Below are 54,416 nucleotides of genomic sequence, written 5' to 3'. Positions count from 1 at the left end.
ACAATCGTGGTTTCGACGTCGGAGGAGATACCGGTGCCGCGGGTGCGGAAGAGCGAATCCATCTCGTCGAAGAAGACCACCACCGGGCTGCCGTCCGAGGCCTTTTCGCGGGCCCGGGAAAAGATCAGCCGGATGTGGCGTTCGGTTTCGCCGACGTACTTGTCCAGCAGCTCGGGGCCCTTGATGTTGAGGAAGTAGCTCTTCAGGTCGATGTTGCCTGAGCGTTCCGCTGCCCGCGCGGCAAGGGAGTTTGCCACAGCCTTGGCGATGAGGGTCTTGCCGCAGCCCGGAGGGCCGTAGAGCAGGATGCCCTTGGGCGCCTTGAGCCCGTGTTCGCGGTACAGGTCCGGATGCAGGAACGGCAGTTCGATGGCGTCCCGGATCTGTTCGATCTGCGGGCCGAGGCCGCCGATGTCCTCGTAGGTGATGTCCGGGACTTCCTCCAGGACGAGGTTCTCGACTTCGGACCGCGGGACCTTTTCGAGGGCGTACCCGGTGCGGGAATCGATGGACAGGGCATCGCCCACGCGCAGCTTCTCGCTCAGGAGCGGGCCGGCGAGCCGGATGACGCGCTCCTCGTCGGCACGGCCCAGCACCAGGGCGCGGTCCGGGCCGAGCAGCTCCTTGAGCGTGACGAGCTCGCCCGCGCGTTCGTAGCCGAGGCCGGCCACCACCAGAAGAGCCTCGTTGAGGAGGACTTCCTGGCCGACCGCCAGCTGGTTGATGTTGACCAGGGGGCTGATGCCAACCCGCATTTTGCGTCCGGCATTGAAGATGTCCACCGATTCCTCGGTGGCCGCCTGGCCGCCGCCGGACGCCTGGCGCCGCGGGTTCAGCTGGAGGATGGTGCCGAAGCTGTACGGCGGCTGCCCCTCCTGGTCCAGGGCGTTCTTCAGCCGGAGTATTTCGGCCTTGGCAGTTTCCAGCATCGCCACGAGCTTGGTGTTGTTTTGCGTGGCAGCTGCCAGCTGGCGGTCGATATGCCTCAGTTTGTCCCTGAGGATATTGACCTGCCGGTCCGCGACAGACAGTTCGTTGGCGCCAGCCTGTTCAGCCGGCGTTGGCACGGAGTCGTTGTTTGGAGTCTCCATGATCATCAGCCCCTTCCTGCGCTCTTCTTAAGACGATAGCCCCAAGTTGGCTGGTAGAGCCGACGACATCCGAAATACGGACTAGTTTGTGATCTCCGGGTCGTCCTTCACGTTGGTGCCGGCGATCGCGTCCCGGGCGGCCCGGCGGAGCTTCTTGTCGGAGACGAGACGCTCCCCCACGGCGCCCGGCGTCCAGGCGTTGACGTCCTCTTCGTTGAACTCGGTCTTGGACGGGCGCCTCTTGACGGAGATGCCGGTGACGCCGTCGGCGAGCCGCCGGGTGACCAGCAGGAAGCCGGTGTGGGCCACCATGCGGTGGTCGGGGCGGACGGCCAGCCCTTCGAGGTGCCAGCCGCGGACGAGGGACTCCCAGGCGTCAGGCTCGGTGAAGCGGCCGTCGGCGCGGATGGCTTCTGCCGTGCGGGAAAGCTGGGTGACGGTGGCGACGTAGTTGATCCACACGCCGCCGGGGGCCAGGACGGTGGCCACCGCATCGAGGCATTCCCAGGGCGCCAGCATGTCCAGGACCACGCGGTCGACGGACCCGGGCTCTTCGGCGCGGACCACTTCCTCCTGGAAGTCCCCGATGGAGATCTGCCAGGCCGGGTGCGGGCCGCCGAAGATGGTCTCCACGTTGCCGCGGGCGATCGCGGCGAATTCCTCGCGGCGTTCGAAGGAATGCAGGTAGCCCTGGTCCCCAACCGCACGCAGCAGCGAGATGGAGAGCGCACCTGAGCCCACGCCTGCCTCCACCACGCGGGCTCCCGGGAAGATGTCAGCCATGGTGACGATCTGGCCGGCGTCCTTGGGGTAGACCACCGCAGCGCCACGGGGCATGGACAGGACGAAGTCGGACAGCAGCGGGCGGAGCGTCTGGTACTGCTGGCCGACGTTGTTGACCACCACCGAGCCGTCCACCTTGCCGATGATGTCATCGTGGTTGAGGAAGCCGCGGTGGGTGTGGAAGGCTCCGCCGGCCTCGAGGCTGATGGTGTTCATGCGCCCGCGCTCGTCCGTCAGCTGGACCCGTTCGCCTTCGCGGAAGGGGCCGCGCCGCCGCGCAGCGCCGACCGGCTGGTCCGCCGTCCCGGCTGCAGTGCCGGAGGTAAGGCCCGTGCTGGTTCCGTTGGCGGCAGATTCGCTGCTCATGACTGTGTCCTCGCTCCTGTGAAAGCTGTCTTGGCGTGCACCGTGGCGGTCCGGCCGGGCGCCGTGCACCCGCTGCCGATTTCACGACCGGCACGTAACTCTACCGGTTCTGGCCCTGCCGGCGCGTGTTTTAGCGGGGGGCCTTGCCTGTTATGGCCGTCACCACCGTGGACTGCCGCAGCAGGCCGGTGACCCGGCCGTTGTGGTCAACCACCGCGTAGTCATGCCCTTCGAGCTGCGCCAGGTACTGGAGCAGCTCCTGGCCCTTGGACCATTCCGGCACGTAGGCCCCTGCGCCGAGCGGGTAGGCCACCGCTCCGGCGGGGGTGGTGCCGGCCACGGCGGCCGGCACCGCGGCCAGGGCCGCGGGGTCCACCACGCTGTTGGGCCTGCCGTCCGGAGCGCAGAGCACGACGGCGGTCGGCCCGCCTGCCGATGCCCGCAGGATGTCGCTGACGCTGCCCGCCTCGGGAAGGCCGACGGCGGGTTCGGCCAGCGCGGCCGCGCTCACCAGATGGAGCCGGCTGCGCAGGCGGCCCTGCTGGATTGATGCTGACGCGCCCATCCAGAGGAACCCGCCGACCAGGACGGTGATGAGCAGCATGCTGGTGTCCGGAACGTCTCCGCTGAGCAGCGGCCGGACTATGAACCACAGGCCCAGGGCGATGACGATGATGCGTCCGCCCCAGCCCGCGGCCACGGTGCCCTTGGCGTGGCTGCCGGTGGCCTTCCAGACCGCGGATTCCACCAGGCGTCCGCCGTCCAGCGGCAGCCCCGGCAGTACGTTGAAGATGCCGATCACCAGGTTGGCCCAGAAGAAGATGTTCAGGAGGGTGTCCGCCACGCCGGACAGTCCGCCCGAGGAGATCACCAGCCAGGCGCCGCCGGCGAGCACGAAGTTCGCGGCGGGCCCGGCCATGGCCACCAGCACGGAACGGCCGGGGGTGGCGGTGAAACTTTCAAACTGGGTGTGGCCGCCCCAGAGGTTGAGCACGATTTTCTCGCTGGGCCAGCCATAGATCTTGGCCGTCAGAGCGTGCGCCAGCTCATGGACGAGCACCGACAGCAGGAGCAGGACCGCGTAGGCGAAGGCGACGTAGTATGCCCCGATGCCCAGCGACGGGGTGCCGTGCTGCAGCACCGGCCCGTACACAATCACCGTGAAGGCGGCGATGATGAACCAGGAGTACGCCAGAATGATGGGAATGCCGGCGATCCTGCCGAGCGGGATACCCTCGCGCCGGCTGTTCCTGGTCTGGACGTTCGGGGGCTGCTGACCGGATCCCGCGGGATCAGACACGTTCCAGGCTCCTTAGTTGACGTTTTCGAAGGTTGCCGCCGGTTCGCGTGAGCCGAGGCGGAGCCTCACCAGCTCCTCGAGTTCGACCACACTGCGGTCCGCGAGGGAATCCCACGTGGTCCTGCGGGCATCATCCGGCAGCGCCACGATGTGCGGAATGGCCACGGTTACGGCACCCGACGCCACGGCGGCGGCAACGCCCGGTTCCGAATCCTCCAGCGCCACGCAGTGGTCGACGGTGAGCTCAGGATCCTCCTGCTTGAGCAGCTCCACAGCCTTCAGATATGCCTCCGGGTGCGGCTTGCCCTTGATTACGGTGTCGCCGGTGACGAGGAACTCGAAGTAGGGCCGGGGAAGGCTCGCCACAATCTCGCGCGCCAGCGGTGCCTCTGACATGGTCACAAGGGCACAACGCACGCCGGCGCTGAAAAGTTCATCCAGCAGCTCGCGTGCCCCCGGACGCCACGGCACGTTCTCCCGGATGCGGCTGATCACCTGGGCCGTGAGGGTGTCGATGATCTCGCGGATCTCCAGCCGCACGCCGGCGCGCTGGAGGATACCGGCCGAGTGGACGAGGGATTGCCCCACAAGCTGCATGGCCTGTTCGTGCGACCACGTCCCCCCGTAGGCCTCGACAAGGTTGTGTTCGGCTTCGATCCAGTACGGTTCGGTGTCAACGATGGTGCCGTCCATGTCCCACAAAACGGCTTTGAGCAAGGGCGAAGTGGCGGCAGATTCCATGCTTTCCACTGTACCGGGCCGCCCGGCGGCGCCTTGCCGCCGGCCCCAGGCGTACGCCGTCGGCGAATATCCGAGCCCCGCAAGGCGCGGATGAGGGGTTTTGTCCCGATCTGCGGCGGTTCGTTCTATGCAACAGCAACGCTTGTGGACGTAGGGTGAAGGGATGAATAGCTTCGACGGAGACACCAACGAACCGGGCACCGCGCCTGAGACGGAGCAGCTGCTGCAGCCTGTTCCCGAGGGCCAGCGTATTACTGTGATGCTGGCCGCGTTCGAGGGCTGGAATGACGCGGGGGAAGCCGCCAGTGATGCACTCCGTTACCTGAACAAGCTGTGGGGCGGGAAGAAGGTCGCGTCCATAGACGCCGACGAGTATTACGACTTCCAGTTCACCCGGCCGACGGTCCGCCGAACAGCCTCCGGCGAACGCAAGATCAAGTGGCCGTCCACGCGGATCTACAAGGCCAGCGCTCCCGGCACCAACGTGGATGTGATTTTCATCCAGGGGACCGAACCGTCCTATAAGTGGCGCGCGTATACAGCGGAACTGCTGGTTCATGCCGAGGCGCTTCATGTGGACTACGTGGTCCTGGTGGGTGCGCTGCTGGCGGATGTGCCGCACAGCCGCCCCATCCCGGTCAGCACGTCCACCGACGACGGTGCGCTGCGGGAACGGCTCAACCTCGAGGCCTCGCAGTATGAAGGGCCCGTGGGTATCGTCGGTGTGCTGTCCGAGGTCTCGCTGCTCGCCGGCATCCCCACCGTCTCACTCTGGGCAGCCGTGCCGCACTACGTTGCGCAGGCCCCGTCACCCAAGGCGCAGCTGGCGCTCCTGCACCGCATCGAGGAACTGCTCCAGGTCCCGCTGGACACGCACGAGTTGGCCGAGGAGGCCGAGGCGTGGGAGCGCGGCGTCAACGAACTGGCCACCGAGGATCCCGAAATCGCCGCCTACGTGCGGCAGCTGGAAGAAGCGAAGGACACCGCAGACCTTCCAGAGGCCAGCGGTGAGTCCATTGCTCGCGAGTTTGAGCGCTACCTGAAGCGGCGGGGCAAGGACAAGCCCTAGGCTTCCGCCGTTTAGACGGTTCCCTGCCCATCAGACGTTGCGGAGCGTCGAGTGGGCAGGGAACCGTCGAAGAGGGGCGCTAAAGTTCGACGGCGCTAGAGTTCGACGCCGAGAAGTGCGTTGACGGCGTCGCGCACCAGCGCCTGGTCTGCTTCCGACACGCTGTCCGTGCTGTTGGGGGCAGTGTTGGAAAGGGCAGTGTCTGCCCACTTGTCAACGGCGGCCAGGGCTGCGGGGGCGTCCAGGTCGTCGGCCAGGGCCTCGCGCATCTGCCCGATCAGTTCCTCTCCCGACGCGGCGGGCGCCGCCGCCAGCGCAGAACGCCACCGTTCAAGTCGGGCCTTGGCCTGCTCGAAACCTTCCGCCGTCCAGGACCAGTCGGACCGGTAGTGGTGCGCCAGGATGGCCAGGCGGATGGCTGCGGGTTCTTCGCCCGCCTCGCGCAGCTTGGAGACGAGGACCAGGTTGCCCTTGGACTTGGACATCTTCTCGCCCTCGAGTCCCACCATTCCGGCGTGGGCGAAGTGCTCCGCAAGCGGAACGCCGGACAGTGAGTAGGCATGCCCCGCGCCCATCTCGTGGTGCGGGAAAATGAGGTCCGAGCCGCCGCCCTGCACCGTGAAGGGTGCCGGCAGGTATTTCTGGGCGATGACGGTGCACTCGATGTGCCAGCCGGGCCGGCCCTCCCCCAGTTCACCGCCGGGCCAGCTGGGCTCGCCGTCGCGGGCGACGCGCCACAGCAGCGGATCGAGGGCCTGGCGTTTGCCTGCCCGGCCGGGGTCGCCGCCCCGTTCGGCGAACAGTTCCAGCATCTCGGCTTCCGGGAGCCCGGAGACTGCTCCGAGGCTCCAGGCGTCCACGCCAACGGCGTGCTTGCTGGCAGCTTCGACGTCGTAGTAGACGTCGCCGTCGGGCTCGCCGGGGGTGCCGTTCACGCGGTAGGCCAGTCCCTGGTGCAGGAGACGTTCAATCGCGGGGACGATCAGCGGCATGGCTTCGACGGCGCCCACGTAATGGTCGGGGGCGATGACGTTGAGGGCTTCCATGTCAGTGCGGAAAAGCTCGATCTGGCTGGCCGCGAGCTCGCGCCAGTCGACGCCGGTAGCTTCGGCGCGCTCCAGCAGGGGGTCATCGATGTCGGTGACGTTCTGGACGTAGGAAACCTGCTGGCCGCCGTCGCGCCAGGCGCGGTTCAGCAAGTCGAATGCCACGTAGCTGGCGGCGTGCCCCATGTGGGTCGCGTCATACGGGGTGATCCCGCAGACATACATCGACTTCTCGCCGTCGGCGTTAAGGGTGACGGCGCGGTCCGCGGTTGTGTCAAACAAGCGGAGCGCGGGCATTTCCCCCGGCAGGACAGGCACGGGGCGGGAGATCCAGGACTTCACAGACCAAGCCTAGTGCTAGGCGCTGATGACATTGAAACCGAGCAGCAGGTACAGGGCGAGGCCCAGGAAGATGCGGTACCAGACAAACAGCCGGTAGCTGCGCGTAGAGATGAACTTCAGGAACCAGCCGATAATGACGTAGCCAATGACGAACGCAATGACCGTTGCCAGGGCCGTCTCTCCCAGTCCGTAGGGGCCGCTCACGCCGTCCTTGGACACCACCTTGTAGAGCTGGTACAGGCCGCTGCCGAACACCGCGGGGATGGCAAGCAGAAAGGAGTACCGGGCGGCGGCTTCACGGGTGTACCCCATGAGGAGCCCGGCCGTGATGGTGCCGCCGGAGCGTGAAACGCCGGGGATCAGGGCCATCGCCTGGGCGAATCCGTAGAGAATGCCGTGCTTGTAGGTGAGCCGGGAGAGGTCACGGTCCTGCCTGCCGACGGCGTCGGCCACGGCGAGGAACAGGCCGAAGACGATGAGCATGGTGGCTACGAGCCACAGGCTCCGGAGCACGGATTCGATCTGGTCCTGGAACAGCAGGCCGAGGATGATGATGGGCAGGCTGCCCAGGATCACCAGCCAGCCCATCCGGGCGTCCGGGTCCTGGCGCGGGACCCGCCGGGTGAGCGAACCGAACCAGGCCTTCACGATCCGGACGATGTCGCGCCAGAAGTAGACGATGACGGCGGTCTCCGTGCCGAGCTGCGTGATGGCGGTGAAGGCCGCGCCGGGGTCCGCCGCGTTCGGCAGGAAGGAGCCCACAATCCGGAGGTGGGCGCTCGATGAAATCGGTAGGAATTCGGTCAGTCCCTGCACAAGACCCAGCAGGGCCGCTTCAATCCAGTTCACGCTAAGACCCTACGTCATGATGCGGGTGGTTTCCCCGTAAGCTAGCTGCTATGCAGCAGCGTTACATCGGCAACAGTGGGCTCCGCGCGTCCTCCCTCTCTTTGGGCACCATGTCCTGGTCCCGTGAAACGGACGAGCAGGACGCCTCGGAGCTGCTGCGCACCTTCGTGGACGCTGGCGGCACCCTGGTGGACACCGCGGCCTCCTACGCTGATGGCCAGGCCGAGGCCATGCTCGGCTCGATGCTGGGCGACGTCGTCTCCCGCACGGAAGTGGTCATCTCCACCAAAGCGGGGGTGTCGCCGTCGGACGGACGGCAGCGGGTGGACGCGTCGCGGAACGCCATGCTGTCCGGCCTTGACGCCAGTCTGGCGCGGCTGGGCACCGACTATGTGGACCTCTGGCTGGCCCAGGCGTGGGACCCCAACGTCCCGCTTGAGGAGACGTTGTCTGCCCTTGACTTTGCCGTCCGCAGCGGACGGGCCCGCTATGCGGGAATCGCCAATTACAACGGCTGGCAGACCGCCAAGGCTGCCGCTGTGGCCGGGATACCCCTCGTGGCCAACCAGTCCGAGTATTCCCTGCTGCGCCGCAGGCCCGAGGCGGAGCTGGTGCCGGCCATCGAGGATGCCGGCCTGGGGCTGATGGCGTGGGCGCCGCTGGGCCGCGGCGTCCTCACCGGCAAGTACCGCGGTCACGTGCCCTCCGATTCCAGAGCGGCCGGCACGCGGCTGGCCAACTACGTGGAGCCTTACCTTGAGCAGCCGTCATCGCAGGTGGTCGAGGCTGTTGCCATGGCGGCCCGAGGCCTGGGGCGGTCGTCCCTGGATGTTGCGCTGAGCTGGCTGCTGTCCCGGCCCGCAGTGGCAACCGCAATCGTTGGCGCGCGCACGCCTGTCCAGCTCAAGGAGATCTTGGACGCCCAGCTCACACCGCTGCCGGCGGAAATTGCGCGTGCCCTCGAAGACGTCTCCAGCAGCCTGTCCTAGCGTCTTCAACAGGGCGTCCTGGCCAGGGCCTGGCCTGAACGGGCCGGGTTACTCCTCGACGATTTCCAGATCCTCGTCGTCGACTTCGCCGTCTTCCTCTTCGTCTTCCTCGTCATCGAAAACCTGGAGCGGCGTCACTTCGTTGTAGGCCTCATAGAGGGCGTCCTCATAGACTTCGAAGGCATCGGCAACCGCAAAGAAGGCCGCCTCCACTGAGGGGTCACCATCCCCGCGGCGGGCCGAGGCGGCTGCAAGGTGTTCTTCCAAAGCGCCAGTCAAGGACTGAAGCGCGACACGCGGATCGATGCTCATGCCTTCACGTTAGCGGGAAAAGGACGAAAATGGAGAGCAATGAAGGAACATTTTCTGACCAGCTCGGTCCTGCGGGAACGGGACTACGCACGGCAATACGAGTATCTCGTATTGACCGTCGGTCCTGACGATTCCCTGCCCGAAGCCCGCCGCCGGCTCGTGGAACACTCCGAGTACGGCAAGTGGGAACTCGAGCGCAGCAGGCTGTACGTGGGCGGTGGCAGGCGCTTCTGGCTCCGCCGCCGGGTCACGCAGGTGCAGCGCACCGTCTAGGCCGTTACGGCCCACCCGGGCGCGCACCTCGATGGTGCGCGCCACGTTCTGTTGCCTGTTCCTGTTGGTGCCTTGGGTCCGGTCGCCACGAAGCGGGCGTTGCCCGGTTATTCCAGCGGGCCCAGCCAGGCGTTGGCCACGGTGTTGTGCGCCGACTCGTCGTCCGAGGGGTGGAACATACCGGCCAGGACGTCACGGTACAGGCGCTCCAGTTCCGAACCCCTGAAATAGCTGGAGCCGCCGGAGACCCGGATGGCAAGATCCACCACCGTCCGCGCCGTCTCGGTGGCCCGGAGCTTGACGCCCACGAGCTTGGGGAACCACTGGCTGCCGTGGTCCGCCAGGCGGTCCACGTCTCCGGCCACCACCGAAAGCTGCGGATACAGGGCATCCATGGCCAGGGCAGCCTCCGCCACCTTCCAGCGGATGTCAGGGTCCTGGGCGAGGCTCCGGCCGCCATTCTTGAATGATGTCCTGCGCCTGGCGGCTTCCACCGCCAGCACCAGCGCCCGCTCCCCGATACCGGAGTAGACACCCGCAAGCAGGGTCTCGAAGCAGGCGAAGATCGCGAAGATCAGCGGATCGGCGTTGGGGCCCACCGGCAGTTTGCGGAAGATTCGGCCGGGCGGGACGACTGCGGCCTCGAGGACGGTGGTGTTGGACTGGCTGGCGCGCATGCCCAGCGTGTTCCAGTCCTCCAGGATCCGGTAGCCGGCGGTGTCCCGGCCGATGAATCCGTGCACCAGTTCACCTTCGCCGTTCCGTGCGGCCGGGTCCTTGCCGAAAATGCCCAGCCGCGTCCAGGCCGGCGAGAGGCTCGTGAAGATCTTGGTGCCCGTGAACGAGTAGCCGCCGTCCGGCAGGGGCGTGGCCGCCGTCAGCGAATCGAACAGAACGGAATCGTTGCCGGCCTCTGAATTGCCGAAGGCGAATATCTCCCCCGCCGCTGCCTCGCGCAGCACGAAGTCCAGCGAGGAGTCGCCGCGTTCGGCCAGGACGCGGGCCACCCCCGTCCAGACCAGGTGCATGTTGACGGCCAGCGCGGTGGCCGGGGCCGCCGTCGCCAGCCGCCGCTGGCAGCGGACCGCGGCTTCCAGGCTAAGGCCCGCCCCGCCGTCGGACTCCGGCACGAAAAGCTTAAGGTACCCGGCGGCGGCGAGTTCCTCGAGATCCTCGGCGAAGAAGCGGTTCTGCTCGTCGTACTCCGCAGCCCTCCCGCGGATCCGCTCAAGAAGGCTGTCAGGAAGCAGCTGTTCCGGTTCCACCGCCAGCCTCAGTAGTTAGTGAGCAGCGTGTCCAGGACGCGGGCGCCGAACTTCAGGGATTCCGCCGGAACCCGTTCATCAACACCGTGGAACATGCCGGTGAAGTCGAGGTCGTCAGGCAGCTGCAGGGGCGCAAAGCCGTAGCCGGTAATGCCGAGCTTGGAGAGCGACTTGTTGTCGGTGCCTCCGGACAGGGTGTAGGGGAGGACTTTCGCGCCCGGGTCTTCGGAGTGCAGGGCGTCGATCATCGAGTCGACCAGGTTGCCGGCGAACGGCACTTCCAGGGAGACGTCGCTGTGCACATAGCTGACGTCAACGCCGCTGCCAGCCAGCTCCCGGACGATCTCGAGCACCTGGTCCTGCTGACCCGGGAGGGTCCGGCAGTCCACCAGTGCTTCGGCGGACTCGGGGATGACGTTGTGCTTGTAGCCGCCGCCCAGGAGCGTCGGGTTGGACGTGTTCTGCAGCGTGGCCCCCACGAAGCGGGCCACCGTGCCCAGTTCCTTCAGCAGTAGTTCCGGGTTGTCGGGATCGAATTCGACGCCGGTCAGTTCCGTAACGCCGTCCAGGAACTGGCGCGTGGTGGCGGTCAGTTCGATGGGCCACTGGTACTCACCGATGCGGGTCACCGCGCCGGCGAGCCGGGTGATGGCGTTGTCAGTGTTGATCTGAGAGCCGTGGCCGGCACGGCCGTGTGCCACGAGCCGGAGCCAGGAGATACCCTTTTCCGCCGTCTGCAGGAGGTAGGCCCGTTGGCCGCCGATGGTGGTCGAAAAACCGCCGACTTCCGAGATGGCCTCTGTCGCACCCTCGAAGAGCTCGGGCCGATGCTTCACCGCGTACTGGGCGCCGTGCACGCCTCCGGCCTCCTCGTCCGCAAAGAACGCAAAGACGATGTCCCGCTTGGGCTTGCGCCCGGTTCGGGCGAAGTTGCGCAGCACGGAAAGGATCATTGCATCCATGTCCTTCATGTCCACTGCGCCGCGGCCCCAGATCAGTCCGTCTTTGAGGTCGCCGCTGAACGGGTCCACGGACCATTGCTCGCGGAGGGCAGGCACCACGTCCAGGTGGCCGTGCACCACGAGGGCGCTGGCGGACGGGTCCTCGCCGGCCATCCGGGTGACCACGCTGGCCCGGCCAGGCTCCGATTCGAAGATTTCCGCGTCCAGCCCCACTTCGGTGATCAGGCCTGCGGTGTATTCGGCGGCCGCACGTTCGCCGGGACCTGAGCCGTCCCCGTAGTTGGATGAATCGATGCGGATGAGCTCCTGGCAGATCGTGACAACTTCGTCCTCAGGCCGAACGTGAGACATTGATCACTCCTTATAGCGGGGAAAACGCGGATTCATGCGGGTTGTGGCCGCTTTTAGCTGCCGGGACACCCGGGTTCAGCCTACCCAGTCCGCTCGATTCCATCTTTCCGGAAAGTTCGTGTTAGAGTTTTTCTCGCTGCTTCGGAGAGAAGCGAACCGCTGAAAGGCGGAGAGAGTCCTCCGAAATACCACCTGCGCGGGTGGCGGAATGGCAGACGCGCTAGCTTGAGGTGCTAGTCCTCGAAAGGGGGTGGGGGTTCAAGTCCCCCTCCGCGCACAAAGGGAAAACCCCGGGAATCCAATGGACTCCCGGGGTTTTGTCGTTTCTCCGTACCCAGCAGGAGCACACCCGTCCGGTGAATCCACACTTGAATCCGGCGCCACGGAACGCGTCAGCGTTCTTCTGCCGGCTCCCCCAAAAGACGCCCGGGACACGCCCTGATGATGACCAAGAAAGTCAGGCGCGTTACTGACTGTGACGGCGCTGCCCATGCTCTTCCCGAGGGCCGTTGACTGCACAATAAACCGGGACGGCCGTCACCCGGTGGCGTAGCTGGCGGGGCTCCCGGGCAGTCGCCGCGCGGGTGGCTGAAACGCGCGGAACCTGCCGCGGCGGCACCTAGGCTGGTTCGGTGATCCCAAAACCTTCACCGACTCCGCTGGACGTCTTCGTCCACTCCGGCCCCGCCGAGTGGTGGCAGATTCTGGCAGCTTTGGGCCCCTTGGCAGTCCTGCTCGGTGCGTTGCTTGCTGCGTTCATCGGTTGGAACACTTTGCGGCAACGCACCGTCGCCGACGAGAAGGCGCTGGCCCAGAAGCGTGAAGCCGACAGTCGGGCCGAGTGGTGGCGCCGCGCCCAATGGGCATTCGAGGCTGCCATGGACGAAAATGAGGAGAAGCAGGATGTGGGCCTAGCGGTGCTGGAGCTCCTCAACACCAGCAATCTGGCTGGTCCGGAGGAGGCCCAGATTATTGCCGAAGCCTGGAAGCGGCCCCTCCAGAACGGCGAGGCCACGCTGGACCTGTTGCCGCCGTTGCCGGACAATGAGGTGACAGAAGACCCTGAGGACGGTGAGAAATGAGTGCAGTAGCCGAGAAGAAGCCTGCGGACGAAAGCCCGAAGCGGTATGTCAGTCCGGCACAGGAGCGCGTCATTGTTCGTGCCGCCCGTCTCCGGCTGTCGACAGACAAGAAGCAGGGCATCGAGAGCCCGGCCTGGGTCAGGAAGATCGCCAGGCGGCCCCTCTAACTCCGCCATCTGCAGAAGGGCCGCCCCGCGAGTCGGGCCGGCCCTTCTGTTATTTTTCAGGCTGGTTTTATCCAGCATCTGGATTTAGTCTGAGGGCGCGCCCCCGGCTCCACGGCCGTAGCGGGGCCGTCCGTTCCGTCGAAAGGCTGGTCCCAGAAATGTTTGGAAAGTCCCTGCGCCGCGTGGTCCTCGGCATCGGAGCCGCGTCACTCCTGGTGCCCGCTGCAGCCCTGCCGGCTAATGCCGCTGCCACCCAAGGCGTCGAAACCATCGATTCGTCATGGTGCCTCCCCATCGAGGAGCTCGGCATAACGATCTGCGCAACTGCAACGGAACGCAACCTGGAGGTCCACACGCCCACCGGGCGGGCACTTTTCCGCAGCACGGGAACGTCCACCATGACCACCACCTACGACGACGGAACGTTGGAAACGTCCGTTGGCAGCCACCGCGTGCAAAGCGTCTTCAGCTTCTGGCTTGACCCGCTGATCCACGATGCGACGCTGGTCAGCGTCGACGGCACAAGCACGCGGACCCTGCCCGACGGAACCAGCTGCACGTTTGTTGATGATTCGATCGCGGTGCGCGACCGGCAGGTCCGGGGCGGTACGACGGTCACCTGCACCCTGCCGGAATGAATGGTTGAAGGACGGTTCACGCCGTGAGCGTCAGCGACATCCGCGGGCTTTTCCCCGGGCTCGAAGGCACCATCTACCTCAACACGGCCACCATGTGCGTCGGCTGCGCCCCTGCCAGGGAAGCCTACGAACTGGCTGCTGAGCGCTGGTCTTCCGGGCGGTTCGACTGGATGGAGGCGGAGCAGGCGGGTGAGGACGCCCGTGGCATGTTCGCGGAGATCATCGGAGCCACAGCGGCAGACATCGCCATCGTCCCCGCCGTCAGCACGGCGGCGGGGATCGTGGCCGCCAATCTGCCGCCCGCGGGAACCGGGGAGAACATCGTTGTGGCCGAGAATGAGTTTGCGTCGAATTACTACCCCTGGCTCTTGCTCCGGGAGCGTGGCTACGACGTGCGAACCGTTGCTCCCGAACGGGATGTGGTGCCGGCGGAGGCCCTCAGCCGGGCAGCTGATGGTGGAACCCGGCTCATCGCCGTCAGCGCCGTGCATCCTGTCACCGGATTTCGGGCCGATCTGGCATCGATCAGCCGAGTTGCAACCGACTCAGGCGCGTGGTTATTCGTTGATGCGTGCCAGGCGGCCGGTGCGGTGCCGATTGACGTGGTGCGGGACGGCGTGGATTTCCTGGCCGCTGCCAGCCACAAATTTCTGCTGGGGTCCCGGGGCATGGGCTACCTCTACGTCCGCCCCGGGCTGATCGGCCGCCTGCACCCCATCGTGCCGGGCTGGAAGGCCGCCAGACTGCCGTTCGAAAGCTTCCTTGGTCCGGACATGGACCTGTCGCCGACGGCGTCGAAGCTGGACGCCTCGTTGGCGTGGTTCCCCGCGCTGGCGGACCAGGCGGCACTTGCTGTCCTTCGCCGCTTCGGCATTGGCGAGGTCCTCGATCAGAATGCCCGCCTTTCGCTTCACCTGCGGAACGCGCTGGAAGCGGAGGGCGTCGGCTTCCAGTCCTTCCCCGAACGCCACTGCTCCACCATCATCTCCGTTCCCGTGAGCGACCCGGATGCCGTCATGGCCCGGCTGCGCCGTGCGAACGTGGTTGTTTCCGTCCGGGCCGGCAGGATCCGGCTGGCGACCCATTTCTACAATGTCGAGGACGAGCTGGTCCGGGCCGCAAAGCTCATTGCAGGCCGGTGAGCGAAGCCTATAACCCGGACAGGCCACGGTTCCGGCCGGGCTATGGAGTCCGTTCTCCCGCGGTCAGGTGCAGGTTGCGCGTCTCAATGAGCTTTCGGAGGTAGTGCGCCAGGAAGAGTTTCTCCGCCAGGCGGCCCAGGAGTCCGAATGGCGCCGCGAAGTCGATCCGGTCCACCAGGACGGTGCCGCCCGGGACTTCACTGAATTCGTGGACGTGGCGAAAGCGGAGGAACGGCCCGCGGACCTGTTCATCAACGAAGTAGTGCGGTGCCCGCATCTCTGTAATTCGGCTTGTCATCCGTATCGGCAGCCCAAAATGCCAGGCACGCCATGTGACCTCCTGCCCCTGGGAGATGAGCCCGGACGTGACGCCTCCAACGGCTTGCTCCCGGGAGCCGGCCATCGAGTCCTTGTGGGCGTCGATACTCCGGGAAAGGTCGAACAACTCCGCTATGCCAATGGTTGTCCGTGTGGTGCTTTCGAAGGTGACGGCCATGCTCAGAGTATGCCAGCAGGTCGGCCCCGCACGCGGGCAGTCCCACTCCGGCGGCCGCTGATAATGGTGCTGGCACTGGGTGGCAGCGCCAGCACCGACGGCGGCATGGGCATGCTGTCTGCGCTGGGCTACCGCTGCCTTGACGCCGCGGGACAGGAGCTCACCGGCGCCGGCGGAGCCCTCGGCCGGATCCGGTCCATGGAGCGGACCGGCCGGCCCGGCCTCGGCGGAACCGAACTGGACGGAATCGAACTGGTGATGGCCAGCGACGTGCACAATCCGCTGCTTGGCCCCCAGGGCGCCGCCGCCGTCTTTGGACCGCAGAAAGGTGCGGGGCCAAAAGAACGCGGCCCTCGAGGACGGGCTGATTCATTTTGTCGCCACACTGTCGGAGGCAGGCGTCCCCAATGCCCGGGCGCTGGCCGAACATGCCGGCGCCGGAAGCGCGGGAGGACTCGTTTCGCCTGCCTGCTTCTGGAGGCAACGCAGGTGTCAGGCACTGACTATTTCCTGGACCTGCTCGGCTTCGACGCCCGCAAGGACAGCTGCGACGTGGTCATCACCGGCGAGAGCAGCATCGGTGGAAGGCGAAAGAAGGGCCCCGCACCGGCGGGGCCCTTCTTTGCTGTGCCTACGCGTTCTCGCGGATGCGGTCAGGCTCATGGTCAGCGGTTTCCTCCAGCCGGGCGAGGTAGGCCCACATCCTGCTTTCCTCTGCCTGCACCTGGGGTTCAGGGGTCTCGGCCGGCCTTGCTTCCGGGCGTCCCTCGGCCTCCTTGGCCGCTTCCTTCCTGTAATTCCGCCATCCCTCACACGATGAATAGCACATCACCGACCTCCTAACAGTTGGTGTACCTTTATCGTCCTCCCATTGCCGGACGGTGTCGATCGGCAGGAAGCGGTCGATTGGCAGGAAGCGCAGGTCCGCAAGGGTGCAGATCGCCCGCGGCCGCGCCGGCCAGCCGCGCTCAGCTCAGCCGCTGACGGACGATGTCGCTCACGGCCTTTCCATCGAAGCGGCCTGCCACCCGGGCCGTCACCGGCTTCATCACGGCACCCATGTGCCGCACCGACAACTCGGTCCCGTCCGCCCGCAAACCCGCAATGACCTCGTCAACGATGCCCTCCACCTCGGCAGCAGAGAGTGCCTTGGGAAGGTAGGCCTCAATGACCTCGGCTTCGGCGACTTCCGCCGCGGCCCGGTCCGGTTCCCCGGCCTCCGTATAGATGCGGGCCGTTTCGCGCCGTTTCGCGGCCTCCTTCTGCAGCAGTGCCGTCACCTGTGCATCGTCCAGGTCAACCGGCGTTTTGCCGGACTTCTCCCGGGTCTCGATCTCGCCCAGGACGCTGCGCACGGTGCCCAGGGCCACCTTGTTGTGCTCTTTCAGATGTGCAACGACGTCCCCGTGCAGACGTTCCTTCAGCGTGGCCATGGTTTCCTTCTCTCGGGATAAGTGTGTACCTCAATCGTGGACCCGGCCGGGCCGCGCTGCCAGAACCCGCACTGCATGCGGCCCTCACTTATGGGAGGGTCAGCGCCCGGAATCAACAACTCCCGGGATCAGACGTTGCCGCGTGTCCTTCGCCGCCGCACACGCCATTCGCACATATGTTCTACGTATGAATGAGGAACATTCCGGTGAACTTGCCGGGCAGATGTCAATCAATGAGCTCCTTGTCGCTATGGGCGAAGCCCCCGTGGAAAGCATGCTGCATCTGGTGGTTCCGGACGACGCTTCATCGCTGACGGAGGATCCGCCCACGCTGCCCGGGCTGTGAGCAGGACTCGAAAGGCAGCCAGCCGGACCTGAAAGGCAATGCCCCTGTAGCCTTGACTCCTATGGTTTATGTGCAAGTCCCCGGCCCGTCCCTGCCCGAACAATGGTGGGACCGGGTGGCTTCCGGGTTTACCCAAGCCTCCATTCCCGTGGTCACCGTTACCGAACTCCTCACCGTTGTGCTCATTGCGGCGGTGCTGTCCGTTCCCCGTGCCACGTGGCGCTATTTCGGCCTGCTCGCCACGGTCACCCATGAGCTCGGGCACGCCTTTGCTGCCCTGACCAGCGGCCAGCGGCTGGGCGGCATCCGGCTGCAGTTAAATCACGGCGGCACCACCACGTCCTACACCCGGGGCCGAGCCGCCGCCGTCTGGTCGGGTTTTTGGGGCTATCCCGTTCCCGGCGTGACCGGCGCCGCACTGGTGTGGGCCGGCTTCAGCGGCTGGGGCCCGGCCGCCCTGTCTGCCGGGCTGCTGGTCCTGCTGGCGTCGCTGATCTTCATCCGCAACGCCGCGGGCGTGCTCATCCTCCTGGGGGCAGTGGTGGCGGTGGCTGCCATGATCATCAACGTGCCCGCCGCGTTCACCGGCCACGTCGCCATCATCCTGGGCCTGGCCCTGCTTGTTGCAGCCGTCCGGGACCTGCTCAAGCTCACTAACGTCCACCTCCGCCGCCGCGACCAGCTGCGCTCCTCCGACGCCTACATCCTCTACCGGGCAACCGCCGTGCCGTCCGGCGTCTGGATCGCCCTGTTCTCCCTGCTGGTGGCGGCCTGCTGGGTGGCTGCCTGGCTGCCCATGTCGCGGGTCTTCGGGGCGGCAACATAGTGTGGTGCCATGAGTGAGAAGACCAGCACAGTCGAAGCACACAGCAGGGGCCGCCACGCCGGGGAGGCGGGGAGCACGGAATTCCATGTCGCGGAGCCCCGGAGCACAGAACAGCGCAGCACACAACAAGACGGCACCGGAGAGCGCAGCACGGAGCCCCACAGCACCAAGGGCGCGTACGTCACCGGCGGTGAGTTCACGCGGGACACCAACTACATTGAGGACCGCATTACCCGGGACGGCACCCCCGGGCCGAACGGTGAGCCCGGCTGGCCGGTGGAACCGGGGCGCTACCGGCTGATTGCCGCGCGGGCATGCCCGTGGGCCAACCGCACCGTCATCGTCCGCAGGCTCCTGGGGCTCGAGGACGTGATCAGCCTCGGCCAGCCCGGCCCCACCCACGATGCCCGGTCCTGGACCTTCGACCTGGACGCGGACGGCAAGGACCCGGTGCTGGGCGTCGAGCGGCTGCAGGAGGCGTACTTCCGCCGTTTCCCGGGCTACCCCCGGGGCATCACGGTTCCTGCCGTGGTGGATATCGCCAGCGGCGCGGTGGTGACGAACAACTACCCCCAGATCACGCTGGACTTCTCCACGGAATGGACCGACTTCCACCGCCCGGGTGCGCCGCAGCTGTACCCGGAACACCTGCGCGGGGAAATCGACAGCGTCAACAAACGCGTTTTCACCGAGGTCAACAACGGTGTCTACAGGTGCGGCTTCGCCGGGTCCCAGGAGGCCTACGATGCTGCCTACACCCGGCTGTGGAACGCGATGGACTGGCTCGAGGAACGGCTCGCCGGCCAGAGGTACCTCGTGGGCGATTCCATCACCGAGGCGGACGTCCGGCTCTTCACCACCCTCGTGCGCTTCGACGCCGTCTACCACGGCCACTTCAAGTGCAACCGGAACAAGCTCGGCGAAATGCCGGCGCTGTGGGGGTACGCCCGGGACCTGTTCCAGACCCCCGGCTTCGGGGACACCATCGACTTCGTGCAGATCAAGCAGCACTACTACATAGTCCATGAGGACATTAACCCCACCCGAATCGTCCCCGCGGGCCCGGAGCTCTCCGGGTGGCTGACCGCCCACGGCAGGGAGGCCCTCGGCGGCAGCCCCTTCGGCGAGGGCACTCCGCCGGGACCGGTCAAGGCGGGCGAGGAAGTGGCCGCCGGCCACGGAGCCGGCTAACACCGCCAAGTGAGCAGCTCGAAACAGCACCAGACGGCGGCCCGTGATCCGCTGCCGCACAGGATCTGGCGGTCAGTGTCCAGCAGGGTCGCCCGGGCCCTCGCCGCGCCGCGCCTTCAGCTTGCCGCCAAGGCGGGACTGGCGGCCGGCATCGCGTTTTGGGTGGCCCCTCTTATGCCCGGGGGTGCTGCGCAGTATGCGTACTACGCCCCGCTCGGCGCGCTGGTGGCAATGTACGAGAACGTGTCGGGCTCCATGCGCCAAGGCTTCCAAACCCTGGTGGGTCTGGGAGCAGGCATCGGCCTGGCTTTCCTCCTGATCAGTTTCGGCGCCACGCCCCTCACCGTGGCACTGGTCATGGCACTGGGCGTCCTGCTCGCGGGGCTCCCGCGCCTGGGCGCCGGCCGGGACTGGATTCCGACGGCGGCCCTGCTGGTGCTGCTGGTGGGCGGGCCGAACCCGGACGATTTCTCCTTCGGCTACCTGCTCCAGATGGGCGTGGGCGTGGTGGTCGGCATTGCCGTCAACCTGCTGGTGTTTCCGCCGCTGCATTTCAACGCGGCCGCCCTCAGCCTCGCTGAGATGCGGTTGTCACTGGCCCGCCAGCTCTCCGACATGGGCGAGGCGATGCACGAAAAATGGCCGCCCGAACACGAGGACTGGTCGCGCCGGTCCGAGGACCTGGCCCAGGCGGCCCGCTCGGTCCGGGCCGCCGTCCAGAAGGCCGACGCGAGCAGGGCGGCAAACCCGCGGCGCCGTTTCCATCCGCGTGACGTCGACAGGGACTACCGCAGCGTGCGCGACCTTGAGCAGATCACCTTCCACATCCAGGACATGACCGAGGTCCTCGCCGACGTCATCTGGAGCGAGGACATGCCCTTCACCATCCCCCTGCCCTACAGTGAACCGCTCGCAGAGGCTCTATCTGCCGTGGGTGAGGTGCTCCGCTCGGCGGAGGAGGACGACGCCGAACGGCAGGCAGAGCTGTTCCAGGCGGCCCATGCCGCGGTCGCTTCCCTCGAGGACCGCACCGCGGCCGATGGTGACGGTGCCGGCGCGCCGAGCGCCGCAGGATCAATCCTGCTCAGCCTGCACCGCATCCTCCGGGTCGCCGACCCGAACAGGAAGTAGCCCGGAACCGCATCTGTGCGGCGCTGCAGCGAACTTCGGGCTACAGCGCCGCCACCGATCCGCTGAAGTGCTTCCGGCCGGACCGCGGACTCCAGGCCACATAGTCGGACCGCAGCCAGCCGCCGTCCCCGGCCTCCGCCGTCGAAATGTCCAGCGCCACCCGTGCGGGCAGGAAAACCGGCGCCTCGAACCCCACATCCCAGCGGAAGGCGTCGCCTTTGGCCGAGCCCACGTCCGCCAGCGCCCTCGATGCCAGGTACATGCCGTGGGCGATGGACCGGCGCAGGCCCAGTGCCCTGGCGGAGAGGACACTCAGGTGGATCGGGTTGAAGTCCCCCGACACGGCAGCGTAGGCGCGGCCGGTGTCCACGCCCAGCTGCCAGAGCCCGGTGGGGTCCGGAGCCGTAAAACCCTGCGGCGCGGCTGCAGCCGAGGCTTTGTCGATGCCGGGCAGGAAAACGCCCTTGGCGAGATACGTGGACACGCCGCACCAGGACACAGCGCTGTCACCGGCGGCGCTCACCTCCACGGCAATGTCCACCTGTGTTCCGGCGCGGTGCGCCCGGAGCGTCTCCGCCCTGGCCACAATATCCAGGGGCTCTGTGAACCTGACCGGTCTGCGGTACTCAACCACGTTCCGCAGATGGATCATTCCCAGCAGCGGCAGCGGAAAGTCGTCGCGGTTCATAACGCTCATGGCCACAGGGAACGCCAGCGCATGGATGAACCCCGCCGGCAGCACGTCGCTGGCGGTCTCACCCAGCAGGTGCTGGTACGCCGTGAGGTTTTCGACGTCCGGCCGGACGTCCCGGACTTCGTGGCTCACGGCCGGCAGCACGGCCGCGGCATGCGAGCCCAGAATCCTGCGGCGGGCTGCCGTCGCCGCCGCGTTCACGTACAGCTTTGAAAGGGACGGCATCTCGCCCAGGATGAGGGGCTGGCAGCCGGTCATGCCCCCACCAGGTTTTGTCCGCACACCCTCAGCACCTCTCCGGAAATGCCCCCGGCGGAATCGCCCGCGAGGAAGGAAATGGCCTCGGCAACGTCGCCCGGCTGACCGCCCTGCTGCAGTGAATTCAGCCGCCGGGCAATCTCCCGGGTGGCGAAGGGGATCCGGGCCGTCATCTCGGTCTCGATGAATCCGGGCGCCACGGCATTGATGGAACCGCCGTACTGCGCCAGGAGCGGTGCGGTGGCCCGGACCATGCCCATGACTCCGCCTTTGGACGCCGCATAGTTGGTCTGTCCCCGGTTGCCGGCGATTCCGCTCGTGGAGGCCACCGAAACGATGCGCGGCGCGGAACGGAAGTGCTCGGAGGCAAGGAGGGCCTCATTGATGCGGAGCTGGGCGGCGATGTTCACCTCGATAACCGAACCCCAGCGCGACTGGTCCATGTTGACCAGCAGCTTGTCCCGGGTGATGCCGGCATTGTGGACCACAATGTCGAGCCGGCCGTGGCGCTGCACCGCATGGTCGATGATCCTGTGCCCGGCATCGTCGCGGGTGATGTCCAGCTGCAGAGCTGTCCCGAGGATCCCGTTGGCAACCTCCGCCAGATGGTCCCCAGCCGAGGGAACGTCCACCGCCACGACGGTGGCCCCGTCTCGGTGGAGCGTCCGCGCGATGGCCGCACCGATGCCGCGGGCCGCGCCGGTCACAACGGCGACCTTCCCCGTGAGCGGTGCGCCGGCGTCGTCGGGCAGGCTGCCTTCGGCGGAACTGACGCGGACGAACTGGCCGTCCACGAACGCGGACCGGCCGGAGAGGAAGAACTGCAGCGCACCCAGGGCCGAAGGTGCGGTGGGCCTGACGTCCTCGTCCAGCAGGATGCCGTTCCCGGTGGCACCGGCACGCAGTTCCTTGGCCAGGGACCTCAGCAGCCCGTCCACTCCCTGCCGGGCGGCGGCCGTGGCCGGGGTTCCGCCGGGCACGTGCGAGACAGTCACCACCCGTCCGCCTGGGGCCAGGTCGCGAAGTGACGGGGCTGCGGCAAGGACCGGCTGCTCCAGGTCGCCGGGGGCTTCGAGGGCGTCGAGGACGAGCACGATTCCGCCGAGCCGCTCCTTGGGGACAGCGTGGCGGCGGACATCGAGTCCCCACGAAAGCAGTGCCGCCGCGATCCCGTCGGCACCGGGTCCGGAGCCGCCCACCAGGACCGGTCCGTTGATCAGTGGCTGGCCGGGCCGGTAGCGCCGCAGTTCTGCCGGCTGCGGCAGGCCGAGCTTCCGTGCCAGGTCCCGGCCGCGGCCGCGGTTAACCAGCCGTGCGTAGGTGTCAGTCATGGATGTCCCCCGCAGTGGTTCCTGCCGGGTACGCTTCGAGCAGCGCGACGACGCCCTGGCCGCCGGCGGCGCAGACGGACACGAGTCCCAGGGCGGGGCGCCCGCCGGCATTGCCCTTCCCGTGCAGCATTTTGGCAAGCGTTGCCACGATGCGTCCGCCCGTGGCAGCGAACGGGTGCCCGGCTGCCAGCGATGATCCGTTGACGTTCAGTCTGGACCGGTCGACCTTGCCGAAGGCACCGTCCAGCCCGAGGCGCTCGCGGCCGAACTTTTCGTCCTCCCAAGCGGCCAGCGTACTCAGGACCGTCCCGGCGAAGGCTTCGTGGATCTCGAAGAAGTCGATGTCATCCAGGGTGAGTCCGTTGCGTGCCAGCAGGCGCGGGACGGCGAACACCGGCGCCATCAGCAGCCCGTCCTTGCCGTGGACGAAGTCGACGGCGGCTGCCTCGCCGTCCACTACGGTGGCGAGCTTGGGCAGGTCGTGCGCGTCCGCCCAGCCCTCCGAGGCGAGCAGCACCGTGGAGGCGCCATCGGTCAGCGGCGTGGAGTTGCCGGCCGTCATGGTCGCTTCCGAACCGAGGTTCCGGCCGAACACCGGCTTCAGCGACGCCAGCTTTTCGGGGCTCGTGTCCGGCCTGAGGTTGGAGTCCCGGGTCAGCCCCCGGTATGGCGTGAGGAGGTCATCGAAGAACCCGGCGTCATAGGCGGCGGCGAGGTTCCGGTGGCTGTTGAGGGCGAGCTCGTCCTGGGCCTCGCGGGAGATCTTCCACTGCGCCGTGGTCAGGGCCTGGTGCTCGCCCATTGACAGGCCGGTCCTGGGCTCTCCGGTGTTCGGCGCGTCCGGGGCCAGGTCCTTGGGGCGCAGGCGGGCGAGGATCTGAAGCCGCTGCGGAAGTGTCTTGGCACGGCTAAGGTCCAGCAGCACCTCACGGAGTCCTTCGCTGACGGCGATGGGGGCGTCCGAGGCGGAGTCCACGCCGCCCGCTATGGCTGAATCCAGTTGGCCGAGCCTGATCTTATTGGCCAAACCCAGCACTGTTTCCAGTCCGGTGGCACAGGCCTGCTGCAGGTCGTAGGCGGGTGTTTCCGGCGACAGCGCCGAACCCAGGACTGCTTCGCGCGTCAGGTTGAAGTCGCGGGAGTGCTTGAGGACGGCACCCGCGGCCACCTCACCGATGCGCTCCTCCTGCAGGCCGAAGCGGGCCACGAGGCCGTCCAGGGCTGCGGTGAGCATGTCCTGGTTGGACGACTTGGTGTAGGCACCGCCTGTCCGGGCGAACGGGATCCTGTTGCCGCCGACTACCACGGCTTTCCGCACTGTTTGAGGCTGACGATCCACGGGCATGTGCTATCTCCTTTGATGCTGCTGGTTATCGATACCCAGCGTACCTGATACGCTGGGTATCGTGAACTTGATTCCCCCGACCGCGTCGCCGGACCCCGCCTCAGAAGCCGTTGACGGCCGCGCCTCACGCTGGCAGGGGCACCGGGAAGAGCGCAGGCGCGAACTCATCAAGGCCGCCCGGCGGGCGGTGCACACGCTCGGCAGTGACGCATCGATGGAGGACATTGCCGCCGCAGCCGGCACATCCAAGTCGGTGTTCTACCGGTACTTCGGCGACAAGGCCGGTCTGCAGCAGGCAGTGGGGGAAGTGGTGCTGGGACAGATGCAGCAGCGCATCAAGGAGGCGGCACAGAGTGCGCAGACGCCCCGGCAGGGCCTGTTCGCCATGGTCTCGGCCTACCTCCAGATGGCTGAAACCAGCCCCAACGTCTACACGTTTGTGACCCGGTACTCTGCTGCGGAGCCCGACGGCGGCCCCACCTCGATCACGACGGCCGGCGCCCTGGGCCATTTCTTTGATGCCATCGCGGACATGATCGCCACGCCCATGCGGGCCCACCTTGGCGAGGGCAAGGAGTCCATCATCGGCTACTGGCCCAATGCCGCCATCGGCCTGGTCCGCAACGCCGGCGAGCAGTGGCTGGCAAGCCCCGACTCCCCGGCCAAGCCGGACCAGGAAACCATGGCACGCCAGATCACCGACTGGCTGTGCGTCGGCATCGCGCCGGAACTCACGGACATTCAATAGCACCGGAACCTGTCAATACCAACGAAGGGATCGACATGACTGAAGTAGCTGACCGCCAGGCAACAAACACCCCTACAGCAGCCGCGCCGACGGCGGGCCGGTTGCCCGCCGTCGACGTCGCCGCTCTGGGTGAGCTGCTCCTGGGCAAGTGGGCAGACGTCCGCCGGCAGGCGCGTGAACTGGCCGCACGCGAGGAGCTCCACAAAACGGAAGGCCTCACACACACAGAGCACCGGGCGCGCACCTTCGGACAGCTGAAGCACCTTGTGGACAGCGGCGCCGTCCACCGTGCCTTCCCCGCCAGCTTTGGCGGGTCCGACGACCACGGCGGCAACATCGCAGGCTTTGCGGAACTGGTCACCGCAGACCCCTCCCTGCAGATCAAGGCCGGCGTGCAGTGGGGCCTGTTCGGCTCGGCCGTGATGCACCTGGGCACGGCCGAACACCACGAGAAGTGGCTGCCGGGCATCATGAACCTGGACATCCCGGGCTGCTTCGCCATGACCGAAACGGGACACGGTTCGGACGTCGCCAGCATCGCCACCACGGCAACCTACGATCCGGACGCGCAGGAGTTCGTGATCCACACCCCGTTCCGCGCCGCCTGGAAGGACTACATCGGCAACGCGGCCATTGACGGCCTCGGCGCCGTGGTGTTCGCCCAGCTGGTGACGCGCGGGGTGAACCACGGCGTCCACGCCTTCTACGTAGACCTGCGCGACCCCGCCACCAAGGCATTCCTGCCGGGGATCGGCGGCGAGGATGACGGCGTGAAGGGCGGGCTCAATGGCATCGACAACGGCCGGCTGCACTTCGACCACGTCCGCGTCCCCCGCACCAACCTCCTCAACCGCTACGGCGACGTGGACGCCGAGGGCAACTACACCTCCCCCATCGCGAGCCCCGGGCGGCGGTTCTTCACCATGCTCGGCACGCTGGTTCAGGGCCGCGTGAGCCTGGACGGCGCCGCCGTCGCCGCCTCCAAGCTCGCCCTGAAGACGGCCATAACCTACGCAACCGAAAGGCGGCAGTTCAACGCATCGTCACCCGTCGAGGAAGAGGTGCTGCTGGACTACCAGCGGCACCAGCGGCGGCTCTTCACCCGGCTGGCCACCACATACGCCGCCGGCTTCGCGCATGACCAGCTGCTCGAAAAGCTGGATGACGTCTTCTCCGGCGCCCACGATTCCGACGAGGACCGCCAGGACCTGGAAACCCTGGCCGCGGCGCTGAAGCCATTGAGCACCTGGCACGCCCTGGACACGTTGCAGGAATGCCGCGAAGCCTGCGGCGGAGCCGGGTTCCTGATTGAGAACCGCTTCGCCTCGCTCCGTGCGGACCTGGACGTCTATGTCACGTTCGAGGGCGACAACACCGTCCTGCTGCAGCTCGTGGCCAAGCGGCTGCTGGCCGACTACGCCAAGGAATTCCGCAGTGCCAACTTCGGCGTGCTGGCACGGTACGTGGTCAACCAGGCTGCCGGCACCGCCGTCCACCGCACGGGCCTTCGCCAGGTGGCGCAGTTCATGGCCGACAACGGCTCCGTCCAAAAGGCGGCCATTGCCCTTCGCGACGAGGAAAGCCAGCGCGCGTTGCTCACCGACCGGGTCCAGACGATGGTTGCCGAAGCAGCCGCAGCCCTCAGGGGCGCCAACCGGCTGCCGCAGCGCGAAGCGTCCGCCCTGTTCAACCAACACCAGGACGAGCTCATCGATGCCGCCCGGGCGCACGCCGAACTCCTGCAGTGGGAGGCCTTCACCGAGGCGCTGGGCAGGGTCACCGATCCGGGAACCAGGACCGTGCTGACGTGGCTCCGCGACCTGTTCGGGCTGTCCCTCATCGAGAACAACCTCTCGTGGTACCTGATGAACGGCAGGCTCTCCATGCAGCGGGCACGGACCGTGGGCGGGTACATCAACCGGCTCCTGGTCAAACTGCGCCCGCACGCGCTGGACCTCGTGGACGCTTTCGGCTACGGCCCGGCCCACCTGCGCGCCGCCATCGCCACCGGCGCTGAAAAGGTCCGCCAGGACGAAGCACGCGAGTACTACCGGCTGCAGCGTGCCTCCGGGACAGCCCCCGTCTCGGAGAAGTACAGCAGTTCCCGCCCGTCCCCGACCGTTCCCTAAGCCCGCAAGCCCGGCCAGGGGGCACTGCGGTCGTAGCCCCGGTTCAGCCAGATATTTGAACAGCACAACGCCCGACGGCGGAGACCCACAAAGGAGGTCCCCGCCGTCGGGCGCTATATCTGTTTGTATCAGCTGACGCTAGCTGAGGACGGAACGGTAGACGTCCAGCGTGGTCTGGGTGATCGACTCCCAGGAGAAGTGCTCCTCGGCGCGCTTGCGGCCTGCCTGGCCCATGGCGCGGGCGCGGTCCGGGTCGGACACAACCTCGGTCAGGGCCGCGGCGAACTCGCTGACGAACTTCTCCGGATCCAGCGGGGTGCCAGTACCGTCGGTCACCTGCTCGAGGTCCACCAGCAAGCCGGTCTCGCCGTGGTTGACCACCTCGGGGATGCCGCCGGTTGCGCTGGCCACCACGGCAGCGCCGCAGGCCATCGCTTCGAGGTTCACGATGCCGAGCGGTTCGTAGATGGAGGGGCAGGCGAAAGCTGTGGCGTGGCTCAGGACCTGGATCAGCTCGTTGCGCGGAAGCATGCGCTCGATCAGCACCACGCCGCTGCGCTGGCTCTGCAGCTCCTCGATCAGCCGGGCGGTCTCCGCTGCAAGTTCCGGCGTGTCCGCCGCGCCAAGGCAGAGGACCAGCTGCACGTCGGCAGGGAGCTTGGCGGCCGCACGCAGCAGGTACGGGACACCCTTCTGCCGGGTGTTGCGGCCAACGAACACCACGCTGGGGCGGGCAGGGTCGATGCCCAGGGTGCGGATGACGTCATCGTTTTCGTCGCGGTTCCACAGGCTCACGTCGATGCCGTTGTGCACCACCTTGACCTTGGCCGGGTCCACCTCCGGGTAGCTGCGCAGGATGTCCTGGCGCATGCCCTCGGACACGGCGATGATGGCGGCCGCCGCCTCATACGCGGTTTTCTCCACCCACGAGGAGAGGGCGTAGCCGCCGCCCAGCTGCTCGGCCTTCCAGGGCCGCAGCGGTTCCAGGCTGTGGGCGCTGAGCACGTGCGGAATGCCGTGCAGCAGCGATGCCAGGTGGCCGGCCATGTTCGCGTACCACGTGTGCGAATGCACCAGATCCGCGCCGGCAACGTCGGGGACGATGCGCAGGTCCACGCCCAGGGTCTGCACGGCGGCGTTTGCCGCGCCGAGATCCTCAGGCACCGAGTAGGAGGTCACGGCGGCGCCATGGTAGTCGGCGTCCCGGGGCGCGCCAAACGCACGCACCTGAAGGTCGACATGTTGGGCCAGGACCCGGCTCAGCTCGGCTACGTGGACGCCCGCGCCGCCATAGATTTCCGGCGGGAATTCTTTAGTCACAATGTCTATTCGCACGTTACCCAAGGTAGTCGTTACGGTGGAACTGTTCTAGTGTGAAGAAAGTCCGGACAAACCGGATTTTTGGGGAGTTACGAAGGTGTACAGGAGCGACCATGCCGTCAACTAAGAAAGTCCTGGCCATTGTCCTAGCCGGAGGCGAGGGAAACCGGCTCATGCCGCTGACGGCAGACCGGGCCAAACCTGCCGTGCCTTTTGCCGGCAGTTACCGGCTTATCGATTTCGCGCTGTCCAACCTGGTGAACTCCCGGTATCTGCAGATCGTGGTGCTCACGCAGTACAAGTCCCACAGCCTTGACCGCCACATCTCCGAGACGTGGCGCATGTCCACCCAGCTTGGGAACTATGTGGCCTCCGTTCCGGCCCAGCAGCGCGTTGGCAAGAGCTGGTTCCTGGGCAGTGCCAACGCCATCTACCAGTCCCTGAACCTGATTCATGACGCCAACCCTGACATCGTCGTCGTGGTCGGTGCCGACCACGTGTACCGCATGGACTTCTTCCAGATGGTCGAACAGCATGTTAAGAGCGGCGCCAAGGCCACGGTGGCCGCCGTCCGGCAGCCGCTGAACATGGCTAACCAGTTCGGCGTCATCGAGGTGGACCCGGAAGACCCGCAGAAGATCGCCGCGTTCGTGGAGAAGCCTGCCTCCACCCCCGGGCTGGCAGCAGACCCCACCCAGTTCCTCGCCTCCATGGGCAACTACGTCTTTGACGCTGACGCCCTGGTGGACGCGCTTCACGTTGACGCGGAGCGGCTGGACACCAAGCACGACATGGGCGGGGACATCATCCCCTACTTCGTGAACCAGGGGCAGGCCGGGGTGTACGACTTCACCCTCAACGACATTCCCGGCTCCACCGAGCGGGACCGGACCTACTGGCGTGACGTGGGGACCATCGACTCCTTCTACGATGCGCACATGGACCTGATCTCGCCGCTGCCGGTCTTCAACCTGTACAACTCCGAATGGCCGATCTACACGCGGCAGAGCATCTCCCCGCCCGCCAAGTTCGTCCGCGGCGAGAACAACACCGTGGGAACGGCCCTCGATTCCATCGTGGCCAGCGGCGTGGTCATCTCCGGCGGCATCGTGGAAGGTTCCGTGCTGTCCAACGACGTCTACGTCGGTTCGGCCAGCCGGGTGATCGACTCGGTGCTCATGGACAAGGTGCACATTGGTGAGGGCGCTGTGGTGCGCCGGGCCATCATCGACAAGAACGTCAGGGTCCCTGCGGGTGCCGCCATCGGCCTGGATCCGGAGCTGGACCGCGCCCGGGGCTTCAAGGTGACGGACTCCGGCATCACGGTGCTGTCCAAGTACCAGGCCGTCCCCGAACCGGACGAGGCCGAGCGTGCACTGTCCGCGGCCAACCTGCATTTGGTCCCCGATGCCGTTAGGGCCGCCACGGAGAACTGGCCCGAGGTCCGCAGCTCCGTTGAACAGGTGGGCAAGGTTCAGGCTGCCGCCGCCGGCGTCGACTCCTCGAAGCAGCAGGCCATCCGTTCCTAGTCCGGCTCCGGCAACCGCCCTGAGGCAGGTCCGACGCTCCACAGGCTGTAAAATCAGATCAATGAGCTCCGCCGATCTGACGCCTGAAGAGATTCAGGCCTGCCTCAAGGTTTTGAACACCATCCACGTCTACGACGAGGAACACCCCGACTACGTCTCGGTGCGCCGCGCCACCGGCAAGATGTTCAAGGCCGTGAAGCGGCACCGGCGGGTGACCAAGCGCGACCTGATCGCGGAAGCGGACCGCGCCGTGCTTGCACAGACCGCCACCGCCGCGCCTGACCGGATCGACGACGAGACGCGCGGCAACAAGCTGGCACCGTCCGCCACGGGAAAGGTGGCCGGCCACCTCATCAGGTCCCGGCCCTGCTACATCTGCAAGCAGCACTACACCCAGGTGGACGCCTTCTACCACCAGTTGTGCCCCGAGTGCGCGGCGTTCAGCCATTCCAAGCGCGATGCCCGCACCGACCTCACCGGCCGGCGTGCCCTGCTGACCGGCGGCCGCGCCAAGATCGGCATGTACATCGCCCTGCGGTTGCTGCGGGACGGCGCACACACCACCATCACCACGCGTTTCCCCAAGGACGCCGCGCGCCGCTTCGCCGCCATGGAGGACAGCGGGGAATGGCTGCACCGGCTGAAGATCGTGGGCATCGACCTCCGCGACCCCTCGCAGGTCATGGCCCTCACCGATGACCTCAATGCCGCCGGGCCGCTGGACATCATCATCAACAATGCAGCCCAGACAGTGCGACGCTCCGGCAATGCCTACAAGCCGCTTGTCGACGCCGAGGACGAGCCGCTCCCGGCCGCCCTGGAGGCAGCCAACGGGGGGCCTGAACTCGTCACCTTCGGCCACGCGCACGACAAGCACCCGCTCGCGATCGCCAGCAGCGTCACCGAGCACCCGGTCCTGGCCGGGGATGCGGTCACGTCCCTTGCCCTGTCAACCGGTTCGGCTTCGCTGGAACGGATCGCCGCCGGAACGGCCATCGACGCCGGCGGCCTGGTCCCGGACCTCGCCACCATCAACAGCTGGACACAGGTGGTGGACGAGGTGGACCCGCTGGAGATGCTCGAGGTGCAGTTGTGCAACGTGACCGCGCCCTTCCTGCTGGTCAGCCGGTTGCGGGACGCCATGAAACGCTCAACTGCGCGCCGCAAGTACATCGTCAACGTCTCCGCGATGGAGGGCCAGTTCTCCCGGGCGTACAAGGGACCCGGCCACCCGCACACCAACATGGCCAAGGCCGCTCTGAACATGATGACCCGCACCAGTGCCCAAGAGATGCTGGAAACCGACGGGATCCTCATGACCGCCGTCGATACCGGCTGGATCACCGACGAACGCCCGCATTTCACCAAGGTCCGGCTGATGGAGGAAGGCTTCCACGCGCCGCTGGACTTGGTTGACGGCGCGGCCCGGGTCTACGACCCGATCGTCATGGGCGAAAACGGCGAGGACCAGTACGGGGTGTTCCTGAAGGACTACAAGCCCAGCCCCTGGTGAACCGGCGGGCCCGGGGCCTCGCGGCAGCTGCGGTCGTTCCGTAGCATGGGTCCATGAACAGCGCACCCCAGGACGGCAAGCTAACCTTCGACGAGTGCTGGGACCTGCTGAGCACTTCAGTGGTGGGCCGACTCGCCTTCATCGTGGACGGGCACCCGGAAATCTTTCCGGTCAATTTCGTCGTCGAGCACCGCAGCATCGTCTTCCGGACCGCCGCAGGCACCAAGCTCTGGCAAACCAGCAAGGAGACGCCCGCGGCGTTTGAGATCGACGGCTACGACGCAGACAGCCAGGAGGCTTGGAGCGTCGTGGGGCGCGGCACCACGGCCATCGTGGACAGCGATGTGGAGCAGGCGGCGGCGGACGCCCTGGGGCTGGAGCCGTGGGAGCCTGGCGACAAATCCCATTATGTCCGCCTGTCATTGCAGGTGCTGACCGGCCGCCGCTTCAGGGTGGCAGTCCCGCACATCTGGAGTACCCGGCTGGCAGACCAGCGCAGGGCGGCTTTCGAGTAGCCTGGGAGCGATCTGGCGGGTCCAGCGGCTGCGGCGTAGGCTCAGGTCCATGACCGACGTGCAGCCTGCCGCAGCATCCCACGAGTCCGTCGAACACCTGGATTCCAGCGAGTGCTGGCACCTGCTCCGCCAGGTTTCGGTGGGCAGGCTGGCCGTCTGGGTGGAGGACCACCCGGACATCTTCCCGCTCAACTACACCGTGGACCACGGTACGCTGGTGTTCCGCACGGCTGAGGGCACCAAACTTGGTGGCGCCCTCGGGGAATCACCAGTGGCACTGGAAGCCGACGGAGTGGATGCCGAATCAGGCATGGCCTGGAGCGTGGTGGTCAAGGGGAAAGCTGCAGCCCTCAAGAGCACCGAGGAAATCCTCGATTCTGCGCGCCTCTACCTCTTCCCCTGGCAGGCAGGCCAGAAGGACCACTTCGTCCGCATCACACCCGACTCGGTCACCGGCAGGCGCTTCAAGGTCACGCCGCCGCTCACCTGGTGGACCCAGCTCAGCGGCGCAGTCCGGTCCGCGCCGGAATGATCTGCCCCCGGCTCAGGCCAGGCGGGTGATCTCGACGCTTACGCTGAGGTCGGAGCCGCCCCCGCCGGACAGGATGCCCTTGAGCGGCGGTACGTCCCGGTAATCCCGGCCGCGGGCCACCGTCACGTGAAAGTCACCGGCCGGCTTGTGGTTGGTCGGATCCCAGCTGCGCCATTCGCCGTCCCACCATTCCAGCCACGCATGGGACTGTCCGGCCACCGTCTCGCCGATGTCCGCCGTCGACCGCGGGTGCAGGTAACCGGAGACGTAGCGGGCCGGGATGCCGCGGCTGCGCAGGGCACCGATGGCAAGGTGGGCCAGGTCCTGGCAAACGCCCTGGCGCTGACCCCAGGCTTCCTCGGCGTTAGTGGTCACGCCGGTGCTGCCCTTCATGTAGGTCATCTCACCGCGCATCCAGGCGAAAATGGCCATCGCGGCCTCGTGCGGGTTCTTGCCTGCAACCACGCCGGGGATGATGCCGAGGACCTCCTCCCCCGGACCGGTCAACTGTGACTGCGGCACCCAGTCGCTGAACTGGTTGGTCGTCTCGGGGGAAGCGAGGTCGTCCCAGCCCACGATATCCGCCTCCGAGGGGACACGTACCGCCCGGTGGACCTCCACCGTGGTGGTGGCCAGGACTTCCAGGTGCTCGTGCGGCATCTGCATGTCGAACGCCGTGACCCGGGTGCCCCAGTAGTCGCGGTAGCTGCTGACGGCAGCCTGCGACGGCGTGACCTTCATGGAGGACTCCAGCACCACCTGCTGCGGGTCCGTCAGCGGAGTCATGCGCGCCTCGTTGTAGGAAAGCGTGACGCGCCGCTTGTACTTGTAGCCGGTCCTGTGGACGATGCTCAGCCGGGTCATGAAACTTCTCCCACCCAGGCCAGTTCATCCGCCTGATTGAAGTACTTACGGGAAATGGCGTCGGACGCCTGCGCGACGGCCTTTTGCACGCGCTCCATGTGCTCCGGAAGTTCGGACATGAGGTCGTCCGTGCGGTGGAACTCCAGGAAGGTGCGGGCCTGGCCCACGATGCGGCGGGCGTCGTTGATGAAGCCGACGCGCTGGGCCGAGGGGTCCAGCTTCGCCAGGCACTCGTCGGCGTCGCGCAGGGCGTAGACGATGGAGCGCGGGAACAGCCGGTCCAGCAGCAGGAACTCGGCCGCATGCTGGTCGCCGAACGCGGCCCGGCGGGTCCGCAGAAAGGACTCGTAGGCACCCGCGCAGCGGAGCATGTTCACCCAGGACATGCCTGCGGAGAGGACGTCCCGCGTGGAGAGCATCCGGGCGGTCATGTCGGCCCGTTCCAGCGAACGGCCCAGCGCCAGGAAGAGCCAGCTGTCGTCGTGGCTGACCGTGGTGTCGGCCAGGCCGCTGACCATGGCGGTGCGCTCCAGCACCCAGTGGCAGAAGCGGTACGTGCCCACCACGTCCTTGCGGTGCTGGTTCAGCCCGTAGTAGGTGGTGTTCAGGCTCTCCCAGAGGCCGGACGACACCGTCTCGCGGGCACGCCTGGCGTTCTCGCGGGCAGCGCCGAGGGACCCTGCGATCGAGGTGGCGCTGTGTTTGTCGTACGCCAGGGCGTGGAGCAGTTCCTCCAGCCCGAAGTCCTCGCTCTGCGGGCGGGCACCCATGACGCCGAGCAGTTCGCGGGCAACACTGCGCCGCTCCTCCGTGGGCAGGTGGTTCAGGCGCTCCAGGTGGACGTCGAGGATACGGGCCGTACCGTCGGCCCGTTCAACGTAGCGGCCGATCCAGAACAGGGATTCGGCAATTCGGCTAAGCATTCGCGGGTACCTCCTGCGCGTCAGAAATCTGCTGCTGCTGCTGCTGTTCCGACTGCCGGTCGCGCCAGTTGCTCTCGACCGGCCACACGGAGACCCGCTCGCGGACGGTGACGGAAGGCCGCGGGAGCCGCTCCACCGGCACCTGCGGCGACCCGGCCAGCACCCAGGTGTCCTTCGACCCGCCGCCCTGGCTGGAATTTACGATCAGTGATCCCTCCTTGAGGGCAACGCGGGTGAGGCCGCCGGGCAGCACCCAGACGTCGTCGCCGTCGTTGACCGCGAAGGGCCGGAGATCAACGTGGCGGGGCCCGAACTTGTCGCCGCTGAGCGTGGGCACGGTGGACAGCTGGAGCACCGGCTGCGCGATCCAGCCGCGGGGGTCGGCAATGATGCGCTTGCGCAGCGCGTCGAGTTCGTCCCTGGACGCGTCCGGACCGATCACCAGGCCCTTGCCGCCGGAGCCGTCCACGGGCTTGACTACGAGTTCGTCCAGGCGGTCCAGGACGTGCTCGCGGGCTTCCTTTTCCTCCAGCCGGAAGGTGTCCACGTTGGCGATCACCGGTTCCTCACCGAGGTAATAGCGGATCAGGTCCGGAACGTAGCTGTACACCAGTTTGTCGTCCGCCACGCCATTGCCTACCGCATTGGCGATGGTGACGCCACCGGCACGGGCGGCATTGACCAGGCCGGGGCAGCCGAGCATGGAATCGGACCGGAACTGCAGCGGGTCCAGGAAGTCGTCGTCGATGCGTTTGTAGATGACGTCGACGCGCTGCTCGCCCGCCGTGGTGCGCATGTACACGCGGTTGCCGCGGCAGATGAGGTCGCGGCCCTCCACGAGCTCCACGCCCATCAGGCCAGCCAGGAGGGTGTGCTCGAAGTACGCGCTGTTGAAGACGCCGGGGGTCAGCACCACCACGGTGGGGTCGTCCACGCCCGAGGGCGCCGTCTTACGGAGGGCGGACAGCAGCCGGCGCGGGTATTCCTCCACCGGGCGGATGAGCTGGGATCCGAAGGCCTCCGGGAGGCCCTTTGCCATGGCCCGCCGGTTCTCCAGCACATAGCTCACGCCGGAGGGCACGCGGACGTTGTCCTCCAGGACCCGGAACGTTCCGGCGGCGTCGCGCACCACGTCGATACCGGAGATGTGCACGCGCACCCCGCCCGCGGGTTCGAAGCCGTGCACGGCGCGGTGAAAGTGTGCGCTGGTGGTGACCAGCTGCCGCGGGATCACGCCGTCGGACACCACGGTCATCTTGTCGTAGACGTCGTTAAGGAACGCTTCGAGGGCGCGCACCCGCTGGGCGACGCCTCGCTCCAGCACGTCCCACTCGTCGGAGGGGATGACGCGCGGCACGATGTCCAGCGGGAACGGGCGCTCCTCCCCCGCGAAGTCAAAGGTCACGCCGCGGTCCAGGAACGTCCTCGCCATCGAGTCCGCCCGTGCACTGACATCCGCCAGGGACAGCTTCCGCAGGGCACCCGCAACCTGGCCATACGACTGGCGTGCCTTTTGCCCGGGGGCAAACATCTCGTCGTAGGCGCCGGTGCGGCCGGCAGCCTCGGAGTAATCCTGGAATAGGTCAGACATGGTCATTAGCCAACCACCTTTTTGTTGCGAATTCATTTCCCGTCCCGCCCTGGCGTGTTGGCGGGACTTCCGGTTGGTCTTTGGCGGCGACGTCCGGCAAGGTTGGGAGGTGCCAGACTTCCGACTCCCGCCGCCGCTGCCGGAGCAGTTGCACGGGATGACGCATCAGAACCTTACCCGGATTCTGCCCGGCCTGCTGACCGCCGTCGTCGCCCTTGCCTTCGCATTCGCAATCCATGCGGCCATTCCTGTGCTTCCGGCCATGACCCTGGCCGTGGTCCTGGGCCTGCTCGCGGCAAACCTTCCCGGTACCGCGGTGTGGACGGCCGGCCGCGCGCGGCCGGGGCTGGACTTCGCCGGCAAGCACCTGATGCGCGGCGGCATCGTGCTTCTGGGACTAAAGGTGAGCCTCTCGGACGTGCTGGGCCTCGGCTGGCTGGCCCTCCTGCTCATTACGGCGGTGGTGCTGGCCAGCTTCGCGGGCACCTACGGGATTTCCCGGGTGTTCCGGCTTCCGGCGGATACGGCACTACTGATCGCCACCGGCTTTTCCATCTGCGGTGCCTCGGCGATCGGTGCGATGGCCGCGGTGCGGCGCATCAGCCACCGGGACACCGTCCTGCCCGTAGCACTCGTGACGCTGTGCGGAACGCTCGCCATCGGCGTGCTCCCGCTGCTGGTCCACCCCCTGCAGTTGAGCACCGAGGCCTTCGGTGCCTGGACCGGCGCCTCGGTGCACGACGTCGGGCAGGTAGTGGCCACGGCGCAAACGGCAGGTCCGGCGGCACTGGCCCTCGCAGTCGTCGTCAAGCTCACCCGGGTGATCCTCCTGGCGCCGATGGTGGCCATGGCCGGGGCCGAACAGCGGATCCGGCACCGCCGGGAGGCCGGCAGCCGGGCCGGCGGCCGCATCGCCGGCAAGCCTCCGCTTGTCCCGCTGTTCGTCGTCGGATTCATCGCCATGGTGGCGCTGCGCTCCAGCGGCTGGCTCTCCGCCGGATGGCTGGAGGCAGCAGCCGGGCTGCAGGACGTGCTGCTGGGCGCTGCCCTGTTCGGGCTCGGATCGGCGGTACGAATCCGCACCTTGCTGCACACTGGGGCACGCGCCGTGCTGGCCGCCCTCGCAGCGTGGCTGCTGATCGCGGTCCTCGGGCTGGCCGCCGCGCTGCTGATGGTTCAGTAGCCCCGTGCTTCAGTAGCCCCGCGCTTCAATAGCCACGTGGTTCAATAGCCCCCGTGCTTCAGTAGCCCCGCGCTTCAATAGCCACGTGGTTCAATAGCTGGGTGCCGAACCAGAATCTCCAGCGCAGCGAAACGGCAGAGCGGTCCGCCCTGATCACCACCCACAGCTACGACGTCTGGCTCGACGTCCGCAAGGCACCGGATCCAGGGACCGCGGGGTACACCAGCCGCAGCACCATCGCCTTCTCGGCAGCGCAGCCGGGGGCATCCACCTTCCTGGACTTCATCGCCGGGGACGTGCACAGCGTGGTCCTCAACGGCGTAGAGCTGCCCGTCCCTGCCATGGTGGACGGGGCACGGATCCGGCTGGACAACCTCCAGGCCGAGAACAAGGTGACGGTCACCGGAACTGCCCTCTACAGCAGCTCGGGCGAGGGCATGCACCGCTTCTTCGACCCGGCCGACGGCCAGTGCTACCTCTATACCCAGTACGAGCCGGCCGACGCCCGCCGGGTCTTCGCGAACTTCGAACAGCCCGACCTCAAGGCCCGGTTCACCTTCTCCGTCACCGCCCCGGCCGGCTGGAAGGTGGCCTCCAACGGCGCCGAGGCAGCGCGCCTTCCGCTGGCGGAGGACCCGGCAGCGGCCCGCTGGGACTTCGCTCCCACCCTGCCCATGTCCACCTACATCACCTCGGTGCTGGCCGGCCCATACTTCAAGGCCGAGGACCACTGGAGCAGGACGGACGACGCCGGGACCCGCCTTGACGTGCCACTGGCACTCTACTGCCGGGTCTCCATGGCACCGTCGTTCGACGCCGCAGAGCTGTTCAGGCTCACCAAGCAGGGACTGGAATTCTTCAACCAACTGTTTGACTACCCCTATCCGTGGGGCAAGTACGATCAGGCCTTCGTGCCCGAATACAACCTGGGCGCGATGGAAAACCCAGGCCTGGTGACTTTCACGGAAAACTACGTGTTCACTTCGCGTGCCACCGATTCCCAGTACCAGGGCCGCGCCAACACCCTGCTGCACGAGATGGCCCACATGTGGTTCGGCGACCTTGTGACCATGCAGTGGTGGGACGACCTGTGGCTGAAGGAATCCTTCGCGGACTACATGGGCACCCTCGGCGTGGACCGCGCCACAGACTGGGACACGGCCTGGGTCAACTTCGCGAACAACCGCAAGGCCTGGGCCTACGTCCAGGACCAGCTGCCCACCACCCACCCGATCGTCGCCGACATCCCGGACCTCGAGGCGGCCAAGCAGAACTTCGACGGCATCACGTACGCGAAGGGCGCCTCGGTCCTCAAGCAGCTCGTGGCGTACGTCGGCTTCGACGCCTTCATCGCCGGGTCCCGGCAGTACTTCAGGGACCACGAGTACGGCAACACCACGCTGGCGGACCTGCTCGGCGCCCTGGCCGGCTCCTCCGGCCGGGACCTCACCACCTGGGCCAGGCAGTGGCTCCAGACGTCCGGCATCTCAACGCTGAGCGCCGAACTGCAAACCGCTGGCACGGCGGACGGCACGGCCGTTCTCGAGCGGGTCACGCTGCTGCAGGACGCCCCCGACCCTGTCACCGGGCAGCAGGAGCCGCGCCCGCACCGGCTGCGCATCGGGCTGTACAACTTCGACGCTGCCGGCATGCTGGTCCGGACTGATTCCGTGGAGACTGACCTGACCGGCGGCGCCGAACAAGTCGCAGGACTGTCCGGGAAGCCCCGCCCGGCGCTGCTCCTGGTCAACGACGAGGACCTCAGCTATGCCAAGGTCCGGCTGGACCCCGTGTCCGAGGCTACCGTCCGAGCTTCCCTGGACCGGATCAGCGACCCCATGGCCCGCGCCCTGTGCTGGTCCGCATTGTGGAACTCGGCCAGGGACGGCATTGTGCCCGCTTCACAGTACGTGGATGCCGTGCTCCGGTTTGCTTCCGCCGAGTCCGGCATCGGCGTCCTGCTGAACATCCTGGGCAACGCCACCATGGCCCTTGAACAGTACGTGCCGGCCACGGAACGCGAAGGCCTGCGGAAGTGCTTTGCCGAGCGTGCTGTACGCGAAATGTACGCGGCGGAGCCTGGTTCCGACCAGCAGCTTGCCTGGGCCAGAACCCTCGCCACGGTGAGCCGGACCGAGGGCAGCCAAACGGCGCTGCTCCGCGGGCTGCTGGACGGCGGCGAGCGGGTGCCCGGACTGGCGGTGGACGCGGAGCTCCGCTGGAGTCTGTGGCACGCGCTGGCGGCCCGCGGCCTGGCCACGGAGCAGGAGCTCGACGCCGAGCTGGCCAGGGACACCACAGCCTCCGGACGGGCCGGCCATGCCACGGCGCTGGCCGCCCGGCCTGAGGCCGCCGTCAAGGCCGCCGCCTGGGATGCGGCGGTCCGCGGGACGGCGCTCACCAACCAGCTGCTCAGCGCCACCATCGCAGGGTTCAACACCGCCTCCGAAGATCTCCTGGACCCGTTTGTGGAGCCCTACTTCGGGTGCCTGCAAACGGTGTGGGCGGAGCGGAGCATTGAAATCGCAAGCCGGATCGTCCGCGGGCTCTACCCTGGCGTCCGGGACCTGGGCGCAGCCGCGAACCCGGAGCACCATCCGGTGCTGGCACGCACCGACCGCTGGCTCTTAGAGCACCCGGACGCCCCGCGTGCCCTGCGCCGGATCATCATCGAACAGCGAAGCCATCTGCATCGTTCGCTGGCCGCCCAGGCTCTTTCCGCCGGGCATTTTTCGGACGGGAAACATCCGGCCGGGTAACCCGCGGACGGGCATTAGGGTACCCGGTGCAGCCACGTGCCTGTGCCGAACTTGGAGGCAACACGTTCACGGGCGGCCTCCAGCTCCTGCGCCGTGATTTCCGATGGAGTGGCCCCGTAGCGTTCGGCAAACACTTCCATCATGGCCGCCACGATCTCGGTCCGGGCCAGTCCTGTCTGGCGGCGCAGCGGGTCCACGCGTTTCTTGGCGCTGGTGGTTCCCTTGTCCGAAAGCTTTTCCTTGCCGATCCGGAGCACGTCCACCATCTTGTCGGCGTCGATGTCGTAGCTCATGGTCACGTGGTGGAGCATGCCGCCGTTGGCCAGCCGCTTCTGGGCCGCCCCGCCGATCTTGCCCTGGCTGGTGGCGATGTCGTTGAGCGGGACGTAGAAGGCGTCGATGCCGAGCTTCTTCAGGGCGGCCATGACCCACGCGTCGAGGAACGCGTAGGAGTCGGCGAAGCTGATGCCGTCCACGAGGGTCTGCGGCAGGTAGAGCGAGTAGGTGATGCAGTTGCCCGCCTCCATGAACATCGCTCCCCCGCCGCTGATGCGCCGGACCACGGTGATGCCGTGCCGAGACACGCCGTCGGGGTGTACCTCGTTGCGGTAGGACTGGAAGCTGCCGATCACCACCGACGGTTCCTCCCAATCCCAGAAGCGGATGGTGGGGTTGCGGCGGCCGGCGCCCACCTCCTCCGTAAGCACCTCGTCCAGCGCCACGTTGAGGTGGGTGGGCAGCACGCTGGGCGCGATGATGTTCCAGTGGTGGTCCGTCCATGCGGTGGCCTTCGCCAGTGCCCTGCGGACGGCGATGGCCACAGCGTCGGCCGAGAACCCGAACAGCACCGCGTCCTTCGGCAGGGAGTCCTCCACGGCGGCGGCGATCTCGGCCGCCGTCGAACTTTCCGGCAGCCCGCCCAGGGCGGCGTTAATGGCCAGGAGGGCCTCATCGGGTTCGAGGAAGAAGTCGCCGCTAAGTGACACGTCCGCGAAGACGCCGTCCCGGACATCGAGGTCCACCACCACGAGCTTGCCGCCCGGGACCTTGTACTCACCGTGCAGCCCCGCGGCCGCTTCTCCCCTTGCAGATATTGGCGTGGCAGTCATGCCTTCCATCCTGCCCCACAAACGCGAAAAGCCCGCACCGTTGCCGGTGCGGGCTTTCCAAAGAACCTTGGGGCGAAGTGAATTACTTCTTGCCGCCGAAGCCCTTGAAGCGAGCGTTGAAGCGCTCGACGCGGCCAGCGGAGTCCATGATGCGCTGCTTGCCCGTGTAGAACGGGTGGGACTCGGAGGAGATTTCGACGTCGATGACCGGGTAGGTGTTGCCGTCTTCCCACTCGATGGTCTTCGAGGAAGACACGGTGGAGCGGGTCAGGAACTTCGTGCCGGAGGCCAGGTCGTTGAAAACAACAGCTTCGTACTTCGGGTGGATATCAGACTTCATAATGGGACCTTTGTTCACGCAGCTGGATTTTGCCAGTTGCCAGGTATGAATGGGATGGCTTCCATCCGTGCCTCGCCCGTCCAGAAGGCCGGCGAAAAACACAGTGGAACCAGCTATCAATCATAGCCGATCGTGGAGGAACTAACGAACCGGGAGGGAGTGCGTCCCGTCCCCTTTGGCGCGGCTGGAACTCCAGCCCTGTTCGTGCAGCCGCGCAAAGCCGTCGAGGAGGAGATCGAGGGCGAATTCAAACTCAAACTGGTCGTCGCAGCCGTGCCCCACCACGGAGCCCTCGTCGTGGGCACCCGAGGCGGCAACAACAAGGATGTTCGGATACCGCTCGGCCATGTGCCGGAGCATGGCGGCCTGCGCTTCGGGCGGGAGCTGCGCCTGCGCAGCGGGCTCCTGGCTTGCTGAGTCGTCGAACAGCTCCTGGGTGAATCCCCACATGCGGCCGCCGAGGGCATGCATGACGTGGTGTGTCAGGTCGGCGGAGAAGCCGCCGGACAGGAACATGCCGGCGAATGAGTCCATGTAGTTGAGGACTGCGGGCGTCTTGGTGGTGCGGGTTTCGATCACCCTGCGGGCCCATGGATGGCGCTGGAGCACCTGCCGTGCGGAAAGGACGCGCAGCCGGATGGCGGCCTTCCAGTCCAGGTCGGGCACCGGCGGCTCGATCTCGCCGACAATCACTTCCACGATGCCGTCAAGGAGTTCCTCCTTGTTGGCCACGTGTTTGTAGAGGGCCATTGGAACGACGCCGAGTTCCTGCGCGAGCCGGCGCATGCTCAAGGATTCCACGCCGGCCCGGTCGGCAAGGACGATGGCGGACCGCAGCACTTTCTCCCTGCCCAAGGGGTTTCGGCGCGGGTTTTTCTCCAGCTCAGTCATCTGGGCCTCCTTTCCGCCGGGAACTTTCCATTGACAAGTGTACGCCGTACACCTAGCTTTATATCCTAGGTGTACGGCGTACACCGAAAGTCTTCGGGACGGGGAAACTGACATGTCGACCAAAACGCTGATTCGTTCCAAGCCTGCTCCACGTTCCCGGGGGCGGTGGCTCGTGCCGGCCGGGCTGATCGTCGTCAGCCTCATTCCGGTGATCTTCGGATCCCTGCGCGTCGCAGAGTTCGCCGCCGGAGCCCCGGTCACGCCGGCCAATGCACGCTTCTTCGACTCCCCCGCGCCCGTACTGATCCACATTCCTGCAGCCATCGTGTACAGCTTGCTGGGGGCGTTCCAGTTCGTCCCGAGCCTTCGCCGGGGCAAGGGGCGCCGGTCCAGCTGGCACCGGCTCGCGGGCGTCATCCTCATTCCGGCCGGTCTGCTCGTTGCCCTGTCAGGGCTTTGGATGTCAGCCTTCTATGACCTGCCGGAAGGCGACGGCCAGGCTCTTTTCGTCCTGCGGATGATCTTTGGCTCGGCCATGCTGGTGAGCATTGTCCTGGGCGTGCTGGCGATCCGGCAGCGCGACTTCGTCCGGCACGGGGCGTGGATGGCACGCGGCTACGCCATCGGCATCGCCGCGGGGACCCAGGCCCTGGTTTCGATCCCCTGGATGCTGCTGGCTGGGCAGCCCGACGAACATGCCCGGGCTGTGCTCATGGGCGCCGGATGGGTCATCAACCTGGCGGCGGCCGAATACTTCGTCCGCAGGCGGGGGCGGCGGATCTAACCTCTGGCCAGGGGATGGGTTACGTCCGCGGCCGCAGCTCCCAGAAGGCGACGGCGGACGCCGCCGCCACGTTGAGCGAGTCCACGCCTGCGCGCATCGGGATCTTGACCGCGAGGTCGACGGCGGCAAGCGTGTCCGCGCTCATGCCGGCACCTTCCGTGCCCAGCACCAGGGCGAGCCGCTCCGGGTTTCTTGCTGCCAGCTCGTCCAGGTCCACGGCGTCCTCGGTGAGCTCCATGGCTGCCACCGTGAACCCCTGCTCCTTGAGGAGGGTCAGGTCCTGCGGCCAGCTGTCCAGCCTTGCCCACGGCACCTGAAAGACGGTGCCCATGCTGACGCGGACGCTGCGGCGGTACAGCGGATCGCCACAGCGCGGCGACACCAGGACGGCATCGACGTCGAGCGCCGCTGCCGACCGGAAGATCGCCCCTACGTTGGTGTGGTCCACGATGTCCTCGAGGACTGCCACGCGCCGGGCGCCTGCCAGCAGTTCCGGCAGCGGGACCGGCGCCGGGCGGTGCATGGCTGCCATGGCTCCGCGGTGCAGGTGGAACCCGGTGATTTCCTCCAGGAGGCCGGCGCTGCCGATGTACGCGGGAACGTCCGGGTACTGCTCGAAGATGTCCGCGAGGTCCGGAAGCCATTTCTCGGCGAGGAAAAAGGACCGCGGCCGGTGCCCGGCGGCGAGGGCGCGCCGGAGTACCCGGGAGGATTCGGCGATGTACATGCCCTCGGCGGGTTCGCGGAGCTTCCGGAGGTGAACGTCCGTCAGCTGGGTGTAGTCGGCGACGCGCGGATCCGCGGCTGACTCGAGATAGTGGAAAGTCACCGGGTGGTCATTTCGATAAGCACTTGCATTTCACTGATCATTTGAGCAGGTTCGCTACCAGGAAGCCGAGTGCCACCAGGCCGAGGGCAAAGATGACGCCGCGCAGCACGGGCGGGGACAGCTTGCGGCCCACCTTGGCGCCCACGAGGCCGCCGATGAGGGAGCTGACGGCGATGATGGCCACCACTGCCCAGTTGATCCGGTCGAAGGCGAACAGCAGATAGGAGGCGGCCGCGATCAGGTTCACACCAAGTACCAGGACATTTTTCATGGCGTTGGCGTTCTGGATGGTGCCCGTCATGAACACGCCGAGGATGCCCACCAGCAGGATTCCCTGTGCCGCGACGAAGTAGCCGCCGTACACGCCGGCGAGGAAGACGAGGACCACCAGCAAAACGCTGTGGTGCTTGTCCCGCAGGGCGTGCTCGGGGTTTTCCTCGCGGTTCCGCACCCACTGCTGAAGCCTGGGCTGGAACACCACCATCAGCAGGGCCAGGACAATGAGCACCGGTGCCGCGTAGTGGAAGACCTTCTCCGGCAAATGGAGCAGGAGCCAGGCTCCGCTGATGCCGCCCAGCAGGGAAGCCGGCAGGAGCCGCAGGAGCTGCCGGCCGCGTCCCTTCAGCTCCCGGCGGTAGCCCCATGCGCCCGCCGCGCCTCCGGCGACGAGGCCCATGGCGTTGCTCATGGAGGCCGTTACCGGTGCGATGCCCAGCGCAATCAGCACCGGGAAGGTGACGAGGGTTCCGGACCCGACGACGCTGTTGATGGTGCCCGCCCAGAGGCCGGCGAAGAACACAAGGATGCCGCTGAAAAACTCCACGCTGTGCCGGCTGCTCCGCTAGCGGCGGGCGGTTGCCGTGTAACGGCCGGCGTTTACCGAAACGTCCAGGGGCAGGCCGAACGTTTCGCTCAGGTTGTCCGAGGTGAGGACCTCTTCCACCGGGCCGGCAGCCACCACTTCGCCGTCGCGCATGAGCATGGCATGGGTGAAGCCCGGCGGGACTTCCTCAAGATGGTGCGTGACCAGCACGATCGCCGGAGCGTCCTCGTCCAAGGCCAACTGGCTCAGGCGGTGCACCAGGTCCTCGCGGCCGCCAAGGTCGAGGCCGGCGGCGGGCTCGTCGAGCAGGAGCAGTTCGGGGTCGGTCATGAGGGCGCGGGCGATCTGCACGCGCTTACGCTCGCCCTCGGAGAGCGTGGAGAACTTGCGGTTCAGGAGCGGGCCCATGCCCCAGTCGTTCAGGAGGGCGAAAGCGCGGCGTTCGTCGTCCTTCTCGTAGCCCTCGCGCCAGCGGCCGGTCACGCCGTAAGCGGCAGTGACCACGACGTTGAGCACCTTCTCGTATTCGGGGATCTGGTTGGCCAGCGCGGCAGATGAGAGTCCGATACGTGGCCGCAGTTCGAAGACGTCAACCTTTCCGAGGCTTTCGTCCAGGATGCCGGCGATGCCGCTGGTGGGATGGAGCCGTGCCGCGGCGATCTGCAGCAGAGTGGTCTTGCCGGCGCCGTTGGGCCCAAGGATGACCCACCGCTCGCCCTCCCTGACCTGCCAGTCCACCTTGCTCAGGAGCGTTTTGGCTCCGCGCACAACGCTGACGGCGGCCATTTCAAGAACTTCACTCATAGAAGTAGACACTAGGACAAAAAACGGTGCGACTGATAACCGGTAGCGCCGCCCGCCGGCGGGCCTTCCTGCTATATGGCAGTATATGCGTATGAACGCAGATACGCAGGGTTGCAGGCTCGACGTCGACAGCCAGTACGTCGAGCTCGCAGTTGAGATTTTCGCCATGCTGGCAGACGCCACAAGGGTGCGGATCATCCTTGCCCTGCGCGAGGGTGAGATGGCCGTGGGCGCCTTGGCCGAGGTGGTGGGAAAGTCGCCAGCGGCGGTGTCGCAGCACCTGGCCAAAATGCGGCTGGCGCGCATGGTGTCCACCCGCCAAGACGGGACCAAGGTTTTTTACCGGCTCGAAAACGAGCACGCACGCCAGCTCGTCGCGGATGCAATCTTCCAGGCCGAGCATGCGCTCGGCGGGCAGCCGGCCCACCACCGTCTAAAGGGAGCCGCATCATGACCGACCGGATCCAGACCGCCGGCGCACCAGCGGACGGAACCGCCCCGGACTCCCCTGGACAGGGCCACTCGCACGATCAGGCTCAGGACCACTCGCATGGCTATGATCACAGCCACGAGCACGAGCACGGGCACGAGGGGCATCATCATCACGACCACGGACACGGCCGCTCGCACAGTCACGGGCATGCGCATCACAAGGGGCTGAAGGGCTGGCTTTTCGAGCTGTTCGTCCCGCACACCCATGACGCGGTGGACTCTGTTGATGACGCTCTGGAGGCCAGCGCGCAGGGCATCCGAGCGCTGAAGATCAGCCTGCTCATGCTGCTCGGGACCACCGTCCTGCAGTTCCTGGTTGTCCTGGTGAGCGGCTCGGTTGCCCTGCTGGCTGATACCATCCACAATTTTTCCGACGCCCTGACCGCCGTTCCCCTGTGGGTGGCGTTCGTCCTGGGGCGTCGCGCGGCCACCCGCCGCTACACCTGTGGCTTTGGCCGTGCGGAGGATCTGGCAGGGCTGTTCATTGTCGCCGTCGTCGCTCTTTCGGCTGTATTGGCCGCCTGGCAGTCGGTGGAACGGCTGATCCACCCGCAGGTGCTCCATAATCTGGGCTGGGTCATGGGCGCAGGGCTGATCGGCTTTGCCGGCAACGAGGCAGTGGCGTTCTGCCGCATCAGGATTGGATGGCGGATCGGCTCAGCCGCGCTGGTGGCCGACGGCGTTCATGCGCGGATGGATGGCTTCACATCCCTGGCAGTGGTGCTCGGCGCCGGGGGCGTCATGCTCGGGTTCCCCCTGGCGGACCCGATCGTTGGCCTGCTGATCTCGGCGGCCATCATCATCCTGCTGTGGGGAACCGTCCGCAGCATCGGCCGCCGGTTGATGGACGGATTGAGCCCGAACTCGTGGAGCGCGCCTGCCGCACGCTTGAGGGCACGCCTGGCGTCATCGACGTGGAGCGCGTGCAGTTGCGGTGGGTTGGGCACCGCCTGCAAGGTGCGGCGACCATCACTGTGGACGGCGACGCCAGTCTCCGGCTGGCTGAGCAGACCCTGAACCTGGCCAGCCACCGGCTCCGGCACGCCCTGCCCAAACTCGATGAGATGGTGCTGACGCCCACGGCAGCCGGGACCCGCACGTCCTAGCCTTCACGGGTTGTTAGGTGTGGAACGGTTCTTCGCAGAACCGTGCCGGGCTGCGTCTGTGAATACCGCCACCGCTGCAACTGCCAGCGCCACGCCGAAGGAAGCCACGACGTCGGTGAGCCAGTGGTAGCCCAAATACAGCCGGCTAAAGCCAACCAGCGCTGTCGCGGCAAAGGCCGCGGAGAAGCCAAGCACCGCCGTCGTGCGCGTCCCCGACCGCAAAAATACGAGGTAGGCGAGCACAACCGTGAACACGCCGATCCCCACCGTGTGCCCCGAGGGAAACGAGAGGGCATCGTCGGGCCCGAGCAGGAAATCAGAAGCAGGCGGGCGCGACCGGCTGACGAATTGCTTGATGAGAGTGGTCAGCACCAGGGCCAGCATCAAGGCCCCCATGAGCACTGCCGGGCGCCACAACTCGCGCTTCCAGACGACCCATGCCAACGCAAACACCGCGCCGATGACTGCCAGCATTTCCGGTGACGTCACGGTGCTCAGGGCCGCCAGCGGCACCGTGGCGGCAGGGTGGCGCGAATCCACCATCAGGCTGTGCACAGGACCGTCCATCCCCGCCAGCCCCGAGTCAGACTGGACGGCAGCGAACATGAGCCAGAAGGCAGCGTCACCGGCCACCAAGAGAGCCCCGGCCCAGCAAAAAAGTACCTCCTGCGGCACCCTCAGCAGGGGTGCCGGGCGCAGGCGGGCAATCAGGGCAAAGAGCATCAGGCCATTTTGCCCCACCGGCCTCCGGGTTGTCCGGACGTTTGCTGGGAGCCGGCTGGGGGCCGGCCCTGTGCACTGATGTGCACTTGATGTTGTGCGCTCAATGCCGCGCACTCGAGGCCAGGCAGCGGAACCCATGGGCGAGATGCGCTCAGCGGATTCGGGCGGCGGCGCTGCGCTGGATAAGATTGCAGCCATGACTTCGAACGTGACTGCGGTCAGCTACGGCCTGAAACTGTCCCCCGCGGAACCGGAAAACCTGCGGTCCCTGCTGGCGGGCTCCGGCGCCACCTTCGGAGAAGCCTCCAGCACAAGCGACGGACGCTTCGACGTCTGCATCGTGGACTTTTCCGTACCTTCGGGCTATGCCTCGGACATCGCCGGCCTGCGGCACGTCATTGCCGCCGCGAAGGCAAACGCGGAGCGCGCCGGCGTGGACACGGCCATCGTCCCCGCGGAACTGCGGAAGGCGCAACGCAAGCTGCTCATCATGGACGTCGACTCCACCCTCATTCAGCAGGAGGTCATCGAACTCCTCGCCGCCTACGCTGGAAAGCGGGACGAAGTCACTGCAGTCACGGAAGCCGCCATGCGCGGTGAACTGGACTTCGCGCAAAGTCTGCACGCGCGCGTGGCCGTCCTCGCAGGGCTGCCGGCTGCCGTCGTCGACTCCGTCCGCGCGGAAGTGAAGCTGAGTGAGGGAGCCGCCGAGCTGGTGGCCGCATTCAAGGCCGCGGGCCATGCCGTGGCGGTGGTGTCTGGCGGCTTCAACCAGATCCTGCGCCCCATCGCCGAGGAGCTCGGCATGGACTACTGGATCGCCAACGAGCTGGAGATTGTTGACGGGGCACTGACCGGCAAGGTCCTCGGCGCCGTAATCGACCGCGCCGCCAAGGAAAAGTACCTCCGCGAATGGGCGGCCGCCGAGGGCATCGCGCTGGAGCACACCATCGCGGTAGGCGACGGCGCGAACGACCTCGACATGCTCGGCGCCGCGGGCATTGGGGTGGCCTTCAATGCCAAGCCCGCCGTCCTGGCCGTGGCTGACGCCGCCATCAACATGCCGTACCTCGACGCGGTGCGGCACATCGCCGGAGTCTGAAATAGCCGGAACTAGAAGCCCGACGGCGGAGTGAACTGGCTCGCCGTGAAGACGGCCCCGCCGGTGTCCCTGATCAGGGCGGTCCGTGTCCACGCCGTGTCGTCCTGCCCCAGGACGTGACCGCCGAGGCGCTCCGCCTCCTGGACCGCGCGGTCCCGGTCCGCCACGGTGAAGGTGACGTGCCAGTGCGGCCGCTCACCCGGAGCCGCCGGGGCAAGCCAGCCCACTGCGTCCTCGAAGCCGGCTGGGACCGCGTCACCCGATTGCCGTGTCCTGATGCCGGGGTCGACGGTTGCCTCCAGATGGTCGCCGTACCCGGGGCGGCGGATCATGATGCCAAAGTCGAGGCGGTCGAACTCCCAGCCGAAGGCCCTGGTGTAGAAGTCTGCGGCAGCATCCGTGTCCGCTGTATGGAGGTCGCTGAAGTTCCAGCCACCCGGCAGGTTGACCGCCTGGGCGCCCGGCCGCCCACCGGGCTGCCAGATGCGGAACTCGGCTCCCTCGGGATCTGCCAGGGCGGCCCGCACGCCGCCAACGCCCGTATCGGCAGGAGCCGATTTCAGGGTTGCGCCGGCCGACAGCAGATGACGCACCGCGGCGTCCGCATCGTCGACCGCGATGTACGTGTTCCAAGCGGGGACGCCGTGGGTGCCTGCACCGAAACCGGTGATGGCGCCCGTCTCCTGGCCGCCAAGCCGGGCCACCGCGTAACTGCCGGTTTCCCCGAGCGGCACTGAACCGGCGTCGAACTCCCAACCGAACAGTCCCGCGTAGAACGCCATGGCTGCCTCCACGTCAGGCTGCTGGCTGTCCACCCAGCACGGCACGCCGGCCGGATAAGTCCGCTTCGTTGCTGCTGCATCCTCTGCCATGGCTATGACCCTAGGCGCCCCGGGCCGCCGGGACAACGCCTGCGGGGGGCTGAAGTGGATGCCGATGCGCGGGGGCAGTGAGGCAGGGCACAGTGCTGAGCGGGACGGCGAAGGCCCGGCGCTGTTGCACCGGGCCTTCGTATCAACTAACCGTGTCAAGGCACCGCGTCAGGCACCCGCGGAGGGAGCGGCTACCCGGCGTTCTTGCCGAAGTAGTCCGCGCCGCCGGCGTATTCCGTATGTCCGGACTCGACGTCGGCGGTTGCCATGCCGGCCACCACTTCGGCGAACTCCTCGACGGAGTACAGCTTGCCGGCCTCGGCGCGGCGGGCCTCGATGGCGCCGGGGTTTGAACGGTCCAGCAGCGTGGCGGTCACGGTCCCCTCGATCATGTCGCCGGACACCACCACCAGCGAGATGCCCTTCTCCGCCAGGTTCGGCAGGAGTTCGCGAAGGGCGTCCTCACCGGCGCGCTTGCTGCGGGCCACGGGCTCGTACTCGGGCATGGTGGGCACCGAGTTGATGAAGTGGGCCTGGTGGCTGGTCACGAAGACCACCCGGGAGCCTTCCTTCATGAGAGGCACGGCGGCGTTGAGCATGTTGATCTGGGCGTCGCGGTTGAGCTTGAGCGCGTAGCCCTCCTCCATGCCGGTCTCCATGCCGCCAGAGGCGTTGAGGACCAGGACGTCGAGCGAACCGAAGTTTTCCATGGCGGCGCTGGCCAGCGCCTGCACGCCTTCGCGGGTGGTCAGGTCTGCGCCAACAGCAACGGCGCGCCCGCCGGCGGCCTCGATGCCTGCCACCACTTTGTTGGCGCGCGGCGCCTTCTGGCGGTAGTTGACGACGACGGCGGCGCCCTCGCCGGCGAGGATCTTGGCAACTTCGGCGCCGATGCCGCGCGAAGAACCGGTGACGATGGCTGTCTTGTTGTCCAGCTGTCCCATGTGGGCTCCCTTGTCTAAAGCTTGATCTTTGTTCACAACGTCTAACTACTGATGGCCTGCAGTCCATCATGCCAGCGGGCGGGCCGGTTTCCTTTGTCGGAACACCACAAAGAAGGTGCTGGCCCGCCCGTTGGCGAAAGCTGGGTTGGCGCCAGTGGGGACCTAGTGCCCCATGCCGAGGCCGCCGTCGACCGGAATCACGGCGCCGGAGATGTAGGCGGCCTCGTCACTGGAGATCCAGCGCACCACGTTGGCCACCTCGGAGGACTCGGCGAAGCGTCCGGCGGGGATGCTGGACAGGTAATCCTTCTGCGTTGCTTCCGGCAGCTCTGCCGTCATGTCGGTGTTGATGAACCCGGGCGCCACAACGTTGGCAGTGATCCCGCGCGAACCGAGTTCACGGGTCAGGGAACGGGCAATGCCGACGAGCCCGGCCTTGGAAGCGGAGTAGTTGATCTGCCCCGGTGCGCCGTACAGGCCCGAGACGGAGGAGATGAGCACCACGCGGCCCCTGCGCAGCCGGATCATGCCCTTCGAAGCGCGCTTAATGACGCGGAAGGCGCCGGTCAGGTTGGTATCGATGACGGACGTGAAGTCGTCCTCGCTCATGCGCAGCAGCAGCGTGTCCTTGGTGATGCCGGCGTTGGCCACCAGAACCTCGACGGGGCCGTGCGCGGCCTCAACCTCGGTGAAAGCAGCGTCAACGGAAGCTTCGTCGGTCACGTCGGCCTTGACCCCGAGGATGCCCTCCGGCAGCTTCGATTCGCTGCGGTACGTCACTGCCACCTTGTCGCCGTTGGCCAGGAATGCCTCCGCGATGGCCAGGCCAATGCCGCGGTTTCCGCCCGTGATGAGGACGCTGCGGGCCGTGGTTGCTGCTTCAGACATGTGTGCTCCGGATTTCCGCGGAGCCTCGCTCCGCTGTTGTGGCTGGATTTTTAACTGCCTTCGATCTTATCGCCCGATTGGGAGCCATCTTCGGATGGTGAGAGAATTGGGGTAGCCATTGGAGCGTGATGAAACAGTCGTGACAACTGAACCCCAACCCGGACAGCAGACGCCCGGGAAGCGTGATGCAGCCGCCGGCCATCCGGAAGTAATCAGCATCACCGACGCCGCCGCAGCGCATTCCGAAGACATGCGGGAGCGCATGATCAAGTACGCCCTCGCCATGGGTATCCGCATGGTGTGCCTGATCATGATCTTCGTGGTGGATGGCTGGTTCAAGTTGGTTGCCGTGGCGGGCGCGGTATTCCTGCCGTGGGTTGCTGTAGTGATCGCAAACGGTTCGGACAAGGCGGAGATCCACAGCGATGCGCTGCTCGATTACACGCCGTACGCTGAACTGGGAGCGGCCGACGACTCCGGGAGTGCGGACGGGGCCGACACAGCGGATGAACCGACGGTGCTCCAGGGCGAACTCATTGCTGATGACGAAGAAGACGACGACGGCCGGGGACAGAAAGCTTCATGAACATTTTCAACCTGGGTGGCGGCAGCGGCGATGTCGACGGACCCGCATCCGCGGCCACGTGCTCCCGCAAAGCCTGCCGGGCCGACGCGTCCTGGCAGCTGCTGTGGAACAATCCCAAGATCCACACGCCTGACCGCCGCAAAGTCTGGCTGGCGTGCGGTGAGCATAAGCCGTGGCTGGAGGATTACCTGCAGACGCGCGGGCTCTGGAAGGAGACCGTGCCGCTCGAGGCCGCAGAGACCGGCGGGAACAGCTGAATGTACAAGTTCCTGTTTTCCAGCAAGTGGCTGGGCTACCTCCTGCTGGCCGCGATCTTCGCCACCGGTTGCGTATTCCTAGGCCGCTGGCAGATGGACCGCCGGGCGGAGACCCTGGCGGAAATCCAGAGGGTAACGTCGAATTACTCGGCAACTCCCATCACGTTCGATCAGGCCCGCGGTGAGTTCAATCAGCTGGACCCGTCCCGCGAATGGACCCAGGTCAGGCTCCAGGGCAGCTACGACGTCGACGGGCAGCGGATCGTTCGTAACCGGCCCCTCAACGGGCAGCCCGGGTATGAAGTGGTGGTGCCGTTCAAGCTCGTGTCGGGTGAGACCGTGGTGATTGACCGCGGCTGGCTGCCGATCGGCAACAAGACCCCCGGCCGTCCGGACTCCATTCCGGCGCCGCCGTCCGGGCAGATCACGGCAGTGGTGCGGCTCAAGCACAGCGAACCCACGCTCCAGCGCGGCGCACCTGAGGGCCAGCTGGCCTCCATCGACTTGCCCGCTTACGCTGCCGAGCTCGGCTATCCGCTCCTGACGGGCGCCTACGGGCAGCTCGCATCGGAGACGCCACCGGTAGCGGACATGCCGCAGCCGTTCCCCATGCCCTCGGTGGACGAGGGAACGCACCTGTCCTACTCGCTGCAGTGGTTCGCCTTCGGCATCCTCATGTTCGTGGGCTTTGGTTACGCTGCCCGGCAGCAGGCGCGCAACGCAGCGATGGATGCCGAGGACGCCGAGTCGCTGGACGGCGAGCCCGCCCACACGGCCGCGGGAGCCCGCCGTCGTCCGCCGGCACCCCGGAAGCGCAAGCGGCCGACGGCGGAAGAAGAGGAAGACGCGATCCTGGATGCCCAGGGCTACTGACGACAGGAGCGCGGACATGCTTGCCGACCCGGTGGCCAACGTGCGCCGCGCCCTCACCGCCGCCGGCGCCCGCGACACTGTTACGATTCTTCCCGGTGCGGTTCCGACGGCGGCCGCCGCGGCCGATGCGCTGGGCTGCGACGTTGCGGCAATCACCAACAGCCTGGTGTTCGAAGTGGACGGTACTCCCCTGCTGATTCTCGCCAGCGGCGCGGCGAAAGTGGACGTCCGGATGGTCGCCTCCCAGCTGGGCACCGGCCGGATCCGCCGAGCGGCCCCCGATTTCGTGCTGCGCCACACCGGCCAGGAGGTGGGCGGCGTGGCGCCGGTGGGCCATCCTGCCAAGATCCGCACCCTGCTGGATGCCTCCCTCGAAGAGCACCCAACGCTCTGGGCCGGAGCCGGCGACCATCATTCCATGTTCTCCATCAGCTACGGTGAGCTGCAGCGGATCACGGACGCCCACGTATTACGCGTCCGGTAGGAGCTGCCGGGCCGGTTCAGTCCCTTGGGGAGTCCTGAGCGGAAGTAGTTGTTGCGTCGGGTGGCCCTGGCTTCAGGCATGCAGGGTGGGCCGGTAGATGAGCTCTTGGGTGTGGCCGTCGAGCGTCCGGCTCTCGATCAGCTCGAGATCGAAATCGGCGGCGCCTTGGAAGATGGGTTCCTCTCCGGTCTGACCGGTGATCACTGGGAAGACTGTCACCTGGACGCGGTCGACAAGGCCGGCGGCCATCAGTGCCCGGTTCATCGATAGGCTGCCGTGGGAGCGCAGCGGCACGTCCGACTCCTCCTTGAGCCGCGCGACGACGTCCACCGCGTCGCCGCTCACGACGATGGCGTCCGGCCAGTCGAGCGGTTCCTGCAGTGTTCTCGACACCACTGTTGCCGGCAGGTTCGTCATCCGCGTGACCCATGGGTCACGGACGTCGGAATCCTCGGTGCTTGACGCTAGCATCTGGGCGAACGCCCGGTACGTGTTGGCCCCGAAGACCGTCCGCTGCTCCTCACCGTATAAGGCGAGGCGATGCTCGAGCAGCTCGGGGCCTTGCTTGCCCCAGTAACCGCCCCAGTTGCCGCTGTGGGAGCCGAAGCCGTCGAGGCTGGAAAAGACGTCAAAGGTGTAGATAGCGCTCATGCTGTTCTCCTCGAGTGCGGCTGGTCGGGTTTGGGAATGGAGATGTGACGGCGGGATGAGCTTAGCGACCGAAGCTGAGGCTGACCACCGTGTTGATCAGTGCGACTGCGCAGGCCAGAAGCACCGTGCTCCTGGGATTGCCGGAATTTGGCGTCCATCCGACGACAAACCCGGCAGGTTGCTTCTGCGGGTTTGGCAGGGCTGGGGTACGCCGCCCAGGCTCGCGTGCTGACTGGCGGTGCCGTTCATTCCCGTTGTGGCCGTGATCTGAAGTAGTTGTTGCGGCGTGGTTTTCGGTGGGGGTCGAGTTCTGGTGGTGGTTTGAACCAGGGGACGTCGTTGGTGACTTCGATGGTCCAGTTTTCTTTGTGGATGAGGTGGTGGTGATGGCTGCAGAGCAGCACGCCGTTGCCGGTGCCGGTGGTTCCGCCTT

57 protein-coding genes, 1 tRNA gene and 2 pseudogenes (1 of these 60 running past the window's edge) are annotated in these 54,416 nt (G+C 66.8%); 29 read left to right on the top strand and 31 right to left on the bottom strand.

Annotation, left to right across the window (positions count from 1 at the left end):
* From arc to AC5RWD_RS17795, 4 genes are all read right to left on the bottom strand, one after another.
* On the bottom strand, positions 1-1,091 hold the 5' portion of the coding sequence (gene arc / locus AC5RWD_RS17810; RefSeq protein WP_494021280.1) for a proteasome ATPase. 655 nt of this gene lie to the left of the window's left edge; the window shows 1,091 of its 1,746 coding nt (coding positions 1-1,091); the start codon lies at positions 1,089-1,091; its stop codon lies beyond the left edge, outside the window.
* 81 nt (positions 1,092-1,172) lie between these two features.
* The gene (locus tag AC5RWD_RS17805) at positions 1,173-2,240 is read right to left on the bottom strand and encodes a tRNA (adenine-N1)-methyltransferase (protein ID WP_494021279.1); all 1,068 of its coding nucleotides are present in this window, start codon (positions 2,238-2,240) and stop codon (positions 1,173-1,175) included.
* Between the two features lie 130 nt (positions 2,241-2,370).
* The gene (locus AC5RWD_RS17800; RefSeq protein ID WP_494021278.1) at positions 2,371-3,540 is read right to left on the bottom strand and encodes a site-2 protease family protein; all 1,170 of its coding nucleotides are present in this window, start codon (positions 3,538-3,540) and stop codon (positions 2,371-2,373) included.
* 12 nt (positions 3,541-3,552) lie between these two features.
* Positions 3,553-4,281 carry an HAD family hydrolase gene (locus tag AC5RWD_RS17795; RefSeq protein WP_494021277.1) on the bottom strand — a complete coding sequence of 243 codons (729 nt, stop codon included), beginning with the start codon at positions 4,279-4,281 and terminating at the stop codon, positions 3,553-3,555.
* Between the two features lie 163 nt (positions 4,282-4,444).
* On the opposite strand from AC5RWD_RS17795, the gene AC5RWD_RS17790 reads away from it, so the two are divergent.
* Entirely contained in the window at positions 4,445-5,350 is a 906-nt protein-coding gene (locus AC5RWD_RS17790) for a PAC2 family protein (RefSeq protein ID WP_003802259.1), read from the top strand.
* Positions 5,351-5,445: 95 nt separating this feature from the next.
* Here AC5RWD_RS17790 and mshC read toward each other — a convergent pair whose 3' ends face one another.
* Both mshC and AC5RWD_RS17780 read right to left on the bottom strand, forming a co-directional pair.
* Positions 5,446-6,738, bottom strand: coding sequence for a cysteine--1-D-myo-inosityl 2-amino-2-deoxy-alpha-D-glucopyranoside ligase (gene mshC / locus AC5RWD_RS17785; protein ID WP_494021276.1), 1,293 nt, complete (start codon positions 6,736-6,738; stop codon positions 5,446-5,448).
* Positions 6,739-6,753: 15 nt separating this feature from the next.
* Positions 6,754-7,587 carry an undecaprenyl-diphosphate phosphatase gene (locus AC5RWD_RS17780; protein WP_494021275.1) on the bottom strand — a complete coding sequence of 278 codons (834 nt, stop codon included), beginning with the start codon at positions 7,585-7,587 and terminating at the stop codon, positions 6,754-6,756.
* A gap of 50 nt (positions 7,588-7,637) precedes the next feature.
* Here AC5RWD_RS17780 and AC5RWD_RS17775 point away from each other — a divergent pair, with 50 nt between their 5' ends.
* Entirely contained in the window at positions 7,638-8,576 is a 939-nt protein-coding gene (locus AC5RWD_RS17775; protein ID WP_494021274.1) for an aldo/keto reductase, read from the top strand.
* A 48-nt stretch (positions 8,577-8,624) separates the two neighbouring features.
* Here AC5RWD_RS17775 and AC5RWD_RS17770 read toward each other — a convergent pair whose 3' ends face one another.
* Positions 8,625-8,888 (bottom strand): hypothetical protein, encoded by a 264-nt coding sequence (locus tag AC5RWD_RS17770; RefSeq protein ID WP_494021273.1) that lies wholly within the window; start codon positions 8,886-8,888, stop codon positions 8,625-8,627.
* A 39-nt stretch (positions 8,889-8,927) separates the two neighbouring features.
* Here AC5RWD_RS17770 and AC5RWD_RS17765 point away from each other — a divergent pair, with 39 nt between their 5' ends.
* Positions 8,928-9,161: a DUF5703 family protein gene (locus AC5RWD_RS17765; protein ID WP_003802269.1), complete on the top strand. Its 234-nt coding sequence runs from the start codon at positions 8,928-8,930 to the stop codon at positions 9,159-9,161.
* Between the two features lie 107 nt (positions 9,162-9,268).
* Here AC5RWD_RS17765 and AC5RWD_RS17760 read toward each other — a convergent pair whose 3' ends face one another.
* Positions 9,269-10,426: an acyl-CoA dehydrogenase family protein gene (locus AC5RWD_RS17760; protein WP_494021272.1), complete on the bottom strand. Its 1,158-nt coding sequence runs from the start codon at positions 10,424-10,426 to the stop codon at positions 9,269-9,271.
* A gap of 8 nt (positions 10,427-10,434) precedes the next feature.
* Positions 10,435-11,739 carry a M20/M25/M40 family metallo-hydrolase gene (locus AC5RWD_RS17755; RefSeq protein WP_494021271.1) on the bottom strand — a complete coding sequence of 435 codons (1,305 nt, stop codon included), beginning with the start codon at positions 11,737-11,739 and terminating at the stop codon, positions 10,435-10,437.
* A gap of 194 nt (positions 11,740-11,933) precedes the next feature.
* On the opposite strand from AC5RWD_RS17755, the gene AC5RWD_RS17750 reads away from it, so the two are divergent.
* From AC5RWD_RS17750 to AC5RWD_RS17730, 5 genes are all read left to right on the top strand, one after another.
* Positions 11,934-12,016 (top strand) — tRNA-Leu (locus tag AC5RWD_RS17750).
* Positions 12,017-12,371: 355 nt separating this feature from the next.
* Entirely contained in the window at positions 12,372-12,821 is a 450-nt protein-coding gene (locus AC5RWD_RS17745) for a hypothetical protein (RefSeq protein WP_494021270.1), read from the top strand.
* Positions 12,818-12,988 carry a hypothetical protein gene (locus AC5RWD_RS17740; RefSeq protein ID WP_494021269.1) on the top strand — a complete coding sequence of 57 codons (171 nt, stop codon included), beginning with the start codon at positions 12,818-12,820 and terminating at the stop codon, positions 12,986-12,988. The genes AC5RWD_RS17745 and AC5RWD_RS17740 overlap by 4 nt, the downstream gene beginning before the upstream one ends.
* Before the next feature lie 158 nt (positions 12,989-13,146).
* The gene (locus AC5RWD_RS17735) at positions 13,147-13,626 is read left to right on the top strand and encodes a hypothetical protein (protein ID WP_494021268.1); all 480 of its coding nucleotides are present in this window, start codon (positions 13,147-13,149) and stop codon (positions 13,624-13,626) included.
* A 23-nt stretch (positions 13,627-13,649) separates the two neighbouring features.
* Entirely contained in the window at positions 13,650-14,768 is a 1,119-nt protein-coding gene (locus AC5RWD_RS17730; RefSeq protein ID WP_494021267.1) for an aminotransferase class V-fold PLP-dependent enzyme, read from the top strand.
* A 40-nt stretch (positions 14,769-14,808) separates the two neighbouring features.
* On the opposite strand, the gene AC5RWD_RS17725 is transcribed toward AC5RWD_RS17730, so the two are convergent.
* Positions 14,809-15,045 carry an SRPBCC family protein gene (locus AC5RWD_RS17725; RefSeq protein ID WP_494021266.1) on the bottom strand — a complete coding sequence of 79 codons (237 nt, stop codon included), beginning with the start codon at positions 15,043-15,045 and terminating at the stop codon, positions 14,809-14,811.
* 39 nt (positions 15,046-15,084) lie between these two features.
* On the opposite strand from AC5RWD_RS17725, the pseudogene AC5RWD_RS17720 reads away from it, so the two are divergent.
* Positions 15,085-15,816, top strand: a pseudogene (locus AC5RWD_RS17720) (glycerate kinase); the annotation flags it as partial.
* Between the two features lie 79 nt (positions 15,817-15,895).
* Here the strand turns inward: AC5RWD_RS17720 and AC5RWD_RS17715 are convergent.
* Both AC5RWD_RS17715 and AC5RWD_RS17710 read right to left on the bottom strand, forming a co-directional pair.
* On the bottom strand, positions 15,896-16,093 hold the full coding sequence (locus AC5RWD_RS17715) for a hypothetical protein (protein ID WP_494021295.1): 198 nt from the start codon (positions 16,091-16,093) through the stop codon (positions 15,896-15,898).
* 139 nt (positions 16,094-16,232) lie between these two features.
* On the bottom strand, positions 16,233-16,697 hold the full coding sequence (locus AC5RWD_RS17710; protein WP_494021265.1) for a GatB/YqeY domain-containing protein: 465 nt from the start codon (positions 16,695-16,697) through the stop codon (positions 16,233-16,235).
* A gap of 187 nt (positions 16,698-16,884) precedes the next feature.
* Here AC5RWD_RS17710 and AC5RWD_RS17705 point away from each other — a divergent pair, with 187 nt between their 5' ends.
* The 4 genes from AC5RWD_RS17705 to AC5RWD_RS17690 all read left to right on the top strand — a co-directional run bounded on the left by AC5RWD_RS17705 (position 16,885) and on the right by AC5RWD_RS17690 (position 20,191).
* Complete coding sequence (locus tag AC5RWD_RS17705; RefSeq protein ID WP_494021264.1) at positions 16,885-17,043, top strand: hypothetical protein; 159 nt, start codon at positions 16,885-16,887, stop codon at positions 17,041-17,043.
* Positions 17,044-17,104: 61 nt separating this feature from the next.
* Positions 17,105-17,869 (top strand): M50 family metallopeptidase, encoded by a 765-nt coding sequence (locus AC5RWD_RS17700; protein ID WP_494021263.1) that lies wholly within the window; start codon positions 17,105-17,107, stop codon positions 17,867-17,869.
* Positions 17,870-17,878: 9 nt separating this feature from the next.
* Entirely contained in the window at positions 17,879-19,060 is a 1,182-nt protein-coding gene (locus AC5RWD_RS17695) for a glutathione S-transferase family protein (RefSeq protein ID WP_494021262.1), read from the top strand.
* A gap of 75 nt (positions 19,061-19,135) precedes the next feature.
* A complete protein-coding gene (locus AC5RWD_RS17690; RefSeq protein ID WP_494021293.1) occupies positions 19,136-20,191 on the top strand; it encodes an FUSC family protein in 1,056 nt (351 codons plus the stop codon).
* Between the two features lie 40 nt (positions 20,192-20,231).
* On the opposite strand, the gene AC5RWD_RS17685 is transcribed toward AC5RWD_RS17690, so the two are convergent.
* From AC5RWD_RS17685 to AC5RWD_RS17675, 3 genes are read right to left on the bottom strand one after another with little or no spacing between them, the layout of a single operon-like run.
* Positions 20,232-21,143: a MaoC family dehydratase gene (locus AC5RWD_RS17685; RefSeq protein WP_494021261.1), complete on the bottom strand. Its 912-nt coding sequence runs from the start codon at positions 21,141-21,143 to the stop codon at positions 20,232-20,234.
* Entirely contained in the window at positions 21,140-22,474 is a 1,335-nt protein-coding gene (locus tag AC5RWD_RS17680; RefSeq protein WP_494021260.1) for a 3-oxoacyl-ACP reductase, read from the bottom strand. The genes AC5RWD_RS17685 and AC5RWD_RS17680 overlap by 4 nt, the downstream gene beginning before the upstream one ends.
* Positions 22,467-23,819 carry an acetyl-CoA C-acetyltransferase gene (locus tag AC5RWD_RS17675; RefSeq protein WP_494021259.1) on the bottom strand — a complete coding sequence of 451 codons (1,353 nt, stop codon included), beginning with the start codon at positions 23,817-23,819 and terminating at the stop codon, positions 22,467-22,469. The genes AC5RWD_RS17680 and AC5RWD_RS17675 overlap by 8 nt, the downstream gene beginning before the upstream one ends.
* A 61-nt stretch (positions 23,820-23,880) precedes the next feature.
* On the opposite strand from AC5RWD_RS17675, the gene AC5RWD_RS17670 reads away from it, so the two are divergent.
* Positions 23,881-24,567, top strand: a complete 687-nt coding sequence (locus AC5RWD_RS17670) for a TetR family transcriptional regulator (protein WP_494021258.1) — start codon at positions 23,881-23,883, stop codon at positions 24,565-24,567.
* Positions 24,568-24,602: 35 nt separating this feature from the next.
* The gene (locus tag AC5RWD_RS17665; RefSeq protein ID WP_494021257.1) at positions 24,603-26,696 is read left to right on the top strand and encodes an acyl-CoA dehydrogenase family protein; all 2,094 of its coding nucleotides are present in this window, start codon (positions 24,603-24,605) and stop codon (positions 26,694-26,696) included.
* A 138-nt stretch (positions 26,697-26,834) separates the two neighbouring features.
* Here AC5RWD_RS17665 and glgA read toward each other — a convergent pair whose 3' ends face one another.
* The gene (glgA, locus tag AC5RWD_RS17660; protein ID WP_494021256.1) at positions 26,835-28,031 is read right to left on the bottom strand and encodes a glycogen synthase; all 1,197 of its coding nucleotides are present in this window, start codon (positions 28,029-28,031) and stop codon (positions 26,835-26,837) included.
* A gap of 98 nt (positions 28,032-28,129) precedes the next feature.
* Between glgA and glgC the strand changes: the two genes are divergently transcribed.
* The 4 genes from glgC (at position 28,130) to AC5RWD_RS17640 (ending at position 32,105) form a co-directional block, all read left to right on the top strand.
* Positions 28,130-29,545, top strand: coding sequence for a glucose-1-phosphate adenylyltransferase (gene glgC, locus AC5RWD_RS17655; protein ID WP_494021255.1), 1,416 nt, complete (start codon positions 28,130-28,132; stop codon positions 29,543-29,545).
* 61 nt (positions 29,546-29,606) lie between these two features.
* A complete protein-coding gene (locus AC5RWD_RS17650; RefSeq protein WP_494021254.1) occupies positions 29,607-31,058 on the top strand; it encodes an SDR family NAD(P)-dependent oxidoreductase in 1,452 nt (483 codons plus the stop codon).
* A gap of 53 nt (positions 31,059-31,111) precedes the next feature.
* On the top strand, positions 31,112-31,573 hold the full coding sequence (locus tag AC5RWD_RS17645; RefSeq protein ID WP_494021253.1) for a pyridoxamine 5'-phosphate oxidase family protein: 462 nt from the start codon (positions 31,112-31,114) through the stop codon (positions 31,571-31,573).
* A 49-nt stretch (positions 31,574-31,622) separates the two neighbouring features.
* Positions 31,623-32,105, top strand: coding sequence for a pyridoxamine 5'-phosphate oxidase family protein (locus AC5RWD_RS17640; protein ID WP_494021252.1), 483 nt, complete (start codon positions 31,623-31,625; stop codon positions 32,103-32,105).
* 12 nt (positions 32,106-32,117) lie between these two features.
* On the opposite strand, the gene AC5RWD_RS17635 is transcribed toward AC5RWD_RS17640, so the two are convergent.
* From AC5RWD_RS17635 to AC5RWD_RS17625, 3 genes are read right to left on the bottom strand one after another with little or no spacing between them, the layout of a single operon-like run.
* Entirely contained in the window at positions 32,118-32,969 is an 852-nt protein-coding gene (locus AC5RWD_RS17635; protein WP_494021251.1) for a transglutaminase family protein, read from the bottom strand.
* Positions 32,966-33,892 (bottom strand): alpha-E domain-containing protein, encoded by a 927-nt coding sequence (locus AC5RWD_RS17630; RefSeq protein WP_410558287.1) that lies wholly within the window; start codon positions 33,890-33,892, stop codon positions 32,966-32,968. The genes AC5RWD_RS17635 and AC5RWD_RS17630 overlap by 4 nt, the downstream gene beginning before the upstream one ends.
* Positions 33,885-35,483: a circularly permuted type 2 ATP-grasp protein gene (locus AC5RWD_RS17625; RefSeq protein ID WP_494021250.1), complete on the bottom strand. Its 1,599-nt coding sequence runs from the start codon at positions 35,481-35,483 to the stop codon at positions 33,885-33,887. Before AC5RWD_RS17625 ends, AC5RWD_RS17630 begins: the two co-directional genes overlap by 8 nt.
* 157 nt (positions 35,484-35,640) lie before the next feature.
* Here AC5RWD_RS17625 and AC5RWD_RS17620 point away from each other — a divergent pair, with 157 nt between their 5' ends.
* Both AC5RWD_RS17620 and pepN read left to right on the top strand, forming a co-directional pair.
* The gene (locus AC5RWD_RS17620; protein ID WP_494021249.1) at positions 35,641-36,666 is read left to right on the top strand and encodes a YeiH family protein; all 1,026 of its coding nucleotides are present in this window, start codon (positions 35,641-35,643) and stop codon (positions 36,664-36,666) included.
* Positions 36,667-36,767: 101 nt separating this feature from the next.
* A complete protein-coding gene (pepN, locus tag AC5RWD_RS17615; RefSeq protein ID WP_494021248.1) occupies positions 36,768-39,425 on the top strand; it encodes an aminopeptidase N in 2,658 nt (885 codons plus the stop codon).
* Between the two features lie 14 nt (positions 39,426-39,439).
* On the opposite strand, the gene lplAB is transcribed toward pepN, so the two are convergent.
* From lplAB to AC5RWD_RS17600, 3 genes are all read right to left on the bottom strand, one after another.
* On the bottom strand, positions 39,440-40,534 hold the full coding sequence (lplAB, locus tag AC5RWD_RS17610; protein ID WP_494021247.1) for a lipoate-protein ligase LplAB: 1,095 nt from the start codon (positions 40,532-40,534) through the stop codon (positions 39,440-39,442).
* Between the two features lie 82 nt (positions 40,535-40,616).
* The gene (locus AC5RWD_RS17605; RefSeq protein ID WP_003802336.1) at positions 40,617-40,874 is read right to left on the bottom strand and encodes a type B 50S ribosomal protein L31; all 258 of its coding nucleotides are present in this window, start codon (positions 40,872-40,874) and stop codon (positions 40,617-40,619) included.
* 141 nt (positions 40,875-41,015) lie between these two features.
* The gene (locus tag AC5RWD_RS17600; RefSeq protein ID WP_494021246.1) at positions 41,016-41,765 is read right to left on the bottom strand and encodes a TetR/AcrR family transcriptional regulator; all 750 of its coding nucleotides are present in this window, start codon (positions 41,763-41,765) and stop codon (positions 41,016-41,018) included.
* Positions 41,766-41,877: 112 nt separating this feature from the next.
* On the opposite strand from AC5RWD_RS17600, the gene AC5RWD_RS17595 reads away from it, so the two are divergent.
* Positions 41,878-42,549, top strand: coding sequence for a DUF2306 domain-containing protein (locus AC5RWD_RS17595; protein WP_494021245.1), 672 nt, complete (start codon positions 41,878-41,880; stop codon positions 42,547-42,549).
* A gap of 19 nt (positions 42,550-42,568) precedes the next feature.
* On the opposite strand, the gene AC5RWD_RS17590 is transcribed toward AC5RWD_RS17595, so the two are convergent.
* From AC5RWD_RS17590 to AC5RWD_RS17580, 3 genes are read right to left on the bottom strand one after another with little or no spacing between them, the layout of a single operon-like run.
* Positions 42,569-43,378 carry a TrmH family RNA methyltransferase gene (locus AC5RWD_RS17590; RefSeq protein ID WP_494021244.1) on the bottom strand — a complete coding sequence of 270 codons (810 nt, stop codon included), beginning with the start codon at positions 43,376-43,378 and terminating at the stop codon, positions 42,569-42,571.
* Positions 43,379-43,415: 37 nt separating this feature from the next.
* Entirely contained in the window at positions 43,416-44,201 is a 786-nt protein-coding gene (locus tag AC5RWD_RS17585; RefSeq protein WP_494021243.1) for a sulfite exporter TauE/SafE family protein, read from the bottom strand.
* A gap of 18 nt (positions 44,202-44,219) precedes the next feature.
* Positions 44,220-45,005: an ABC transporter ATP-binding protein gene (locus AC5RWD_RS17580; protein WP_494021242.1), complete on the bottom strand. Its 786-nt coding sequence runs from the start codon at positions 45,003-45,005 to the stop codon at positions 44,220-44,222.
* A 91-nt stretch (positions 45,006-45,096) separates the two neighbouring features.
* Here AC5RWD_RS17580 and AC5RWD_RS17575 point away from each other — a divergent pair, with 91 nt between their 5' ends.
* Together AC5RWD_RS17575 and AC5RWD_RS17570 are read left to right on the top strand one after the other, a co-directional pair.
* Positions 45,097-45,459 carry an ArsR/SmtB family transcription factor gene (locus AC5RWD_RS17575; protein ID WP_494021241.1) on the top strand — a complete coding sequence of 121 codons (363 nt, stop codon included), beginning with the start codon at positions 45,097-45,099 and terminating at the stop codon, positions 45,457-45,459.
* A pseudogene (locus AC5RWD_RS17570) lies at positions 45,456-46,603 on the top strand (cation diffusion facilitator family transporter). The gene AC5RWD_RS17575 and the pseudogene AC5RWD_RS17570 overlap by 4 nt, the downstream one beginning before the upstream one ends.
* Before the next feature lie 3 nt (positions 46,604-46,606).
* Here the strand turns inward: AC5RWD_RS17570 and AC5RWD_RS17565 are convergent.
* Positions 46,607-47,326, bottom strand: a complete 720-nt coding sequence (locus AC5RWD_RS17565) for a phosphatase PAP2 family protein (RefSeq protein ID WP_494021240.1) — start codon at positions 47,324-47,326, stop codon at positions 46,607-46,609.
* Positions 47,327-47,522: 196 nt separating this feature from the next.
* Between AC5RWD_RS17565 and serB the strand changes: the two genes are divergently transcribed.
* Positions 47,523-48,428 carry a phosphoserine phosphatase SerB gene (gene serB, locus AC5RWD_RS17560; RefSeq protein WP_494021239.1) on the top strand — a complete coding sequence of 302 codons (906 nt, stop codon included), beginning with the start codon at positions 47,523-47,525 and terminating at the stop codon, positions 48,426-48,428.
* Between the two features lie 11 nt (positions 48,429-48,439).
* Here the strand turns inward: serB and AC5RWD_RS17555 are convergent, their stop codons facing one another.
* From AC5RWD_RS17555 to AC5RWD_RS17545, 3 genes are all read right to left on the bottom strand, one after another.
* On the bottom strand, positions 48,440-49,300 hold the full coding sequence (locus AC5RWD_RS17555; protein ID WP_494021238.1) for a VOC family protein: 861 nt from the start codon (positions 49,298-49,300) through the stop codon (positions 48,440-48,442).
* A gap of 191 nt (positions 49,301-49,491) precedes the next feature.
* On the bottom strand, positions 49,492-50,244 hold the full coding sequence (locus tag AC5RWD_RS17550) for an SDR family oxidoreductase (RefSeq protein ID WP_494021237.1): 753 nt from the start codon (positions 50,242-50,244) through the stop codon (positions 49,492-49,494).
* A 162-nt stretch (positions 50,245-50,406) separates the two neighbouring features.
* Positions 50,407-51,132, bottom strand: a complete 726-nt coding sequence (locus AC5RWD_RS17545; RefSeq protein ID WP_494021236.1) for a beta-ketoacyl-ACP reductase — start codon at positions 51,130-51,132, stop codon at positions 50,407-50,409.
* A 139-nt stretch (positions 51,133-51,271) separates the two neighbouring features.
* Here AC5RWD_RS17545 and AC5RWD_RS17540 point away from each other — a divergent pair, with 139 nt between their 5' ends.
* Genes AC5RWD_RS17540 through AC5RWD_RS17525 form a run of 4 tightly spaced genes read left to right on the top strand, consistent with a single transcriptional unit; the run spans position 51,272 to position 53,332 of the window.
* Complete coding sequence (locus tag AC5RWD_RS17540; protein ID WP_494021235.1) at positions 51,272-51,718, top strand: DUF3099 domain-containing protein; 447 nt, start codon at positions 51,272-51,274, stop codon at positions 51,716-51,718.
* Positions 51,715-51,975 (top strand): hypothetical protein, encoded by a 261-nt coding sequence (locus AC5RWD_RS17535; RefSeq protein ID WP_494021234.1) that lies wholly within the window; start codon positions 51,715-51,717, stop codon positions 51,973-51,975. The genes AC5RWD_RS17540 and AC5RWD_RS17535 overlap by 4 nt, the downstream gene beginning before the upstream one ends.
* Entirely contained in the window at positions 51,976-52,848 is an 873-nt protein-coding gene (locus AC5RWD_RS17530; protein ID WP_494021233.1) for an SURF1 family cytochrome oxidase biogenesis protein, read from the top strand.
* A gap of 16 nt (positions 52,849-52,864) precedes the next feature.
* Positions 52,865-53,332 carry a YbaK/EbsC family protein gene (locus tag AC5RWD_RS17525; protein ID WP_494021232.1) on the top strand — a complete coding sequence of 156 codons (468 nt, stop codon included), beginning with the start codon at positions 52,865-52,867 and terminating at the stop codon, positions 53,330-53,332.
* A gap of 72 nt (positions 53,333-53,404) precedes the next feature.
* On the opposite strand, the gene AC5RWD_RS17520 is transcribed toward AC5RWD_RS17525, so the two are convergent.
* Both AC5RWD_RS17520 and AC5RWD_RS17515 read right to left on the bottom strand, forming a co-directional pair.
* The gene (locus tag AC5RWD_RS17520; protein ID WP_494021231.1) at positions 53,405-53,983 is read right to left on the bottom strand and encodes a dihydrofolate reductase family protein; all 579 of its coding nucleotides are present in this window, start codon (positions 53,981-53,983) and stop codon (positions 53,405-53,407) included.
* 245 nt (positions 53,984-54,228) lie between these two features.
* On the bottom strand, positions 54,229-54,416 hold a 188-nt coding region (locus AC5RWD_RS17515; RefSeq protein WP_494021230.1), incomplete at its 5' end, for an HNH endonuclease.

It is taken from the genome of Arthrobacter sp. CMU6 (genome assembly GCF_059090205.1).
This window is presented reverse-complemented; position numbering and strand designations above follow the sequence as displayed.

Coding starts and splice junctions, on each gene's coding strand:
- AC5RWD_RS17805 (WP_494021279.1), bottom strand. CDS start 2,240: ATGAGCAGCGAATCTGCCGCCAACGGAACCAGCACGGGCCTTACCTCC.
- AC5RWD_RS17795 (WP_494021277.1), bottom strand. CDS start 4,281: ATGGAATCTGCCGCCACTTCGCCCTTGCTCAAAGCCGTTTTGTGGGAC.
- AC5RWD_RS17790 (WP_003802259.1), top strand. CDS start 4,445: ATGAATAGCTTCGACGGAGACACCAACGAACCGGGCACCGCGCCTGAG.
- AC5RWD_RS17775 (WP_494021274.1), top strand. CDS start 7,638: ATGCAGCAGCGTTACATCGGCAACAGTGGGCTCCGCGCGTCCTCCCTC.
- AC5RWD_RS17770 (WP_494021273.1), bottom strand. CDS start 8,888: ATGAGCATCGATCCGCGTGTCGCGCTTCAGTCCTTGACTGGCGCTTTG.
- AC5RWD_RS17765 (WP_003802269.1), top strand. CDS start 8,928: ATGAAGGAACATTTTCTGACCAGCTCGGTCCTGCGGGAACGGGACTAC.
- AC5RWD_RS17755 (WP_494021271.1), bottom strand. CDS start 11,739: ATGTCTCACGTTCGGCCTGAGGACGAAGTTGTCACGATCTGCCAGGAG.
- AC5RWD_RS17740 (WP_494021269.1), top strand. CDS start 12,818: ATGAGTGCAGTAGCCGAGAAGAAGCCTGCGGACGAAAGCCCGAAGCGG.
- AC5RWD_RS17735 (WP_494021268.1), top strand. CDS start 13,147: ATGTTTGGAAAGTCCCTGCGCCGCGTGGTCCTCGGCATCGGAGCCGCG.
- AC5RWD_RS17725 (WP_494021266.1), bottom strand. CDS start 15,045: ATGCGGGCACCGCACTACTTCGTTGATGAACAGGTCCGCGGGCCGTTC.
- AC5RWD_RS17715 (WP_494021295.1), bottom strand. CDS start 16,093: ATGTGCTATTCATCGTGTGAGGGATGGCGGAATTACAGGAAGGAAGCG.
- AC5RWD_RS17710 (WP_494021265.1), bottom strand. CDS start 16,697: ATGGCCACGCTGAAGGAACGTCTGCACGGGGACGTCGTTGCACATCTG.
- AC5RWD_RS17705 (WP_494021264.1), top strand. CDS start 16,885: ATGAATGAGGAACATTCCGGTGAACTTGCCGGGCAGATGTCAATCAAT.
- AC5RWD_RS17700 (WP_494021263.1), top strand. CDS start 17,105: ATGGTTTATGTGCAAGTCCCCGGCCCGTCCCTGCCCGAACAATGGTGG.
- AC5RWD_RS17695 (WP_494021262.1), top strand. CDS start 17,879: ATGAGTGAGAAGACCAGCACAGTCGAAGCACACAGCAGGGGCCGCCAC.
- AC5RWD_RS17685 (WP_494021261.1), bottom strand. CDS start 21,143: ATGACCGGCTGCCAGCCCCTCATCCTGGGCGAGATGCCGTCCCTTTCA.
- AC5RWD_RS17680 (WP_494021260.1), bottom strand. CDS start 22,474: ATGACTGACACCTACGCACGGCTGGTTAACCGCGGCCGCGGCCGGGAC.
- AC5RWD_RS17675 (WP_494021259.1), bottom strand. CDS start 23,819: ATGCCCGTGGATCGTCAGCCTCAAACAGTGCGGAAAGCCGTGGTAGTC.
- AC5RWD_RS17665 (WP_494021257.1), top strand. CDS start 24,603: ATGACTGAAGTAGCTGACCGCCAGGCAACAAACACCCCTACAGCAGCC.
- glgC (WP_494021255.1), top strand. CDS start 28,130: ATGCCGTCAACTAAGAAAGTCCTGGCCATTGTCCTAGCCGGAGGCGAG.
- AC5RWD_RS17650 (WP_494021254.1), top strand. CDS start 29,607: ATGAGCTCCGCCGATCTGACGCCTGAAGAGATTCAGGCCTGCCTCAAG.
- AC5RWD_RS17645 (WP_494021253.1), top strand. CDS start 31,112: ATGAACAGCGCACCCCAGGACGGCAAGCTAACCTTCGACGAGTGCTGG.
- AC5RWD_RS17640 (WP_494021252.1), top strand. CDS start 31,623: ATGACCGACGTGCAGCCTGCCGCAGCATCCCACGAGTCCGTCGAACAC.
- AC5RWD_RS17635 (WP_494021251.1), bottom strand. CDS start 32,969: ATGACCCGGCTGAGCATCGTCCACAGGACCGGCTACAAGTACAAGCGG.
- AC5RWD_RS17630 (WP_410558287.1), bottom strand. CDS start 33,892: ATGCTTAGCCGAATTGCCGAATCCCTGTTCTGGATCGGCCGCTACGTT.
- AC5RWD_RS17625 (WP_494021250.1), bottom strand. CDS start 35,483: ATGTCTGACCTATTCCAGGATTACTCCGAGGCTGCCGGCCGCACCGGC.
- AC5RWD_RS17620 (WP_494021249.1), top strand. CDS start 35,641: ATGACGCATCAGAACCTTACCCGGATTCTGCCCGGCCTGCTGACCGCC.
- lplAB (WP_494021247.1), bottom strand. CDS start 40,534: ATGACTGCCACGCCAATATCTGCAAGGGGAGAAGCGGCCGCGGGGCTG.
- AC5RWD_RS17605 (WP_003802336.1), bottom strand. CDS start 40,874: ATGAAGTCTGATATCCACCCGAAGTACGAAGCTGTTGTTTTCAACGAC.
- AC5RWD_RS17600 (WP_494021246.1), bottom strand. CDS start 41,765: ATGACTGAGCTGGAGAAAAACCCGCGCCGAAACCCCTTGGGCAGGGAG.
- AC5RWD_RS17595 (WP_494021245.1), top strand. CDS start 41,878: ATGTCGACCAAAACGCTGATTCGTTCCAAGCCTGCTCCACGTTCCCGG.
- AC5RWD_RS17580 (WP_494021242.1), bottom strand. CDS start 45,005: ATGAGTGAAGTTCTTGAAATGGCCGCCGTCAGCGTTGTGCGCGGAGCC.
- AC5RWD_RS17575 (WP_494021241.1), top strand. CDS start 45,097: ATGAACGCAGATACGCAGGGTTGCAGGCTCGACGTCGACAGCCAGTAC.
- AC5RWD_RS17565 (WP_494021240.1), bottom strand. CDS start 47,326: ATGCTCTTTGCCCTGATTGCCCGCCTGCGCCCGGCACCCCTGCTGAGG.
- serB (WP_494021239.1), top strand. CDS start 47,523: ATGACTTCGAACGTGACTGCGGTCAGCTACGGCCTGAAACTGTCCCCC.
- AC5RWD_RS17555 (WP_494021238.1), bottom strand. CDS start 49,300: ATGGCAGAGGATGCAGCAGCAACGAAGCGGACTTATCCGGCCGGCGTG.
- AC5RWD_RS17550 (WP_494021237.1), bottom strand. CDS start 50,244: ATGGGACAGCTGGACAACAAGACAGCCATCGTCACCGGTTCTTCGCGC.
- AC5RWD_RS17545 (WP_494021236.1), bottom strand. CDS start 51,132: ATGTCTGAAGCAGCAACCACGGCCCGCAGCGTCCTCATCACGGGCGGA.
- AC5RWD_RS17535 (WP_494021234.1), top strand. CDS start 51,715: ATGAACATTTTCAACCTGGGTGGCGGCAGCGGCGATGTCGACGGACCC.
- AC5RWD_RS17530 (WP_494021233.1), top strand. CDS start 51,976: ATGTACAAGTTCCTGTTTTCCAGCAAGTGGCTGGGCTACCTCCTGCTG.
- AC5RWD_RS17525 (WP_494021232.1), top strand. CDS start 52,865: ATGCTTGCCGACCCGGTGGCCAACGTGCGCCGCGCCCTCACCGCCGCC.
- AC5RWD_RS17520 (WP_494021231.1), bottom strand. CDS start 53,983: ATGAGCGCTATCTACACCTTTGACGTCTTTTCCAGCCTCGACGGCTTC.